Annotated in this window: 54 protein-coding genes and 1 riboswitch (2 of these 55 only partly in view); of the genes, 31 read left to right on the top strand and 23 right to left on the bottom strand. The window is 67.3% G+C overall.

Annotated features, from left to right (window positions below; all coding sequences use genetic code 11):
- A protein-coding gene (dapE, locus tag CXQ90_RS01795) for a succinyl-diaminopimelate desuccinylase (protein ID WP_104136514.1) crosses the window boundary here: on the top strand, positions 1-8 show its 3' end. The gene continues 1,111 nt to the left of window position 1, outside the view; 8 of the gene's 1,119 nt are visible here — the last part of the coding sequence; the start codon falls outside the window, past its left edge; it ends in the stop codon at positions 6-8.
- A gap of 129 nt (positions 9-137) precedes the next feature.
- Here dapE and CXQ90_RS01790 read toward each other — a convergent pair whose 3' ends face one another.
- The 4 genes from CXQ90_RS01790 to CXQ90_RS01775 form a co-directional block, all read right to left on the bottom strand.
- Entirely contained in the window at positions 138-977 is an 840-nt protein-coding gene (locus tag CXQ90_RS01790) for an amino acid ABC transporter permease (RefSeq protein WP_104136512.1), read from the bottom strand.
- Complete coding sequence (locus CXQ90_RS01785; protein ID WP_104136510.1) at positions 974-1,624, bottom strand: amino acid ABC transporter permease; 651 nt, start codon at positions 1,622-1,624, stop codon at positions 974-976. The genes CXQ90_RS01790 and CXQ90_RS01785 overlap by 4 nt, the downstream gene beginning before the upstream one ends.
- A gap of 99 nt (positions 1,625-1,723) precedes the next feature.
- Positions 1,724-2,608 (bottom strand): glutamate ABC transporter substrate-binding protein, encoded by an 885-nt coding sequence (locus CXQ90_RS01780; RefSeq protein ID WP_104136509.1) that lies wholly within the window; start codon positions 2,606-2,608, stop codon positions 1,724-1,726.
- A gap of 58 nt (positions 2,609-2,666) precedes the next feature.
- Positions 2,667-3,422, bottom strand: coding sequence for an amino acid ABC transporter ATP-binding protein (locus tag CXQ90_RS01775; protein WP_104136875.1), 756 nt, complete (start codon positions 3,420-3,422; stop codon positions 2,667-2,669).
- Positions 3,423-3,528: 106 nt separating this feature from the next.
- Between CXQ90_RS01775 and CXQ90_RS01770 the strand changes: the two genes are divergently transcribed.
- The 4 genes from CXQ90_RS01770 (at position 3,529) to CXQ90_RS01755 (ending at position 6,521) form a co-directional block, all read left to right on the top strand.
- Positions 3,529-4,314 carry a TIGR00730 family Rossman fold protein gene (locus CXQ90_RS01770; RefSeq protein WP_104136507.1) on the top strand — a complete coding sequence of 262 codons (786 nt, stop codon included), beginning with the start codon at positions 3,529-3,531 and terminating at the stop codon, positions 4,312-4,314.
- 23 nt (positions 4,315-4,337) lie between these two features.
- A complete protein-coding gene (locus tag CXQ90_RS01765) occupies positions 4,338-4,745 on the top strand; it encodes a DivIVA domain-containing protein (RefSeq protein ID WP_181038389.1) in 408 nt (135 codons plus the stop codon).
- Positions 4,746-4,864: 119 nt separating this feature from the next.
- Entirely contained in the window at positions 4,865-6,118 is a 1,254-nt protein-coding gene (locus CXQ90_RS01760; RefSeq protein WP_104136872.1) for a hypothetical protein, read from the top strand.
- Between the two features lie 235 nt (positions 6,119-6,353).
- The gene (locus tag CXQ90_RS01755) at positions 6,354-6,521 is read left to right on the top strand and encodes a DUF3117 domain-containing protein (protein WP_104136505.1); all 168 of its coding nucleotides are present in this window, start codon (positions 6,354-6,356) and stop codon (positions 6,519-6,521) included.
- A 57-nt stretch (positions 6,522-6,578) separates the two neighbouring features.
- Here the strand turns inward: CXQ90_RS01755 and CXQ90_RS01750 are convergent, their stop codons facing one another.
- Entirely contained in the window at positions 6,579-7,211 is a 633-nt protein-coding gene (locus CXQ90_RS01750) for an O-methyltransferase (protein ID WP_104136503.1), read from the bottom strand.
- Positions 7,212-7,530: 319 nt separating this feature from the next.
- On the opposite strand from CXQ90_RS01750, the gene sigE reads away from it, so the two are divergent.
- From sigE to CXQ90_RS01735, 3 genes are all read left to right on the top strand, one after another.
- The gene (sigE, locus tag CXQ90_RS01745) at positions 7,531-8,148 is read left to right on the top strand and encodes an RNA polymerase sigma factor SigE (RefSeq protein ID WP_104136501.1); all 618 of its coding nucleotides are present in this window, start codon (positions 7,531-7,533) and stop codon (positions 8,146-8,148) included.
- 74 nt (positions 8,149-8,222) lie between these two features.
- Positions 8,223-9,149, top strand: coding sequence for an anti-sigma factor (locus tag CXQ90_RS01740; RefSeq protein WP_104136499.1), 927 nt, complete (start codon positions 8,223-8,225; stop codon positions 9,147-9,149).
- An 89-nt stretch (positions 9,150-9,238) separates the two neighbouring features.
- Positions 9,239-9,661, top strand: a complete 423-nt coding sequence (locus CXQ90_RS01735) for a Sec-independent protein translocase TatB (protein WP_104136497.1) — start codon at positions 9,239-9,241, stop codon at positions 9,659-9,661.
- Positions 9,662-9,709: 48 nt separating this feature from the next.
- Here CXQ90_RS01735 and CXQ90_RS01730 read toward each other — a convergent pair whose 3' ends face one another.
- The 3 genes from CXQ90_RS01730 to CXQ90_RS01720 are packed head-to-tail and all read right to left on the bottom strand — an operon-like array spanning position 9,710 to position 12,844.
- Positions 9,710-10,837: an Mrp/NBP35 family ATP-binding protein gene (locus CXQ90_RS01730; protein WP_104136496.1), complete on the bottom strand. Its 1,128-nt coding sequence runs from the start codon at positions 10,835-10,837 to the stop codon at positions 9,710-9,712.
- Between the two features lie 11 nt (positions 10,838-10,848).
- Positions 10,849-11,568: a DUF1003 domain-containing protein gene (locus CXQ90_RS01725; RefSeq protein WP_258064306.1), complete on the bottom strand. Its 720-nt coding sequence runs from the start codon at positions 11,566-11,568 to the stop codon at positions 10,849-10,851.
- Positions 11,561-12,844 carry a CBS domain-containing protein gene (locus CXQ90_RS01720; RefSeq protein ID WP_104136871.1) on the bottom strand — a complete coding sequence of 428 codons (1,284 nt, stop codon included), beginning with the start codon at positions 12,842-12,844 and terminating at the stop codon, positions 11,561-11,563. Before CXQ90_RS01720 ends, CXQ90_RS01725 begins: the two co-directional genes overlap by 8 nt.
- 77 nt (positions 12,845-12,921) lie before the next feature.
- On the opposite strand from CXQ90_RS01720, the gene CXQ90_RS01715 reads away from it, so the two are divergent.
- Complete coding sequence (locus CXQ90_RS01715; protein WP_104136493.1) at positions 12,922-13,860, top strand: general stress protein; 939 nt, start codon at positions 12,922-12,924, stop codon at positions 13,858-13,860.
- 100 nt (positions 13,861-13,960) lie between these two features.
- On the opposite strand, the gene CXQ90_RS01710 is transcribed toward CXQ90_RS01715, so the two are convergent.
- Positions 13,961-15,541, bottom strand: a complete 1,581-nt coding sequence (locus tag CXQ90_RS01710) for an aminopeptidase P family protein (RefSeq protein WP_104136491.1) — start codon at positions 15,539-15,541, stop codon at positions 13,961-13,963.
- Between the two features lie 103 nt (positions 15,542-15,644).
- Between CXQ90_RS01710 and CXQ90_RS01705 the strand changes: the two genes are divergently transcribed.
- Positions 15,645-16,490, top strand: coding sequence for a PHP domain-containing protein (locus CXQ90_RS01705; protein ID WP_104136489.1), 846 nt, complete (start codon positions 15,645-15,647; stop codon positions 16,488-16,490).
- Positions 16,491-16,569: 79 nt separating this feature from the next.
- On the opposite strand, the gene CXQ90_RS01700 is transcribed toward CXQ90_RS01705, so the two are convergent.
- From CXQ90_RS01700 to CXQ90_RS01690, 3 genes are all read right to left on the bottom strand, one after another.
- Complete coding sequence (locus CXQ90_RS01700; protein ID WP_104136488.1) at positions 16,570-17,442, bottom strand: site-specific DNA-methyltransferase; 873 nt, start codon at positions 17,440-17,442, stop codon at positions 16,570-16,572.
- 8 nt (positions 17,443-17,450) lie between these two features.
- The gene (locus CXQ90_RS01695) at positions 17,451-19,193 is read right to left on the bottom strand and encodes a DEAD/DEAH box helicase (protein WP_104136486.1); all 1,743 of its coding nucleotides are present in this window, start codon (positions 19,191-19,193) and stop codon (positions 17,451-17,453) included.
- A 298-nt stretch (positions 19,194-19,491) separates the two neighbouring features.
- A complete protein-coding gene (locus CXQ90_RS01690) occupies positions 19,492-21,015 on the bottom strand; it encodes an RNB domain-containing ribonuclease (RefSeq protein WP_104136484.1) in 1,524 nt (507 codons plus the stop codon).
- A 41-nt stretch (positions 21,016-21,056) separates the two neighbouring features.
- On the opposite strand from CXQ90_RS01690, the gene CXQ90_RS01685 reads away from it, so the two are divergent.
- Positions 21,057-21,743, top strand: a complete 687-nt coding sequence (locus CXQ90_RS01685; protein ID WP_104136482.1) for a ferritin-like fold-containing protein — start codon at positions 21,057-21,059, stop codon at positions 21,741-21,743.
- Positions 21,744-21,793: 50 nt separating this feature from the next.
- On the opposite strand, the gene thiE is transcribed toward CXQ90_RS01685, so the two are convergent.
- A complete protein-coding gene (thiE, locus tag CXQ90_RS01680; protein WP_104136481.1) occupies positions 21,794-22,498 on the bottom strand; it encodes a thiamine phosphate synthase in 705 nt (234 codons plus the stop codon).
- A 27-nt stretch (positions 22,499-22,525) separates the two neighbouring features.
- Positions 22,526-22,648: riboswitch (TPP riboswitch) on the top strand.
- Here thiE and thiO point away from each other — a divergent pair.
- From thiO to CXQ90_RS01660, 4 genes are all read left to right on the top strand, one after another.
- The gene (gene thiO / locus CXQ90_RS01675) at positions 22,640-23,974 is read left to right on the top strand and encodes a glycine oxidase ThiO (RefSeq protein WP_104136869.1); all 1,335 of its coding nucleotides are present in this window, start codon (positions 22,640-22,642) and stop codon (positions 23,972-23,974) included. Its footprint overlaps the riboswitch before it by 9 nt.
- Positions 23,971-24,207, top strand: coding sequence for a sulfur carrier protein ThiS (thiS, locus tag CXQ90_RS01670; protein WP_104136479.1), 237 nt, complete (start codon positions 23,971-23,973; stop codon positions 24,205-24,207). The genes thiO and thiS overlap by 4 nt, the downstream gene beginning before the upstream one ends.
- 29 nt (positions 24,208-24,236) lie before the next feature.
- Entirely contained in the window at positions 24,237-25,034 is a 798-nt protein-coding gene (locus tag CXQ90_RS01665; protein WP_104136478.1) for a thiazole synthase, read from the top strand.
- A 67-nt stretch (positions 25,035-25,101) separates the two neighbouring features.
- Positions 25,102-25,767 carry a 4a-hydroxytetrahydrobiopterin dehydratase gene (locus tag CXQ90_RS01660; RefSeq protein WP_104136476.1) on the top strand — a complete coding sequence of 222 codons (666 nt, stop codon included), beginning with the start codon at positions 25,102-25,104 and terminating at the stop codon, positions 25,765-25,767.
- Positions 25,768-25,775: 8 nt separating this feature from the next.
- On the opposite strand, the gene CXQ90_RS01655 is transcribed toward CXQ90_RS01660, so the two are convergent.
- Genes CXQ90_RS01655 through CXQ90_RS01645 form a run of 3 tightly spaced genes read right to left on the bottom strand, consistent with a single transcriptional unit; the run spans position 25,776 to position 27,055 of the window.
- Positions 25,776-26,078, bottom strand: a complete 303-nt coding sequence (locus CXQ90_RS01655; RefSeq protein ID WP_104136475.1) for a hypothetical protein — start codon at positions 26,076-26,078, stop codon at positions 25,776-25,778.
- A gap of 8 nt (positions 26,079-26,086) precedes the next feature.
- Complete coding sequence (locus CXQ90_RS01650; protein WP_104136473.1) at positions 26,087-26,311, bottom strand: DUF3107 domain-containing protein; 225 nt, start codon at positions 26,309-26,311, stop codon at positions 26,087-26,089.
- Positions 26,312-26,368: 57 nt separating this feature from the next.
- Positions 26,369-27,055, bottom strand: coding sequence for a TetR/AcrR family transcriptional regulator (locus tag CXQ90_RS01645; protein ID WP_181038388.1), 687 nt, complete (start codon positions 27,053-27,055; stop codon positions 26,369-26,371).
- Between the two features lie 66 nt (positions 27,056-27,121).
- Here CXQ90_RS01645 and moeB point away from each other — a divergent pair, with 66 nt between their 5' ends.
- Positions 27,122-28,321: a molybdopterin-synthase adenylyltransferase MoeB gene (gene moeB, locus CXQ90_RS01640; RefSeq protein WP_104136469.1), complete on the top strand. Its 1,200-nt coding sequence runs from the start codon at positions 27,122-27,124 to the stop codon at positions 28,319-28,321.
- Positions 28,322-28,442: 121 nt separating this feature from the next.
- Here moeB and CXQ90_RS01635 read toward each other — a convergent pair whose 3' ends face one another.
- Both CXQ90_RS01635 and CXQ90_RS01630 read right to left on the bottom strand, forming a co-directional pair.
- Complete coding sequence (locus CXQ90_RS01635) at positions 28,443-29,132, bottom strand: hypothetical protein (protein ID WP_104136468.1); 690 nt, start codon at positions 29,130-29,132, stop codon at positions 28,443-28,445.
- A 119-nt stretch (positions 29,133-29,251) separates the two neighbouring features.
- Entirely contained in the window at positions 29,252-30,601 is a 1,350-nt protein-coding gene (locus CXQ90_RS01630; RefSeq protein ID WP_104136466.1) for a glutamyl-tRNA reductase, read from the bottom strand.
- Positions 30,602-30,759: 158 nt separating this feature from the next.
- Between CXQ90_RS01630 and hemE the strand changes: the two genes are divergently transcribed.
- From hemE to hemL, 10 genes are all read left to right on the top strand, one after another.
- Positions 30,760-31,854 (top strand): uroporphyrinogen decarboxylase, encoded by a 1,095-nt coding sequence (hemE, locus tag CXQ90_RS01625; protein ID WP_104136868.1) that lies wholly within the window; start codon positions 30,760-30,762, stop codon positions 31,852-31,854.
- A 4-nt stretch (positions 31,855-31,858) separates the two neighbouring features.
- Positions 31,859-33,331 carry a protoporphyrinogen oxidase gene (gene hemG, locus CXQ90_RS01620; protein WP_104136465.1) on the top strand — a complete coding sequence of 491 codons (1,473 nt, stop codon included), beginning with the start codon at positions 31,859-31,861 and terminating at the stop codon, positions 33,329-33,331.
- Between the two features lie 217 nt (positions 33,332-33,548).
- Positions 33,549-34,463 (top strand): hypothetical protein, encoded by a 915-nt coding sequence (locus CXQ90_RS22000; protein ID WP_146068835.1) that lies wholly within the window; start codon positions 33,549-33,551, stop codon positions 34,461-34,463.
- Between the two features lie 73 nt (positions 34,464-34,536).
- The gene (gene hemQ / locus CXQ90_RS01610; protein ID WP_104136866.1) at positions 34,537-35,238 is read left to right on the top strand and encodes a hydrogen peroxide-dependent heme synthase; all 702 of its coding nucleotides are present in this window, start codon (positions 34,537-34,539) and stop codon (positions 35,236-35,238) included.
- The gene (locus CXQ90_RS01605) at positions 35,235-36,476 is read left to right on the top strand and encodes a ferrochelatase (protein WP_104136461.1); all 1,242 of its coding nucleotides are present in this window, start codon (positions 35,235-35,237) and stop codon (positions 36,474-36,476) included. The genes hemQ and CXQ90_RS01605 overlap by 4 nt, the downstream gene beginning before the upstream one ends.
- Complete coding sequence (gene hemC, locus CXQ90_RS01600; RefSeq protein ID WP_104136459.1) at positions 36,473-37,471, top strand: hydroxymethylbilane synthase; 999 nt, start codon at positions 36,473-36,475, stop codon at positions 37,469-37,471. Before CXQ90_RS01605 ends, hemC begins: the two co-directional genes overlap by 4 nt.
- A 20-nt stretch (positions 37,472-37,491) precedes the next feature.
- Positions 37,492-38,451: a uroporphyrinogen-III synthase gene (locus tag CXQ90_RS01595; RefSeq protein ID WP_104136458.1), complete on the top strand. Its 960-nt coding sequence runs from the start codon at positions 37,492-37,494 to the stop codon at positions 38,449-38,451.
- Positions 38,452-38,461: 10 nt separating this feature from the next.
- Complete coding sequence (hemB, locus tag CXQ90_RS01590) at positions 38,462-39,442, top strand: porphobilinogen synthase (protein WP_104136456.1); 981 nt, start codon at positions 38,462-38,464, stop codon at positions 39,440-39,442.
- A complete protein-coding gene (locus CXQ90_RS01585; RefSeq protein ID WP_104136454.1) occupies positions 39,442-40,545 on the top strand; it encodes an LLM class flavin-dependent oxidoreductase in 1,104 nt (367 codons plus the stop codon). The genes hemB and CXQ90_RS01585 overlap by 1 nt, the downstream gene beginning before the upstream one ends.
- Before the next feature lie 13 nt (positions 40,546-40,558).
- Entirely contained in the window at positions 40,559-41,890 is a 1,332-nt protein-coding gene (hemL, locus tag CXQ90_RS01580; RefSeq protein WP_104136453.1) for a glutamate-1-semialdehyde 2,1-aminomutase, read from the top strand.
- Positions 41,891-42,034: 144 nt separating this feature from the next.
- Here hemL and CXQ90_RS01575 read toward each other — a convergent pair whose 3' ends face one another.
- The 4 genes from CXQ90_RS01575 to CXQ90_RS01560 all read right to left on the bottom strand — a co-directional run bounded on the left by CXQ90_RS01575 (position 42,035) and on the right by CXQ90_RS01560 (position 45,781).
- Positions 42,035-42,877, bottom strand: coding sequence for a MetQ/NlpA family ABC transporter substrate-binding protein (locus CXQ90_RS01575; RefSeq protein ID WP_104136451.1), 843 nt, complete (start codon positions 42,875-42,877; stop codon positions 42,035-42,037).
- Between the two features lie 130 nt (positions 42,878-43,007).
- On the bottom strand, positions 43,008-43,679 hold the full coding sequence (locus tag CXQ90_RS01570) for a methionine ABC transporter permease (protein ID WP_104136449.1): 672 nt from the start codon (positions 43,677-43,679) through the stop codon (positions 43,008-43,010).
- Positions 43,676-44,737 (bottom strand): methionine ABC transporter ATP-binding protein, encoded by a 1,062-nt coding sequence (locus CXQ90_RS01565; RefSeq protein ID WP_104136448.1) that lies wholly within the window; start codon positions 44,735-44,737, stop codon positions 43,676-43,678. The genes CXQ90_RS01570 and CXQ90_RS01565 overlap by 4 nt, the downstream gene beginning before the upstream one ends.
- Before the next feature lie 333 nt (positions 44,738-45,070).
- Entirely contained in the window at positions 45,071-45,781 is a 711-nt protein-coding gene (locus tag CXQ90_RS01560) for a 3'-5' exonuclease (protein WP_104136446.1), read from the bottom strand.
- A 110-nt stretch (positions 45,782-45,891) separates the two neighbouring features.
- Between CXQ90_RS01560 and CXQ90_RS01555 the strand changes: the two genes are divergently transcribed.
- From CXQ90_RS01555 to CXQ90_RS01545, 3 genes are all read left to right on the top strand, one after another.
- The gene (locus CXQ90_RS01555) at positions 45,892-46,308 is read left to right on the top strand and encodes an MGMT family protein (RefSeq protein WP_104136445.1); all 417 of its coding nucleotides are present in this window, start codon (positions 45,892-45,894) and stop codon (positions 46,306-46,308) included.
- A gap of 98 nt (positions 46,309-46,406) precedes the next feature.
- Positions 46,407-49,715: an ATP-dependent DNA helicase gene (locus CXQ90_RS01550; protein WP_258064338.1), complete on the top strand. Its 3,309-nt coding sequence runs from the start codon at positions 46,407-46,409 to the stop codon at positions 49,713-49,715.
- Positions 49,712-53,221, top strand: a complete 3,510-nt coding sequence (locus CXQ90_RS01545; protein WP_104136441.1) for an ATP-dependent DNA helicase — start codon at positions 49,712-49,714, stop codon at positions 53,219-53,221. Before CXQ90_RS01550 ends, CXQ90_RS01545 begins: the two co-directional genes overlap by 4 nt.
- Before the next feature lie 156 nt (positions 53,222-53,377).
- Here CXQ90_RS01545 and CXQ90_RS01540 read toward each other — a convergent pair whose 3' ends face one another.
- Positions 53,378-54,823: a macrolide 2'-phosphotransferase gene (locus CXQ90_RS01540; RefSeq protein WP_104136440.1), complete on the bottom strand. Its 1,446-nt coding sequence runs from the start codon at positions 54,821-54,823 to the stop codon at positions 53,378-53,380.
- Between the two features lie 153 nt (positions 54,824-54,976).
- Here CXQ90_RS01540 and nudC point away from each other — a divergent pair, with 153 nt between their 5' ends.
- Positions 54,977-56,029: an NAD(+) diphosphatase gene (nudC, locus tag CXQ90_RS01535; RefSeq protein ID WP_104136438.1), complete on the top strand. Its 1,053-nt coding sequence runs from the start codon at positions 54,977-54,979 to the stop codon at positions 56,027-56,029.
- Positions 56,030-56,151: 122 nt separating this feature from the next.
- A protein-coding gene (locus CXQ90_RS01530; protein WP_104136436.1) for an ATP-dependent DNA helicase UvrD2 crosses the window boundary here: on the top strand, positions 56,152-56,211 show its beginning. The gene runs 2,073 nt beyond the window's last position; only the first 60 of its 2,133 coding nucleotides appear in the window; the start codon lies at positions 56,152-56,154; its stop codon lies beyond the right edge, outside the window.

The following is a 56,211-nucleotide window of genomic DNA, read 5'->3' as shown; positions in this document are numbered from 1 at the left end:
TTGCCTGACCAGCTGTTTCCCCTGAACGGTTAATCAGCCGCACACACAGAAGGTCCGCAACCACTCGGTTGCGGACCTTCTGTCATTGCGCCCGCCGACTTAATTCACGGGTTAGTTCGCAGCTTTACTTCACTGCTTTACTTCACCACGGTGGAGACGCCGGCCGTGGGGGCCTTCGCCACGCCGCCGGCGGCCTTCTTTGAACCACGGCGCTCAATCCAGATGGCGAGGCGGGACACGGCCAGGTTGATGGCGATGTAAATTGCCGCCGCGACGAAGAACACCGGGAACAGGAACTGCGGGCCGAGGAAGTCGGCCATCACCTGTACGGCGCGCAGCAGTTCACCGTAGGCCACGATGTAACCCAGCGACGTGTCCTTCAGCAGGACCACGAGCTGAGCCACTAGGGAGGGCAGCATGCGCCTGATGGCCTGCGGCAGTTCAACACTGAGCCGGGACTGGAAACTGGTCAGGCCGATCGCTAGGCCGGCTTCGCGCTGGCCTTTGGGCAGGGACTGGATGCCTGCGCGGATGATTTCGGCGAAGATGGCTGCGTTGTAGAGGACCAAGCCAGCAACGACTGCAACGAACGAGTTCGTGGCGAACACGAGCAGCACGAACAGCATCATGAGGACCACGGGCATGCCGCGCAGGAATTCCAGCACGATCCTGGTGGGAACCCTGATCCAGGCGATATCCGAAATGCGCATGAGGCACAGGAGCAGGCCCAGCGGGAAGGCGATGACAGCTGCGATGGCGGCGGCACTCAACGTGGCGCTCATGCCGTTAAAGAGCAGCGTCCAGACGTCCGCCTGTCCGAAGATAGCCCACCGCTGTGCTTGGAAGATTCCCTGCTGGGCGAGCGTGACAATTGCAAGCGCGAGCAGGCCGCCGATGACGACAACGCCGACGATCGAGCCGATCAGGGAGATTCTTCGGGCTTTGGGGCCCGGGACGTCGTAGAGAACAGAAGTCATCGGGCGATCGCCACCTTTCGTTCGACCTGGTGAGCGACGTAGCCCAGCGGCACGGTGATCAGGAGATAGAAGAATGCCACGCCCACGAGAACCCACATGACGGCGTCACCGTGGTCGTTAGCCAGCTGTTTTCCATAGCCGAACAGCTCCAGGACGAAGAAGGCGCCGGCCACGGAGGAGTTCTTCACAAGGGCGATCAGGATGTTGATCAACGGCGGAACCACCGTGCGCAGGGCCTGCGGCAAGATGATCAGGGACAGCACCTGGCCGAACGTCATGCCGATGCTGCGCGCGGCCTCGGCCTGGCCCAAGGGGACGCTGTTGACGCCCGAGCGAACTGCTTCAGCGATGAACGCCGAGGTGTAGGCGCTCAAAGCGATGATGGCTGCAATTTCGAACTGCTGGAAGGTCACTCCCAGCCGGGGCAGGACAACAGCGGCGAAAAAGAACGCGATGGTCAGCGGGGTGTTACGCACCACTTCCACGTACGCCATGCTGAATCCGCGGAGGGCTGCTACGGGTGAAACCCGGGCGGCGGCGAGGAGCGTGCCCACTATAAGGGCGATGATGCCGGACACGACGGCCAGGAACAGGGTTCTGAGAAAGCCGTCCCAGTATTGCGGGAGGCTTTCAATGATGACGTCCATAGGGTCCTTCAGCTGCGTTCGTGGGGAATGAGCGGAAAACGGAAGCGGCGGTTACCGGGGCCGTGGACTGCACAGCCGCAGGTAACCGCCACCCCGGTTTTAGTAGCGGTCGATCGCGGGAAGCTCCGGTGCCGTCTTGATGACAGCGCCGGCCGTGGCTTCCCAGGCCTTCTTGTAGGAGCCGTCCTTGCCGAAGCCTTCCAGCTGGTCGTTGATCCAGTTGCGGAATTCGGTGTCGTCCTTCTTCAGGCCGATGCCGTAGGGCTCCTTCGTGAACGTCTCATCGGAGGCCAGCTTGAAGGCGTCCGGTTCCTTGTTGACGAAGCCGGCCAGGATCACGTTGTCGGTGGTGATGGCCTCGACCTGCTTGTTGCGCAGCGGCTCAAGGCAGGCCGAGTACGTAGTTGCCGGAACCAGGGTTGCGCCGTACTTCTCCACGATGGTGCCGGCGGGGGTGGACCCGGTCACCGAGCAGACGTTCTTGCCCTTGACGTCCTCGGGCTTGGTGATGGTCGTGTTGTCCTTGTTCACCATAAGCGCCTGGCCTGCCTCGTAGTACGGCCCGGCAAAGTCGACTTCGGTCTTGCGCTTGTCGTTGATCGTGTAGGTGGCGACGATCAGGTCCACCTTGCCCTGCTTGATGAACTGCTCGCGGTTGGCGGAGACGGTTTCAACCCATTCGATCTTGTCAGCGGCGATTCCCAGCTTGGCTGCGATCAGCTTCCCGATTTCCACGTCAAAGCCCACCGGCTTGCCGTCCAGGCCCTTCTGGCCGAACAGGGGCTGGTCAAACTTGGTGCCGATGGTCACCTTGCCGGCGGAAGTGAGCTTTTCCATGGTTGAACCAGCGGCGAAGCTCGGCTTTTCAACGGGGGAGGGGCTGGTGCCGGTGCCGGTGCCGCCGCCGCAAGCGCTCAGTGTCAGGGCAAGGGCTGCGGATGCTGCTACCAGAAGGGATTTCCTTCGGGTCAAAAATGCCTTCATGACATTCCTTTCATTGGGCGGCCGTCTTAGACGGCCTGGGGTGCGAACCAGGGAGTCGTCAGTGCGTGAGGAGCTTGGAGAGGAAGTCCTTGGCCCGGCTGCTCTGGGGATTGGTGAAGAATTGCTCCGGCGTGGCGTCCTCCACGATCTGGCCGTCCGCCATGAAAACCACGCGGTCCGCGGCCTTGCGGGCGAAGCCCATCTCGTGGGTCACCACGATCATGGTCATGCCTTCCTTGGCCAGCTGGATCATGACGTCCAGGACCTCGCTGATCATCTCCGGGTCCAGCGCCGAGGTGGGCTCGTCGAAAAGCATGACCTTGGGCTTCATGGCCAGCGCGCGTGCGATGGCCACGCGCTGCTGCTGACCGCCGGAGAGCTGGGCCGGCAGCTTGGGTGCCTGGTGGCCAACTCCGACGCGCTCCAGCAGGGCCATGGCGTCCTTGTCAGCCTCCGCCTTGGACATTCCCTTTACCTTGATGGGGCCGAGGGTTACGTTTTCCAGGATGGTCTTGTGCGCGAAAAGGTTGAACGACTGGAAAACCATTCCGACGTCGGCACGGAGGTGCGCGAGTTCCTTGCCTTCTTCGGGAAGCCTCTTGCCGTCAATGGCGATATCGCCGTCATCAATGGTCTCGAGGCGGTTGATGGCTCTGCACAGCGTGGACTTACCCGAGCCTGACGGCCCGATGACCACAACGACCTCGCCCTTGCGGACCTGGAAGTTGATGTCCTTCAGAACGTGCAGCTGGCCGTAGTGCTTATTGACGGCATTCAGGGAGACGAGGGCATCGCCGGGCACTTGAGTAGTCATGACTACGAATCTAGCGAACATTTGTCATGTATGACCGCAATCACTCCAACTTCCTGCGGATCGTAATTCAAGAGATACCTGCAGGTCAGCAGGTTAGCCTTAGGTGATGAGCATCAACGCAGATCCGTCAAAATCCGTTCAGCCCCGCCGCAAAGGTCCCCTCGAGCTCCGCCGCAAGCAGGCTGCGGTTGAGATGTCGGACCAGCGGCTGCTCGACACCAAAGGCCCTGGGCATTTCATCCACACGGACCCATGGAGGGTGATGCGGATCCAGAGCGAGTTCGTGGAAGGCTTCGGGGCGCTGTCGGACCTGGGCCAGGCCGTCAGCGTGTTCGGTTCGGCGCGCACCAAGCCGGGCAGTGTGTTCTACGAGATGGGTGTTGAGGTGGGCCGCAAACTGGCGGAAGCCGGCGTGGCGGTCATCACCGGAGGCGGCCCGGGATCGATGGAGGCGGCCAACCGCGGAGCCGTGGAAGGCAACGGCGTGTCAGTCGGCCTCGGCATAGAGCTGCCGTTCGAGCAGGGGCTGAACCAGTGGGTGGACCTGGGGATCAACTTCCGGTACTTCTTCGCACGGAAGACCATGTTCGTGAAGTATGCGCAGGGCTTCATCGTCCTGCCCGGAGGGCTTGGCACCCTCGACGAGCTCTTCGAGGCCATGGTCCTGGTCCAGACCCAGAAGGTGACCTCATTCCCCATCGTCCTCCTGGGCAAGGACTTCTGGGGTCCGATGATGGAGTGGATCAAGGGAACACTGGTGGCCGAGGGCATGGTGTCCGAGAAGGACATGGACCTGGTCCAGGTGGTGGATGATCCGGAAGAGGCCGTGAACCTCGTCCTGCACGGCCACGTCCGGCCGCCGTCCACAAACGGGAACCAGCGGCCTGAATAGCAGCGGCACCGGCGTCTGGCACGATGGGTGATGTGAGTTTCTTCCTCGTCTTCCTCGCCATCGTCCTGATTGGCGCAACCGCCCTGATCGGCACCGACATCGGGGCGGGCCTCATGCGGAAAAGGCGCGCCCGGAACGAGCTGATCGACGACGGCTTCGACGAGCCGGTGGCGTCGCTGCCCCCGGTCCTGCTGCCCGCGGATGCCAAGGCCGCCGACGTCGACCACGTCCGGTTTTCGCTGGGACTTCGCGGCTACCGGATGGACCAGGTGGACGAGGTGCTCGATGACCTCCGCGACCAGCTCGCGTCCAAGGACGCAGCGCTTGCGGCCAAGGAGGCCCAGCTCGCGTCCAAGGACGCCGAGATCGAGCGGCTCCGGGAGCAGCTCCGTACCAACGTCCTGAGTACTTCGGCCGAGGACCGGCCTTGAACGGTCACGCGCCCGGACCCGGCTCCGGCCCCGGCTCCGCTTCCGGACCGGCTTCCCGCAGGCCCGAGGCACCGTCCCGGGCCGATCAGCCGGCTCCGGCCGGCGCGGTAACCGGCGCGGTGCGTGCGATTTCGGCACCGCTTGCCGCGCGGGCTGCCCGCTGGCCCTGGTGGGTCCAGGTGGCAGCGCTCTATGCCGGGGCACGGTTGCTCAGCGCCTGCATCTTCATGTCCGCGGCGATACACCAAGGCGTGAACCCTTGGTTCCCGGCCAAGCCCGATTACTGGAACTTCATCAACATCTGGGACGCCCGCTGGTACGGCGAAGTTATTGCCGGCGGCTACCCGTCCGAGTTGCCGGCGGATGAGGCCGGGAACATCCAGGAAAACACCTGGGCCTTCTACCCGCTGTTCCCGGCACTGGGACGGATGCTCTCCGGCGTCTCGGGCATGAGCCCGGCGGCCGCCCTGACGCTCATCGCGATGCTCGCAGGCCTGGCCGCATCGCTGGTGATCTACGCGCTGTTCCGCCACAGGGCCGCACACGGGACGGCCCTCTGGGGGGTGGCGTTTTTTGCCACGTTCCCCGTCTCCCCGGTGCTTCAGGTCCCCTATGCCGAGTCCCTGAACATCCTGCTGCTTGCCTCTGCCCTGCTGCTGGTGGTGCGGCGGCACTATCTCTGGGCCGTTCCAGTGGTGGTGGCGATGTGCCTTTCCCGGCCCACGGGTGTACCGTTCGCCGCGATGGCCGGGATACTGTTCCTTTTCCGCGCTGCGGAGGCGTGGCGGCACGGCCGGATGAAGGGCGCCGAACCGACCCAGGCTGCTGCGGTGCCGGACAAGCCGCAGGGGATCCACAGCCGTGCGGAGCTGTGGTCGCTGGCGGCGCTGACCGCCGCAAGCGGAGCCGCGGCACTCCTGTGGCCCGCCATCGCTTGGGCAACAACGGGGGACATCGAGGCCTACACCAAGACCGAAACGGTCTGGCGCGGGCACGATCTGGTACCGTTCAAGCCCTGGTTCGACACCGGCGTACTGCTGTTCGGCCCCGTCCTGGGCATTGTGGCGCCCTTTGTCTTCGTGGCCCTGTTCGCGCTGCTCATGATGTCCCGTCCCGTGCTGCGGCTGGGAGCGGAGCTCAGGCTCTGGTGCGTGTGCTACATGGGGTATCTCGTGGTTTTCCTGCATCCGCAGACCAGCACGTTCCGCATGCTGCTTCCGCTGTTTCCGCTGGCTTTGGCCGCCGCGCTGGTGTCGAAGTCCCGGGCCTACCGGGGCGCGGTGGTCACCATGTTTGTCCTGCTGCAGATCGTGTGGGTGGTCTGGCTCTGGGCCTGGGCCCAACTCCCCGGCGGCGGGGACTATCCGCCCTGATCACTGCGGGGACACGCTGTATGGCGACCCGTGAAATCGGCAGCCGCACGGAATGTCCATCGATTAGCTACAGACGGGTAATTACAGGATAATAGAGGATAAGCAAGGACAAGAAGCATACGAAGTGTTCAGCCATGGCGGCTGCCGAACCGGCCGCCATAGCGGCTTGTTTGACCATGCGGACTCAGCCCGGCCGGGCTGCTCAGTCCTGGGACTACTGGAGGGGATATTCCTCATGGCGGCTATGAAACCACGCACCGGCGACGGCCCTATGGAAGTAACCAAGGAGGGCCGCAGCCTCATCATGCGTGTGCCGCTCGAAGGCGGAGGGCGGCTCGTGGTTGAACTCAATGCCGCCGAGGCGGCCAACCTCAAGGACTGCCTCGTCGGGGCTACCGAATAACGTGAAAGGCAGGGCCCGCAGCCAGGAGGCTGCGGGCCCTGCCTTTGCTTCTTAGTTTTACTTCTTTACCGCTACCAGCAGCCCGTCACCGGTGGGCAGCATCGCGGAGGACAGCCGGTCGTCGTCGCGCACTGACCTGCCGACCTGGCGCAGCACAACGGTGGTGGCGTCGCGCGCCGCCGGGTTGGACACGCGGTCCTTGTCCAGGGCGTCGTTGACGATCAGGAGGCCGCCGGATTTGAGCAGGCGGACGGCCTGCTCCACGTACCGGGGGAAATTGGGCTTGTCGCCGTCGATGAAGACGAGGTCGTAGGCGGCATCGGTCAGCCTCGGCAGGACATCGCCTGCGCGGCCCGAAATGGTGCGCGTCCGGTTGGCAGGGCTGCCGGCCTCATGGAACGCCTCGCGCGCGGCCTTGAGGTGTTCGACGTCCACATCGATGGTGGTCAGTACGGCCTGCGGGCCGAGCCCGCGGAGGATGCACACGCCGGACACTCCGGCTCCCGTGCCGATCTCGACGGCGGTCTGCGCCTTGGATGCGGCCGCCAGCACGGTCAGCACGGCCCCGACGCCGCGGCCGATGGGGGTCACGCCCAGCTCAAATGAACGTTCCCGGGCGCGCAGCAGGACCTCATCCTCGGCAGGCAGATCTTCTGCATAGGACCAGCTCGTGGACTTATCGGCGCTCATGGGTATTCGCTTTCTGGGCGGCAGGGGCATGTTTCTTACAGCGTACTGGGTCGGGCGGTGCGCAGCGGGAAGGTGACGGGGGACAGGCCTGTGATGGCGGATACTGCCGGGCGCCAGGCTGTGTCCGCACACTCGTGCGTGTTGCCGGAACCCCGCTGGCGCGTCCGGTGTTGCGCTTTCGGCTAAAGGGGGACCCGCAGTCAGGAAATTCCCAGCCATCTTTGAAATGATGATTATCCGCTCATCCAAGTGGTGATCGGCGCCGAACCAATGATGTCAACCACATCAGGCGTTAGTACATCCACGAGGGGAGTGGACGATGTCAGGATCAGTTGTGGCACCTGTCCCTACAATTGAAGAGCCCGCAGCCGACTGGGTCATGCCCACCTGGGAAGAAGTGGTGACCAACCACTCCGCCAAGGTCTACAGGCTTGCGTACCGGCTCACCGGCAACAAGTACGACGCCGAAGACCTCACGCAGGAAGTGTTCGTCCGGGTCTTCCGTTCGCTGGCGAACTTCAAGCCCGGCACCCTGGACGGCTGGCTGCACAGGATCACGACGAACCTCTTCCTGGACCAGGCCCGGCGCAAGAGCCGGATCCGCTTCGATGCCCTGGCCGAGGACGCCGAATCACGGTTGCCGGGCCGGGAGCCCGGGCCCGAGCAGAGCTTTGAGCTGAACAACCTGGACCTCGACGTGCAGGCCGCCCTTGAGGAACTCCCGCCGGACTTCCGCGCCGCAGTGGTGCTGTGCGACCTTGAAGGCCTGTCCTACGACGAGGTTGCCGAGGCGCTCGGCGTGAAGCTCGGTACGGTGAGGTCCCGCATCCACCGTGGCCGGACCATGCTGCGGGAGAAACTCGCCCACCGTGATCCGAGGCCCGTGCAGTCCCGCAAGCCGCGGTTGAAGCTGCCCCGCATCGCCGGCGCTCTCTGATCGGCGCCATGGGTCATTTGCATCGCTTACTGGGGGGGCTTAAGGACAAGACGGCGTCTCTGCACGTCGCGGCAATGCGCCATCCGGGGACACCAGATCACGTCCGCCAGTGCACCGAGTGCGCCGCCGCGCTCCGGCGGCAGCGCCAGTACCTTGAAAGGCTCCGCGAGGCCGCCGTCCCCGCGGCCAGCGACGAACTGACGGCGCGGCTGCTCCTGCAGACACGCCAGCTCGCCATGGCCCCTGCTGCGGCTGCTCCACGGATCGGCGCGCTGAGGCTCGCAGGACTAGCGGGCGGCGTTGCCGTGGTGGCCGCCGGCGCCGTCGCGGCGGGAGCATACCTGTCCGCCGGTGAACCCCCACTGTATGCGGCAGCGGCCAGCGCAGCTTCCGTCTCCGGCGAGTCCGGGAACGTGTCGGGGGCGGGCGACGCGGAAAGTCGGCTGGCGAGCCTGCGATCGCACGGCTGGGCCTGTCCTGACCTCAAGGGCATGGGCTTCCGCCTGGTGTCCGCAACCGACACCGTGCGGGGCGGTCATCGCGCCGTCGAGTTGCGGCTATCCGACGGCCGGCACACGGCGACCATCGTGGAACAGCATTCCCCCACCCCGCCCGGTAAAGGCCACGACGCGGCTGCAGCGCCAGCCGCTCCGACCTCGCCGGACTCACCGGTCAACCCCCTGACGGGTCACCCCGCCAGACTCGACGGGTTCGTCGCCGTCGGCGCTGCCGGCGACGGGGCGCGGGAACGGCTCTGGATCAAGACGGCGGCGCCCTGGAGCGCGATCTACCAGGTTTCCGGGACCACATTCACCTACATGTCCGACCTGCCGGCCGACGCTGCCGACGACGCAGTGGCGGCGCTGGCGGCGGCAGGCCTGGCGAGGCACTCCGGAATCGTGGCGGCCACGCGTCCGGATGCGGGCAATCCCGGCGCGGAATCGATCGTCGACCGCATGGAACGCGGACTCCGCAAGATGGCACGGCAGTTGCCGAATTGACCGGCATCCCGGCCGTGACGGCGGGCGGAACCCGGCTATGACCGGCGCGAAATCGTCGCCACGTCCCATGAGAGGGTAATCTTCCTAAAGTGTTTGGAATCAACGGCCCGGAGTTTTTGCTTCTGCTGCTCATCGGCATTATGGTGATCGGCCCCCAACGGCTGCCCGAATACACCCAGAAGCTGGCGAACCTGGTCCGCGAAGTCAGGCGAATGGCGTCAGGAGCGCGGGAGCAGATCAAAGAAGAAGTCGGCATCGACATCGACGACGTTGACTGGAAGAAGTACGATCCGCGCCAGTACGATCCGCGGCGCATCATCAAGGAAGCACTCCTCGATGACGACACGAAGCCGGTCAGCCCGGGAGCTCCTTCCAGCGGGACGGATTCCACAGCTGCCGCCGTTGCGGGGGCAGCGGCGGCAGGAGAATTGTCCCCGGACTCCCGCACCAGGCCGCTGCTTGAGCGCCTGCGCGACGGCGTGCCCGCACCTTTCGACACGGAAGCCACCTAAGCACTTCGGCCAGCCAGGCGCCAGCCATGCGCTTGGGCACGGGCGGTGTCAGCGGGGCTGCAGCCCCAGGGACATTCCGGTCAGGCCGCGCGGTTTGGCCGCCAGCTGTCCGGCGATCCCGGACAGCGCCGCAGCTGCCGGCGTTTCGGGGCGTCCGAGCACGATGGGCTGGCCCGAATCGCCGCCTTCGCGCAGGAGTATGTCCAGCGGGATCTGGCCCAGCAACGGCACGTCCGTGCCGGTCGCGGCGCTGAGCCGTTCGGTGAGCGACTGCCCGCCGCCGCTTCCGAACAGCGCCATCCGGCCGCCGTCGGGCATTTCCAGATACGACATGTTCTCGATGACCCCCGCCACTGTCTGCCCCGTCTGGGTGGCGATGGCACCTGCCCGCTCGGCTACATCGGCCGCGGCGGCCTGGGGAGTGGTGACCACCAGGATCTCGGCTTTGGGGAGCAGTTGCGCCACCGATATGGCGATGTCGCCGGTGCCCGGAGGCAGGTCAAGGAACAGGACGTCCAGGTCGCCGAAATAGACGTCGGTGAGGAACTGCTCGAGCGCCCGGTGCAGCATCGGTCCGCGCCAGGCCACCGGCTGGTTGCCCGTGACGAACATGCCGATCGAGATGACCTTCACCCCGTAGGCCACGGGCGGAAGGATCATGTCGTCCACCCGGGTCGGCTGCTGCGTGATGCCCATCAGGGCCGGAACCGAGAAGCCGTAGACATCCGCATCCACGATGCCCACACGCAGGCCCTGGGCAGCCAGGGAGCAGGCCAGATTGACGGTCACGGAGGACTTTCCCACGCCGCCCTTTCCGCTGGCCACGGCGAAGACCTTCGTCAGCGATCCCGGCTGGTTGAACGGGATGCCCCGCTGGCCGCCGGGCCCGCGGAGCCGCTCCTTCAGGGCGTCGCGCTGGGCCTGGGTCATGACCTTCAGGTCGACGTCGACGGCGGTGACGCCGGGAACGGCCAGCAGCGCGGCCTCCGAATCCCTCGTGATGGTGTCCCTCAGGGGGCAGCCGGCGATGGTGAGCAGCACCGCGAGGCGCACGGTGCCGGCGTCGGAAATCTCCACGGAATCGACCATGCCCAGTTCAGTGATGGGACGGCGGAGTTCCGGATCGATGACGGTTGCCAGGGCAGCGTTGACTGCCTCAACCAGGGCGGTGCTCATGCTGTGGATACTCAGCTTTCGGGAGAGGAGGGGCGCGGCTGGGCCGATCGGCCCTGGCGCGTCTTGTCCGGCTTGACCTTTGGGATCTGCTGGGTGCGCGGATTGCGTTGCCGGTCGCGTTTTTCCTTCAGCTTTTCCCTGACAAGTTCACGGGGGGACTCATGGCTGCCCGGCCCGGTGGCTTCGTGGGTGCGCAACTCCTCCTGGGCCTCCAGCAGGTCTTCCAGCATGCTGCGGAGTTCAGCCCTAACGTAATCGCGGGTGGCCACTTCACGCAGTGCGATGCGTAGCGAAGCCAGTTCGCGGGTCAGGTACTCGGTGTCGGACAGGTTGCGCTCCGCACGCTGGCGGTCCTGCTGAAGGGAAACGCGGTCGCGGTCGTCCTGGCGGTTCTGTGCCAGCAGCAGCAGCGGCGCAGCGTAGGACGCCTGCAGGGACAGGATGAGGGTCAGGAGCGTGTAGCCCAGCGCCTGGGAATCGAACTGCCAGTCCGACGGACCCCAGGTGTTCCACCCGAGCCAGAACAAACAGAACACCGTCATGTACAGCAGGAACTGCGGCGTGCCCATGAAGCGGGCAAAGCCCTCGGTGGCGTGGCCGAACGCATCGGGATCCGGGGAGAACTTGGGCAGGATGCGCTGCCGGCCGCTCAGCGGGGTGTCCAGGCTGCCCTTGCCCGCGGCCTTCCCCGTTGCCCGCGGACCGGCGCCCTTTGCCGTATTTTCAGCCAATTCGGCCTCCAAGCCTTCGGATGGGAGCTTCGCCGTCGTTTGCGCGCCAGTCATCAGGCAGCAGATGATCCAGGACGTCGTCAACGGTCACGGCCCCCACCAGCCGGCCGGCCTGGTTGATCACGGGCAGCGAGTTCAGGTTGTAGGTGGCCAGCGTGCGGGCCACCTCGCTGATGTGGGCCTGATCCGAAAGCGGCTCCAGGTTCTTGTCCACGAGGTTGCCGAGCGGTTCGAACGGCGGAAACCGCAGCAGTTGCTGGATGTGCACCACGCCGAGGAAGCGGCCGGTGGGAGTTTCCAGCGGCGGCCGGGCAATGAAAATGGACGACGCCAAGGCAGGGGACAGCTCTTCGCGGCGGACGTGGGCGAGTGCTTCGGCCACCGTGGCCTCGGGCGGGAGGATGACCGGAACGGGGGTCATCAGGCCGCCGGCAGTGTCTTCGTCGTATTCGAGCAGGCGGCGGACGTCCTCCGCGCCTTCCGGCTCCATCAGCTGCAGCAGCTCCTCGGCCTGCGCCGACGGCAGTTCACCGAGGAGGTCGGCGGCGTCGTCGGGGTCCATCTCCTCCAGGACGTCCGCCGCGCGCTGGACGTCCAGGGCGGAGAGGATCTCCACCTGGTCGTCTTCCGGCAGTTCCTGCAGGACGTCGGCGAGGCGTTCGTCCTGCAGCTCGCTGGCGACTTCGAACCGCCGCTTGTCGCTCATTTCCTGCAGCGCCTCGGCGAAGTCTGCGGGCTTGAGGTCCTCGTGGTTGGCGACGAACTGCGTGGCAGCCTGGGGCTCGGTCCTTGCCCCTTGGTGCGCGTCCGCCCAGTCGATGATCATGGTTTCGTTGCGCCGGAGCCTGCTCAGCGGGGCCAGGGAATGGCCGCGCCGGACGAACAGCTTGCTGACGAACCAGTCGCCGGACCGGTGCTGGTCCATCGCGATGTCCTCGATGGTGGCGTCACCACTGCCGTCCCGGAGCGTGACGCGGCGGTCGAACATCTCGGCCACCACCAAGGTCTCGGCGCCGCGCTGTTCGAAGCGGCGGAGGTTGACCAGCCCGGTGCAGATGACCTGGGTCTGGTCGATGGACGTAATACGTGTCATGGGAACGAAGACGCGCTTCTTGCCGGGCACCTCGACGACGATGCCCACCACATGAGGGGCGCCGCGGGTCCCGCGTGAGAGCACCACGACGTCGCGCAGCCGGCCCAGACGGTCGCCCAGGGGGTCGAAGACGTCCAGGCCCAGAAGCCGTGCAACGAAGACGCGGGTAGGATTTGTGCTCACCACTACAGGCTACCGAGTCTGCTCTCTTTTAGCTGAATTTTCAGCTCGCACACATCCTTATGGGCAAGAATGGGTGTATGTCAAACATTTTTGGTGGTCCCAAGGCTGGTGTCCCGAACGGCTCCGACGAATCCCGGACAGTCCCCACGGGGGATACCGTCGGCACGTATACCTCCTACCTGGACGCCCAGAAGGCTGTCGACTACCTCGCCGACCAGCAGTTCCCGGTGCACATGGTGTCCATCGTGGGCAACGACCTGAAGATGGTGGAACGGGTGACCGGGCGGCTCAGCTACCCCCGGGTAGCCCTTTCGGGTGCCCTGAGCGGCATGTGGTTCGGCCTCTTCGTGGGGGTCATGCTCTCCTTCTTCACCCCTGCCGGCGGGACGTTCTCGATCATCAGCTCCGTCCTGATGGGCGCAGCGTTCTTCATGCTCTTCGGGATTGTCACCTACGCCACGCAGCGCGGCAAGCGTGACTTCACCTCCACCAGCCAGGTCGTGGCGACCAGCTACGACGTCGTGGTGTCCTTCGAGGCCGCCCATGAAGCCCGCCGGCTGCTGCAGCAGCTGCCGATGTCGCCGTCGGACGCCTCGGCCGGTGCCCGGCCCGCGAGCTACACGCAGAGCGATTATCACGGCCAGCCCTACCAGCAGCAGCCCGGCCAGCAGGGGCAGGCGCCGCAGCGGCCCGCCGGTTGGAACGACCCCTACGGCCAAAGGGCCCAGGATGTCCAGGGGCAAGGCGCCCCGGGACAGGACACCACCCAGGGCTCCCAAACTCAAGGCTCCCAGGTTCCGGGCGCCCCGGTTGCCGGTGCACCCCAGTACGGGGCCGTCGAGGGTCAGCCGGGCAGGACCCCGGAAGGCGCCCAGACCGAGGACGCCGGGCAACGCGCGGGCCAGCGGCCGGCGGCTGTCCGTTACCCGGACCTCCCGGACGGGCGCCCGCAGTACGGCGTGCGCGTGAGCGATCCCAGCCAGGTGCCGCAGCGCAAGGATGAAGAGCAGCGCTAGCAGCGCGGCGGCACAAATAAGGCAGGGCCACCGGATGGTGACCCTGCCTTATTCATGAGTTTGGTAGTGCCGGATCCACCGGGCGAACCGCCGGCCGGGCCTAACGGCGGGCGTCGAGTTCCTGGTAGATTCCCGACATCCAAGCCTCGACGTCGTCTGCGGTGCGGGGCAGGGCTGCGCTGAGATTGACGGGGCCGTCGGCTGTCATGAGGATATCGTCCTCGATGCGCACACCGATTCCGCGGTACTCCTCCGGAATGGCCAGGTCCTCGTTCTTGAAGTAGAGGCCGGGTTCGATCGTGAAGACCATGCCCTCGGCCAGCACACCGTCAAGGTAGAGTTCCCGCTTGGCCTGCGCGCAGTCGTGGACGTCCAGGCCGAGGTGGTGGCTGGTGCCGTGCGGCATCCAGCGGCGGTGCTGCTGCCCCTCCTCGCTGACGGCTTCCTCAACCGGCACCGGGAGCAGGCCCCACTCGGCGAGGCGTTCCGCCAGCACGGTGGTGGCGGCTGTGTGGATGTCACGGAACCTGGTGCCGATCTGTGCCGCGGCGAATCCGGCGTCGGCCGCGTCAAGAACTGCTTCGTAGACCCTGCGCTGGACCTCGGAGAAAGTGCCGTTGGCCGGGAGCGTGCGGGTGATATCCGCGGTGTAGAGGGAGTCGGCTTCGACGCCAGCGTCCAGCAGGAGGAGTTCGCCGGCGTTGACTCGGCCGGTGTTCCGGGTCCAGTGGAGCACGGTGGCGTTGTTGCCTGCAGCAGCGATGGTGTCATAGCCGAGTTCGTTCCCCTCCTCGCGGGCACGGGCGAAGAAGGCGCCCTCCACGACGCGCTCGCCGCGGAAATGGGTCAGCGCACGGGGCAGCGCCTTGACCACTTCGGCGAAGCCCTCGGCCGTGGCGGCCACCGCGATCCTCATCTGCTCGACTTCCCACTCATCCTTGATCAGCCGGAGTTCGGAGAGGGCCTCGGAGAGCTTCTCGTCCAGAGCATCCAGCACGCCGAGATCCAGGTTGTCCGGATCCTTGGCCGTGTTGTAGCGGGCGGTGTCCACGAGGGCGTCAATGTTCTCGTCCACCTTGCGCACCAGCCGGATCGAGATTCCGCCGATTTCCGGGGCGCCGACGTTCTTGGTGATGGCCATCTCGAGTTCGTCGATGTGCGCTGTCGGGAGGCCAAGCCGTGCCTCGAACTCGGGCAGCGTGGGGCGGGCGCCGATCCAGAATTCGCCGGACCGCGAGTCGGCGTAGAACTGCTCGGTGTCCCGGCCGGCCAGTGGGCGGAAGTAGAGGGTGGCGCGGTGGTTCCCGCCGTCGTCGCCGGTGCCTTCCTCGACCGGTTCGAAAATGAGCACGGCATCGGGCTCATGGTCGAGGCCGAGGCCGGTGAGGTGCGCGAAACCGGAGTGCGGCCGGAAGCGGTAGTCGCAGTCATTGGAGCGGACCTTCAGCGGACCGGCCGGCACCACCAGGCGTTCACCTTTGAACTGGTCGGAGATGGCGCGGCGCCGCCGGGCGGCGTGGCCGGCCACGGCGTCGCGCGCGGGGGTCACCTGCGGGGACGGCGCCCAGTTGCTGGCCATGAAGGCCTTGAAGGCTTCGGAACTGGGCCGCTGCGAGCGGTTGTTGACGCGCTCTTCGAGGGGCTGGGAAGCGGAGTTTGGGGTGTTTTCTGCATCGTTCACCGTCCCATCGTCTCACCAGCCGTGCGGCTTAGGCCAACACGGCCCGGCACATCGAAAGCGGCCCGTCCGGCCGCATGCGGCGGGCATCTACTAGGCTGGGCAGGTGAGGATTGATTTGCACGCCCACTCGAACATCTCGGACGGCACGGAAGCGCCGGCCGTGGTGATGGCAGCCGCGGCTGCCGCGGGGCTGGACGTCATAGCCCTGACAGACCACGACTCCACCGACGGGTGGGCTGAAGCCTCGCGAGCGGCAGTCGAAAACGGCGTGGCGCTGGTGCCCGGCATGGAGATTTCCTGCCGGACGGACCAAGGCATCAGCGTCCACCTGCTGAGCTACCTGCACGACCCCACCCACGAGGGGCTCCTCGAAGAGATCACCAAGGCCAAGGACGCACGCCTCACCCGGGCCGAACGCATGGTCACGCTGTTGGCCGAGGACTACCCCCTGAGCTGGGACGACGTGATCCACCACGTGGCGCCCGGGGCCACCCTGGGAAGGCCGCACATTGCCGATGCGCTCGTGGCGGCCGGTGTGGTGTCGGACAGGTCGGAAGCCTTCACCTCGATCCTGACCTCCCATTCGCGGTACTTCGTGCAGCACTATGCGCCGGAGCCAGCCCTCGCCGTCGAGCTCGTCCGCGCGGCAGGCGGCGTCCCGGTCTTCGCGCATCCGGTGGCGTCCGCGCGGGGCCGCGTCGTGGGGGAGCGCACCTACCGGGACATGATCGACGCCGGCCTGGCCGGCCTGGAGGTCGATCACCGTGACAACACCGACGAGGGCCGGGAGTTCCTGCGGCGCCTCGCGGCGACGCACGGACTCCTCATGACGGGGTCGTCCGACTACCACGGCACGGGCAAACCGAACAGGCTGGGTGAATACCTGACCGCGCCCGAAGTCTTCGCGCGGATCGAGGAGCTCGGCACGGGCACGCCGGTCATCCGCTGACCCGCAGTCTCCGGCCCAGCTCACCCCGTCCCGGCCCAACGAACTCGCAGTTTTCCTGCGAAACGATATCTAGTGCGAGTCAGTTGCGCGGGTAGGAGGCGAACTCGGCGTGCGGGCCCAGCCGTTTGGCCATGACGTCGATGGCCGGCTGGTTCTGGTCCACGCAGACAAACCTGCGGCCCAGTTTGGCGGCAACCGCGCCGAGTGTCCCGGAACCGGCAAAGAAGTCCAGGCACCAGTCGCCGGGCCGGCTTGAGGCCGCAACCACGCGGCGCACCAGGCCTTCCGGCTTCTGCGTGGGATAGCCCGTCTTCTCCTTGCCGGTGGGGGAGACGATGGTGTGCCACCACACGTCGGTGGGCAGCTTGCCGAGCTCACGCTTGGCGGGCGTCACGAGCCCCGGCGCCATGTACGGTTCCCGGTCCACTTCGGCGCTGTCAAAGTGGTACTTGGCCGGATTCTTCACGTAGACAAGGATGTTGTCGTGCTTGGTGGGCCAGCGGTATTTGGCGCGTGCGCCGTAGTCGTACGCCCAGATGATCTCGTTCAGGAAGCTTTCCCGGCCGAAGATGGCGTCCAGCATGACCTTGGCGTAGTGCACCTCGCGGTAGTCCAGGTGCAGGTAGAGCGTGCCATCGTCGGCCAGCAGGCGCCATGCCTCGACCAGCCGCGGCTCCAGGAAGGACCAGTAGTCGCTAAAGGCGTCGTCGTAGCGGTGCAGGGCGCCCTTGATGGTGTCGTAGGATCGGCCCTTGAACCCGACGCGGTCGCCGTCGCCGCCGGCGTTGAGCACCATCTTGGTTTCCTGGCGCTGCTGGGCCCGGCCGGTGTTGAACGGCGGGTCCACGTAAATGAGTGTGAAGGCGCCGTCCGGCAGCGTGGGGAGGAATTGCGCGTTATCCGCGTGTACCACCAGGTTGCTGCCGTCCGGCGCCCAGACAGTTTCAGTCATTGAGGCTTTTAGGCCTCGGTGCCGCTTGGCTGTGAGCCGGTTCCGGCCGACTCGCTGCCTGCCACCACTTCACCGTTGCGGCGGCGGGTGCGCGTGCGGTTGCGGCGCGCGCGCGACGGCTGCTCGGCAGCCGTTACGGCGGAGCCGGCGGAACCTGCTGCGGGGCCTGCTGCGGCCTCAGTGGCGGGCTCGGGGGAACGACGACGGCGGTCTCCCGAATGTCCGGCCGATTCGCCGCCGCTGCGGCGGCTGCCTTCCCTGCTGCCGGAGCGGCCGGCGTCGCGCCCGCCGGAACGGCTCTCGCGGGCACCGTCCCGTCCACCGCTGTCCCGTCCACCGCTGTCCCGTCCGCCGCTGCGGGCGTTCTTCTTGCCGGTTTCGCCCAGGTCCTCCAAGACCTCGGCGTCAACGCCAGCCAGCGTGCGCTTGTTGCGCGGGAGCCGGCCCTTGGTGCCTTCCGGGATGTCCAGGTCCTCGAACAGGTGGGCGGAGGAGGAGTACGTTTCGACGGGCTCGGGGACGCTCAGTCCCAGTGCCTTGTTGATGAGGCCCCAGCGCGGCATGTCGTCCCAGTCGACGAACGTGACGGCGGTGCCCTTGTTGCCGGCGCGGCCGGTGCGGCCCACGCGGTGCAGGTAAATCTTCTCGTCCTCGACGCACTGGAAGTTGATGACGTGCGTGACGTCGTCAACGTCGATGCCGCGGGCGGCGACGTCGGTGGCGACAAGGACGTCCACTTTGTTGTTGCGGAAGGCGCGGAGGGCCTGCTCGCGGGCACCCTGGCCGAGGTCGCCGTGGATGGCAGCAGCGGCGAACCCGCGGTCCACGAGTTCCTCGGCAACCTTCGCGGCAGTGCGCTTGGTCTTGGTGAAGATGATGGTGCGGCCTCGGCCGCGGGCCTGCAGGATGCGGGCAACAACCTCGGTCTTATCCATGCTGTGCGCACGGTAGATGAGCTGGCGGATGTCGCGCTTGGTCAGGCCCTCGTCATCCGGATCAGCGGCGCGGATGTGGGTGGGCTGCGTCATGTACCGGCGTGCCATGGCGATGACCGGGCCGGGCATCGTTGCCGAGAACAGCAGCGTCTGACGGACGGCGGGAGTGCCGGCGATCAGGGTCTCGACGTCCGGAAGGAAGCCAAGGTCCAGCATTTCGTCGGCTTCGTCCAGCACCACGATCTTGACGTTCTTCAGCACCAGGTGCTTCTGCTTGTAGAGGTCGATCAGGCGGCCGGGGGTACCGACCACAACCTCGACGCCCTTCTGGAGGGCCTCGATCTGCGGCTCATAGGCGCGGCCGCCGTAAATCGTGGCGATCCGGGCATTGCGCTTGCGGGATGCGTTCTGGAGGTCGTTGGCGACCTGCACGGCGAGCTCGCGCGTGGGAACGATCACCATGGCCTGCGGGGCACCCGGGGCGGGCAGCTTGTCGAAGCCGGCGTCGTCCGGGCCCACCACACGCTGCAGCGCGGGAATGCCGAAGCCGAGGGTCTTGCCCGTTCCGGTCTTGGCCTGGCCGATGATGTCGTGGCCGGACAATGCCACGGGCAGGGTCATCGCCTGGATGGGGAAGGGGTGGGTGATGCCGGCGTCGGCAAGGGACTCGACGATATCGGCCCGAACGTTGTAGTCCGCAAAGGACTTTTCCGCTATTTCGTGGGGTTTCTCATCCGAGATGATGGTTTCTTCCGGCTCAATGGTCTCGGTTCCGGAGTCGTCAGAGAGAAGCTGGTGGGTATGCAATTCACTCACAGGGGAGTTTCCTTATTCATTTGGGCATTGGCACCGCCTGCTCAACGGGGCGGCCAAAGGGGCCGTTCCGGAGCACGCTCAGCGCGCAAGCAAATCCAGTGGAAGCCGATCGCGGGCTATCTAAATGCTGGCACTGGGGACCAACGGGTGTGTCTCAAGATCGCGTAGGGGCGGGCTTGTTGAATTCAAAATCAAGGAAATCAACGACCGGGCATCCATTACTACCCCTTCAGTCTAGCTGGCAAAACAGGATTCACTGACTGGCGCGGCCGCGCAAGGGCAGGAATCAGCCGTGGGATCAGTCCACGAGCTCCAAGTGGATCTCGCGCGTGGCGATGTCCGAGGAGACCAGGCGGACCCTCACCTTGGTGCCCGGTTCCATTTCGCCGGCGCACCTGGCCGTGACGGCCGGCTCCGCAATCTGGACGACGCCGGACGGGCCATTGCCGTTGAATCCCTTGCCGTTGGCCGGTTTGCCGTTGGCGCCCCTGCCGTTTCCGTTTCCGTTCCCGTTGCCGTTCCCGTTTTTGGCGGGCTTCGACCCGGAGATCACCACGGCGTCGAACTCCTGGCCGACGTGGTTGATCAGCAGGGCCGCTTCCACGGTGTCCAGGGCCAGCCGCTCCATCCTCGACGCCAGCTGGTCGGACGCCGCCATGATGTCCGGCAAGGAGGGCAGCGCCTCACGGGCCCAAGCCGGCACGGCCTTGTTGTTGCTCAATGCCTCGCAGATGACCAGGACGAAGCGGTCCACTAGCCGGCGCAGCGGAGCCGTGGTGTGTGCGTAGGCCGTTCCGATGGCGGCCTGGGTGGCCTCCTCCGGTACCGTTCCGTCAAAGTGCGTGTACCCGGCTCCGCGGAAGAGCATGCTTGCCGAATGCAGGATGGCCAGCTGCCGGTGGTCGGTGGGATCCAGGGTCCGAAGGTAGTCCCCGTAGCTGGCCTGTCCGTCCCACGGCTTCCCCAGGGCGGCGGTCTGCCGCCTGAAGTGGCCGAGGGAGCGTTCGTCCGGAGCCGGCATGGTGCGCAGGATGCCCACTTTGCCCTCAAGCATCAGGGCGGCCGCAGCCATCCCCGTCATCAGGGAAATCTGGGCGTTCCAGTCTTCCACCGGAAGCTGCGGCGCTGCCACAATCCGGTAGCCGCCGTCGGGAAGCTGCACGATTTCCTGTTCCGGCATGTTCAGGCTTGCCCCGCCGCGGGCCCGTTCAAGCTCCACGCGCTTCAGCCCCACTTCACGCAGCAGCACGAGTACAGGGGCGGCCGTGCCGGCGTCGAGTTCTGCCTGGACGCTCTTGTAGTTGAGCTTGGCCCGGCTGCGGACCATTGCCCGGCGCACCAGCACCGACCTCACCTCGGCTGCGGCATCGAGCATGAACTCCCACACGAACGCCGAACACAGCTGCCCTGCGAGCAGGCTGCCGGCGTTCTCGCTGATGACTTCCGGATGCAGCGGAATGCGGCCGTCCGGGGCGTAGAAGGTCTGTCCCCGGCGCCGGGTCTCGGCGTCGAGGGCACCGCCCGGAGCCACGAAGGACGGCACATCCGCGATGGCATACAGGATCCGGTAGCCGTCCCCGGACCGTTCGATGAAGAGTGCCTGGTCCAGGTCGGTGGACGACGGCGGATCGATGGTGAGGAACTCGACGCCGGTCAGGTCCAGCGCCGGTAAGTCCCGCTCCGCCACGGCCGCTTCCGCTTCCTTGAGCACGTCCGCCGGGAATTCTCCGGGCAGTTCCAGCTCCGTCCGGAGCGCGCTCAGGGCGTCCGCGAGCGCGCTGGTCTGTTCGTGGACGCTGGGGGACAAGCGATGATGTGACACGAAAATCAGGTTAGCCCGAATTGCGCCGTTAGTCTTGGATTATGGGCACATCCTCGGCTGACACCGCTCGGTACGACCGTTTCGTCGCAGATCTGTTCGGCGTCATGGCCTACGGCGAGCTTTCCGCCTTCGAGCGGCTCTCTTCCGATGCCCGCTACTCGCCCACGCTGCACGATCGTGCCGTGCTCGGCAGGATCGCCGTCATCGAGTTCCAGCACTACGAGATCGTGAGTGCCAAGCTCGCCGCCATGGGCGTCGACGTCGAAGACGCGATGCTCCCGTTCCAGGCCGCCGTGGACCACTTCCATGAGCGGACCCGCCCGGCGGACTGGTATGAATCCCTGATGAAGGCCTACGTGGTGGACACGGTCTCCGCCGATTTCTACCACATGGTGGCCCGGTATGTGGACGCCGGAACCCGGGATGTCATCGAGCAGATCCAGTCGTCGGAGGAGGCGACGGCAGTACTCCGGGAACGCCTGAAAGGCGCGCTCGCGGATGATCCCCGGCTCGCCTCGCGGCTGGCCCTGTGGGGCCGCCGGCTCCTGGGCGAGGCAGTCACGCAGGCTCAGCGGGTGGGATACGAACACGCCTTCCTGAGCGGACTCCTCACCGAATCGGAGACCGGCGCAAACGATGCCGCGGCTCGGGAACTGGTACGCAGCCTCACCGCGGAACTTGCGGAAAACCACTCACGGCGGATGGTGCAGCTCGGACTCAGCGGGTAGCGGCCCTCCCGTCCTGCCGCGGCTGCCGGCCTGCTGCTGCGCGTATCCGGCTACGATGCAGCGGACGCCGGTTCCGCTGCATCCAGGGCGGCCAGCAGCTCGGCCGCCGCGGCCGCCGGATCGGGGGCCTCGGTGATGGCACGCACCACGACGATCCGGCTGGCACCCGCCGCCAGGACCTGCTCCACGTTGCTGAGATCGATGCCGCCGATGGCAAACCAGGGCAGGAGCAGGCCGCCGACCACTTCCTCATCCACCTTCCGGACGGCCTCCGCCGCATACCGGACAAGGTCCAGCCCGACGGCGGGACGTCCCGGCTTGGTGGGGGTGGCCCACACCGGGCCCACACAGAAATAGTCCAGCCCCGTGCGGCCGTGGGTGGCGGTGATGGCCGCGTCCACCTCCTCGGTGGTGTGCGTGGAAAGCCCGATCACCGTGGCGGCGTGCAGCAGTTTCCGCGCCGACCGGAGCGGCAGGTCCTTCTGGCCGATGTGGAACACGGGAGCACCGGAAAGTGACGCGATGTCCGCGCGGTCGTTGACGGCCCAAAGCCGGCCATGCCTGTGGGCCGCCTGGCGCAGGACGTCCAGGAGTTCGAGTTCCTCGGCGGCCTCGATGCTCTTGTCCCTCAGCTGGATGATGTCCACCCCGCCGGAATAGGCGGCGTCGACGAAGTCAGCAAAGTCGCCGCGGTCCTTGCGGGCATCGGTGCAGAGGTAGAGGCGGGCGGTGGTGTGGACGTCATGCGCGGTCATGGCAACCAGCCTAGTTCCTCTAAACTGGGCAGGTACCGCGGGAGCCCGCTGCAGCTGTCACAAAACGGCGCAGGGCTGAGAGGGCGTAAGAGCCGACCGCTTGACCTGATCCGGTTAGTACCGGCGTAGGGAAGGATCTCCATGAACCCTGGACCCGGCGGGAACACTTCCGCCACAGCAACACTGCATGCCGATGTGGCTGTCATCGGCGGAGGGGTGGTGGGCCACGGGATCGCCTGGGAGGCCAGGCGATCGGGACGCTCCGTGGTCCTCATCGATGAAGCTCCGGGGACGGGCGCCAGCTGGGCCGCCGCGGGGATGCTGGCACCGGTCAGCGAGCTGCACTACCAGGAAGAAGAACTCCTGGAGCTGATGCTCGAATCCTCGGCACTGTGGCCGGCGTTCGCCGCCGCGCTCGCCGACGGCGGACGGGACACCGGCTATCTTCCGACGCCGACCCTCGCCGTCGGCACGGACCCCGCCGACCGCCGCGCCCTGATGGATCTCCGCGAAGTCCAGCGGGCGAGCGGGCTGGCCGTCGAACCACTGACCATCCGCGAAGCACGGTCCCGCGAGCCGCTGCTCAGCCCGGGCATCTCCTGCGCCCTGGACATCCCGGCCGACCACCAGGTGGATCCACGGCGGCTCGTGGAACGCCTCGCCGCTGTCCTCGCCGAGCACACCCCCGGGTCCCGGACCGCCGTGGCCGGAGCATGGCACGGGTACGCGGTCAGGGAACATGCTGCCGAACTGCTGTGGGACGGCGCGGGTGTCTGCGGGGTCCGGCTCACTGGCGGCGGGACTGTCCTGGCCGCCGAGACGGTGGTGGCCAACGGCCTCGGTGCGGGATCGCTCGAGGGGCTGCCCGAGGGGCTCAAACTTCCGCTGCGGCCGGTCTACGGGGACATCCTCAGGCTCCGCGTTCCGGAGCGGCTCCGCCCGCTGCTGACCGCCACGGTCCGGGGCATGGTCCGCGGCGTGCCCGTGTACCTGGTTCCGCGCCGGGACGGCACGGTGGTGATCGGTGCCACCCAGCGGGAAGACGACCTGTCCGGTCCCAGCGCAGGCGGGGTTTATCAGCTACTCAGGGACGCCCAGGCCCTGGTTCCTGCGGTGGCGGAGCTCGAGCTCCTTGAGTCGACGGCCAGGGCAAGGCCGGGAACGCCGGACAACGCACCCCTGCTGGGCCGTGTCCCGTCCAGCCGTGGCTCCGGAACAGCGGTGGCACCAACAGCGGTGGCCGGGCTCATCATCGCCACCGGCCTTTTCCGCCACGGAGTGCTCCTGACCCCGGCAGCGGCAGCAATTTGCCGCGAGCTGATGGATGGCGTGCAGGACGGTCGCTGGGACGCCTTCCGGCCAGGAAGGTTTTCGCCGCAGCTGGCACAGCCACATTCGCCCGGCACAGTCACAGACACGGGTACAGGCACACATTCGGGCACAGTCACATTTGACCAGAGCAAGGAACCAGCATGAACATCACACTCAACGGCATTGAACAGGCAGTGGGCACAGGCGCCTCTGTCACAACCCTCGTCAGCCTGGTCACCGGGCGCAAACTTGCCGCCAACGGACAGGCCGCTGACGGGCAACGGCTCGGGGTAGCAGTGGCGCGCAACTCGGAAGTGGTGCCGCGGAGCCAATGGCACAGCACCGCCCTTGCAGAGGGCGACGACATCGAACTCGTCACGGCAGTCCAGGGAGGATGAGGACCATGACCGCAACAACAGCAACAACAATGGCCGGCGCGCAGGGGGCCGGCATGGCCGACCCCCTGGTCATTGACGGCGTGGAACTGACTTCGCGCCTCATTATGGGCACCGGCGGGGCTCCCAGCCTGGACGGGCTCGGTGCTGCGCTGCTTGCTTCCGGCACAGAGCTGACCACCGTGGCCATGCGGCGCTACTCGCCCGCGGAAACGGGGTCCCTGTTCCAGTTGCTCCTGGACAACAACATCCGGGTGCTGCCGAATACAGCCGGCTGCTTCACGGCGCGGGACGCCGTCATGACGGCGGAGCTGGCACGCGAGGCCCTGGAAACCGACTGGGTGAAACTCGAAGTGATCGCCGACGAGCACACACTCCTGCCGGACGCCGTGGAGCTCGTGGACGCCACCGAGCAGCTGGTCAACCGCGGATTCAAGGTCTTCGCCTACACCAACGATGATCCCGTCCTGGCTCTCCGGCTCGAAAACCTGGGGGCGACGGCCGTCATGCCGCTCGGCTCGCCGATCGGGACGGGCCTGGGAATCCTCAATCCGCACAACATCGAACTCATCGTGTCGCGGGCGTCCGTTCCGGTGGTGCTGGATGCGGGGATCGGCACGGCGTCGGACGCGGCGCTGGCCATGGAGCTGGGCTGCGACGCCGTGCTGCTGGCCACTGCCGTGACCCGGGCCCAGAACCCGCCGGTCATGGGGGAGGCCTTCAAACACGCCGTTATCGCCGGTAGGCTGGCGAAAGCGGCCGGGCGGATCCCGCGCCGCGAGCATGCCTTGGCGTCATCGGCCATGGAGGGCCGGGCCGAATTCCTCTAAGCCCGGACCGCCCGCGGAGGCTATGGCGGTGCGGCAGGCTCCCAGGATGCTCTGTTAGGAGTCAGCCGTGGCCGCCAGGGACCATATCCTCACTCGCCTCCAGATCGACGACGCGCTCGCCGGCCTGCCCGACTGGCGCTACCGGCTCGGCGGCCTGGTCACCGTCTACAAGGCGCCGACGGCGGCTGCCGCGCTTGAGCTGATTGCCGCCGTCGGGCGCATGGCGGAAGAGAACAACCACCATCCCGACCTGGACTGGCGGTACAACCGCGTGTTCATCCGGTTCAGTTCCCACGACGTCGGCAGCGAAGTCACGCCGAGGGACGTCGAGGCGGCAGCCGCAGTCAGTGAGGCAGCCGCCGGCGGGGGCGCCCAGGCCGAGCCGGGCCTCTACCGGACCGTGGAGATCGGGATCGACACCGTTGACGCGGCGGAGATCTCGGAAGTCTGGCGGGTCGCCTTGGGCTACCGGAAGGGGCGGGACGGCGACCTGGCGGACCCATACGGCCGCGGGCCGGGCCTGTGGTTCCAGGAGACCGACACTCCCAGCGACAACCGCCTCCACGTGGATATCCACCGGTCCAAAGCCGAGACGGCCCAGGCACTGGAAAAGACGGCGGCCACCGGCGCCTCAATGAACAGTGACCACGCACCCGGCTGGGTGGTGGTCACTGACGCCCAGGGAAACCGGCTTTGCCTGTGCACTGAGGAAGGCACCGGACCGGAACTTTAGGGGTTCGGCTAGATCTTGAGGGCGGCCGTCAGCCGCTGCGTGTCCTGCCTCGCGCGGACTCTGCCCAGGTAGACGGCCACTCCCGCAGCCGCCGCGCTGCCGGCCGCCATGGGAACGATCCACGGAATCCATGTGAGTCCCGGCTGGTAGCCGAGCCCCGCCGTCATGCAGATGATCCAGGCGATCATGCCCACCCCGGCGGCGACACCCGCCGGGACGAGGATGCCGTACTTGGCGTGGCGTTTGTCATTGGCCCAGACGATGAAGCCCGCGGCTACGGTCACCAGGAGCACGATAACGAGCGACAGCACGGTGCTACCTACAGTGCGCCGAAACCGACCCGGCGGACTTCCTCGGCGCCGATTTCGACGTAGCCCAGGACGTTCGCGGGGATGATGATCTGGCGGCCCTTTTCGTCGCTCAGCCTCAGCTCCGTGCCTTTGGCCAGGGATTCCGCTACGACCTTGGCCACGGAGTCTGCATCCTGGGCCGACTCCAGTACAATCTCGCGGCCGATATTCTGAATGCCGATCTTTACTTCCACAGCAAGGCCTCCCAGCCAATCAATGTTGAAACTTCAAAGGTGTTCTTCCTTTGTAGTCTAGGACTCTTTGGGGAAGCGAGAGATTCCGCGCCAAGCTAAACGGTAGATGAGGTCACTGGCGACATCCAGGTCAAGATTGCCGTCCGTTTCGAGCCAGTAGCGAGCGCTGACCTGCGCCATGCCGGCCAGGCCCCTGCCGAGCAGTTGCGCCTCCAGAGGGGGCAACTTAGTGTCTTCGGCGATGACCCGCGCGATGGCGTCGGCGAAGGTCTTGTTGAAGGTCTCCAGGCGCGCGCTGACGTCCGGATCGTTGACGAGGTCGGACTCGAACACGAGGCGGTGCGCCTGGTCGTCACTGTCAATGAACCGGTAGTAGGCGCGCATAACGGCCTGGACGCGCTCCTTGTTGTCGGTGGTGGAATTCAGCGCGCCCATCATGAGATCCGTCAGGGCCCCGAGGTGGCTGTCCAGGAGCGCCAAGTAGAGCTCGCGCTTGGAGGGGAAGTGCTGGTACAGCACCGGTTTGCTTACATGGGCCGTTTCGGCGATCTCGTCCATGGCGGCACCGTGGTAGCCATTGGCGACGAACACTTCCTGGGCGGCAGCCAGCAGCTGGGCCCGGCGCTCATCCCGCGGCAGCCTGGCGGATCGCTGCCCGGCAGCGCGAGGGGTGCCGGCTGGGGATTGCGCGGCCTGAGTTCGATCAACGTGTGCATGATGAACCACGGTTGGCCTTCTTTCCATTGCTGTTAACTTCACTTTACCCGGGGGTAATATGACCGCGCGGTATCTTCAGGCATACATTGAAGTATGGCTTCTCCGTCCACCGCAAATGCAGCACCCACCTCACTGGACCCCCTGGTGGATCCGGCGCCCGGACTCTCGCCCGAGGAAGTGGAGCGCTACTCCCGGCACCTCATCATTCCTGAGATCGGCGCGCTCGGCCAAAGGCGGCTGAAGAACGCGCGCGTCCTGGTGATCGGCGCCGGCGGACTCGGGTCTCCCGCCCTGCTCTACCTGGCCGCGGCCGGTGTCGGCACCATCGGCATCATCGACGATGACTCCGTTGACCTGAGCAACCTGCAGCGCCAGATCATCCATGGCGTCCAGGACGTGGGACGCCCCAAGATCGAATCGGCGCGCGATGCGATTGCCGCGCTCAACCCCCTCGTCGACGTTCGGCTGCACAACGTCAGGCTGGACGCCTCCAACGCCCTGGAGCTCTTTGCCGGCTACGACCTCATCCTCGACGGGGCGGACAACTTCGCCACCCGCTACCTGGTCAACGACGCCGCAGCGATCCTCGGCAAGCCCTACGTCTGGGGATCGATCTTCCGCTTCGACGGCCAAGTCAGCGTGTTCTGGGAACAGCACGGCCCCACCTACCGCGACCTGTACCCGGAGGCGCCACCCGCAGGTTCCGTCCCGTCGTGCGGCGAGGGCGGCGTTTTCGGAATGCTCTGCGCCGCCGTCGGGTCCCTGATGGTGACGGAAGCCGTCAAGCTCATCACCGGCGTCGGGCGTTCCCTGCTGGGCCGTGTGGCGCTGTATGACGCCCTGGGCGGCAGCTGGCGCGAGATCAGGGTAGCGAAGGACCCGGCTGCCCCGCGGATCACGGAGCTGACGGATTATGAGGCGTTCTGCGGAATCGCGCCCGTCGAAGCCACGGATAAGGAACACACCGTCACCGCAACGCAGCTGGCAACCATGCTCGCCTCGCGCGATGCCGGGCTGAAGGACTTCGAGCTCGTGGACGTCCGGGAGACGGGGGAGTACGACATCGTCAGGATTGACGGTTCCGTGCTGATTCCGCAGGGCCGGATCCTCGCGGGCGAGGCCTGGGGGGAGCTGCCGCAGGACAGGGACATCGTGTTCCACTGCAAGGCCGGGACACGGTCCGCCGCCGTGCTGGCCGCCGCACAGAAGGCCGGCTACCGGCGCGTGAGCCATCTCGACGGCGGCATCCTCGCCTGGGTCAGGGACGTGGAACCGCAGAAACCTGTCTACTGACAGGGACGCCGGGGTCCTGGTCGGGAAGGTCACATGTCCCCGAACGCCCGATGATAGGCGCGTGAACCGTCCACCATGGGCAGGAAACCGCCGCTCATGTGCAGGTCCAGAGGGCTCATGACTATACCCGGGTTGCGGTCAGGGGCGGCAGGGCCAGGCTCATGGTCCCGTCCAGCTCCTGCTCTGAATACTCGAGCTCCATATCAAGGGAGTCGTGCGGCGCCAGGTAGCTGATCCAGAGGTGCTCCGTTGCACCGGCCGCTATGGCGCCGGGGCCCCTGTTGAAGTCCTGGGGCGTGACTGTGGTGCCGGACGGCACCAGCTTCAGGCGAAGCTGCCCCGGGGCGAACAGGACGGGCGCGGGCTGGCCGTTCTTCAGCGCCACTTCGAGGAGGACAACGTCGCCCCACGTGAGGTTGGCAGGCTGCGGCCAGCCGTCCTGCGGGAGGACACCGTCGTCATGGCCGTGGGAATCCGTGGTGGCGGAAACCCGCTGGATGGTGGCCACCCGGCCGGCAGCGGACACGGACCTTGTCCCGGCGCCGGTCGTCCCGAGGAGCTGGCTGGCTGCGGCCCCCACGGACCGGAACGCCGGCTGGCCCTGCGCATCCAGCCGGGCGAGGCGCCCTGCCCGGACCACCGTCAGGGAGCCGAAGCCGGTGGCAACCGGTTCGGTCCCGTTCGAGGCACTTCGCGAGACCACCCCGTATGTTCCTCCGGCCGCCAGCAGCAAAGCCCCGCCGCCGACGATGAGGCCGAATTGCCGGCGGTTGGGGACAGGGACGGTTACTGCAGGCGAATTCAGCTTCATGGTCGCACCCTTCAAAAAAGGATTCACGTAGAGGTTCAATGCTGTACGTGGAACCTATGGAAAGGTTGGGCGTGCGGCCCTCTTATCGGGGCGGAAGCCGATGGGTCAGTGCGGAAAGGTCAGGCGGAGTTCCGCTGCGCTCCGGCTTCCGGGAGCGTGGCCGCAGCCAGTTGGTTGTGATCGACGGGGCACTCGGCCTTTGCTGCGGCCGCCGGCTGTTCCACCGTGATGCCGTAGAGGGTTTCCAGAGCGGCGACGTAGTCGTCCTGCTGGCCGTTGGAGGCCAGTTCCCGGGCACGGACGGTGGGGACGTGGAGGAGCTGCTTGACCATGCGGCGCAGCGCAAATTCGACCTCTTCGGCTGCTGCAGTGCAGCCGTGGCGGGCGCGCACCTTTTCCATTTCCGCGTCCAGGACGTTCATGGTGTGGCGGCGCAGGGCCACTATGGCCGAATCAACGGACCGGACCTCGCGCTCCTGTTCAAAGGCGACGGCCGCGCCGGACACCAGGCTGCTGGCCTGTGCGAGGGACTCCGCCTGCTCCTGGGGTGCCGCGAGGCGCACGGACTCCAGCGTGAGGAGTTCCACGCCGTCGAGCTCTCCCACGGCGGGGTCGAAATCGTGTGTCAGCGCCAGGTCGATGGCGATCAGGGGCTGGGCGGAGTTTGCGCGGACCTGAGCGAGTTCTGCTGCTTCCACCCGGGTGTCCGAGCCGCTGCACCCGATCATGACGTCGGCGGCTGCCACAGCGGCGCCAAGCGTGTCGCCGTCGAGCGCCGTTCCGCCGCGGGTGGCCACGAACGTTGCCGCCCGTCCGGATGAGGAGAACACCGAGATGTCGCGGCAGCCGCGCTCGCGCAGCAGCGCCATCGTGGCGCCGGCATAGGCGCCGGTGCCGAACACCACAACCTTCTTCTGCGACCAGTCGGTTTCCTCGGAGAGGTCTGTGGCGAGATCGAGGGCCACCGAGACGATGGACAGCCCCCTGGATCCGAGCGCCGTCTGGGCACCGACGTCCTTGGCCGTCTTGGATGCGGCCTGGAACAGGCGCACCAGGCCGGAGCTGGCCGTGCCTTCATGCTGGGCAGTGATCAGCGCGCGCCGCACCTGTCCTGCGATTTCGCGTTCGCCGACGACCGCGGAGTCGAGGCCCGAGCTGACGGCAAAGAGGTGCTGGCTGACTTCGGGGCCCGTGTGCGTGCTGAACGACCGGGACACGAGCTGTTCACTGAGTCCGCTCGTCTCGCTGATCTGGCCGACCAGCGCCGCGCGCGCGGCCTCGACGTCGTCCGCGTGCGGCGCCTCGCCGTAGATTTCGTAGCGGTTGCAGGTGGCAAGGACAACCGCACCCGTCACTGCCGGCGATCCGGCGAGGGCGGATGTTGCGATGCCTGAAGAACCGTTGCTTAGCTGAGCGACGGTTTCGAGGTCGATGTCGGCGTGAGTCGCCACCAATGAAAATAGAACCACAGCAGGACAATCATAGCTTTTTCGCAAGCTCGTAGAACAACCCTGGGCCGGGACGGCGGTCCTCCGGCCCTGTGATTCCTGCCACGCAGGATCTGTCCGGTCCCGGGATGACAGGCTGTCGTTATCTTTTGGGGCCGATTTTCGGCACAATCAAAGGCATGACTTCTAGCGCTGCAACTTCAGCCGGCACCGTCCTTGATGCAGGCCATCCGCTCATGGACGGGCGCACCGCCGACTCGCCGCTCATCACGGCATACCGCGGCGGCAAGCCGAGCCGCCGTCCGGTCTGGTTCATGCGGCAGGCCGGCCGGTCCCTGCCTGAGTACCTGAAGGTGCGCGAAGGCGTGGCCATGCTGGACTCCTGCCTCCGCCCGGAACTGGCCGCCGAGATCACGCTGCAGCCTGTGCGCCGCCATGACGTCGATGCGGCGATTTTCTTTTCCGACATTGTCATTCCGCTCAAGCTGGCTGGCGTCGGCGTGGACATCGTGCCGGGTATCGGTCCGGTTCTGGACAAGCCCGTCCGGACGGCCGCCGATGTCGCAGCGCTGCCCAAGCTCACGTGGGAGGCGCTGGAGCCCATCCGCGAGGCCGTCCGCCTGACCGTGGCGCAGCTGGGCAAGACGCCGCTCATCGGTTTTGCCGGCGCCCCCTTCACGCTGGCCGCCTACATGGTGGAGGGCAAGCCGTCCCGCGACCACCTGGGCCCGCGCACCATGATGCACGCCGATCCGGAGACGTGGACGGCGCTGGCCAACTGGGCCGCTGATGCGTCGGGGATGTTCCTGCGGGCGCAGCTGGAAGCGGGTGCCTCGGCCGGGCAGCTCTTCGATTCCTGGGCCGGTTCGCTGGGACTGGCGGACTACACGCGATTTGTTGCGCCGGCTTCCGCCCGCGCACTGGACCACGTCCGCCACCTCGGCGCGCCGCTGGTCCATTTCGGCACCGGAACCTCCGAACTCCTCGTCGCCATGCGCAACGTCGGCGTGGACGTCGTCGGCGTCGATTACCGCCTCCCGCTCGACGAAGCGAACCGCCGCCTCGGCGGCACCGTGCCGCTGCAGGGCAACATCGATCCGGCGCTCCTCTCCGCCCCCTGGGACGTACTCGAGGCGCACGTCCGGGCGGTCATTGCGTCCGGCGCAGCGGCACCCGGGCACGTCCTGAACCTCGGCCACGGCGTGCCGCCGGAAACCGACCCGGATGTGCTGACGCGCGTCGTCGAACTTATCCATTCCATTTCTCCGGAGTAAGCCGGTGGCCGCAGGTAATCCTCCGGCTGCCGGACGCACGGCCCTGGTGGTTGGAGGAGGCATCTCCGGCCTCATTGCCGCGAGGGAACTCGCCCAGGCGGGCCTCCGAACCACGCTGCTTGAAGCCACTGAAGCGTGGGGCGGCTGCGTGGGCCGGCACGACGTCGCCGGACTGACGCTGGACAGCGGCGCCGAGTCCTTCGCCACGCGTTCCTCCGCGGTGGCTGACCTCGCTGCGGAACTGGATCTGGCCGGAAATATTGTGGCACCCCATCCCGGCGGGGCGTGGGTGCAGCTGCCCGACGGTCCGCGGGAGCTTCCGAAAACCGGCGTGCTCGGCATCCCGGCAAATCCGTGGGACCCGGAGGTGCGCCGGTCCCTGGGGCTACGAGGCTCCCTCCGCGCGTCGCTGGACAAGTTCCTGCCGTCCTCCGTGGGCACGAAGGCGGACGTCTCGAGCGTCTCCGCCCTGGTGCGGGCCCGGATGGGCCGCCGTGTCCTGGAACGGCTCGTCGAACCTGTAGTGGGCGGGGTCCACTCGGCTGACCCCGGCCTTCTCGACGTCGACATGGTTGCTCCCGGACTTCGCGCGGGGATCACCCGGCACGGATCACTGGCTGCCGCCGTCGCCGCCCAGCGCAAGGTGACCGGTGCGCAGGGTTCAGATGCGCAGGGTCCAGGCGTGCGGGGAGCCGCCGCCAAGGCGGGCTCCGCCGTCGCCGGCCTGAAGGGCGGCATGCACACCCTGGTTGCCGCACTGGTGGCAGATCTTCGCCGGCGCGGCGCGGAGCTGGTGCCCGGCACGCGTGCCGACGCCGCGGCGCGCACGCCTGGCGGTTGGCGCATTGCGGCGGGGAAGGAAACGTACGACGCCGATGTGCTGGTGATCGCTCTCGACGGGCCCTCCGCCGTCGGGCTCCTTCAGGATGCGGTGCCAGCCTTGGCCGGCCACCGGCCCGGCCCGGGGCCGGAAGTCAAGCTTGTGACTCTTGTTGTGGACCTCCCTGAACTGGACGTGCGCCCGCGGGGAACCGGGATCCTGGTGGCCCCGCAGACGGCCGGAATCCGGGCCAAGGCGCTTACCCACGCCACGGCCAAATGGGACTGGCTTGCTGCGGAAGCAGGGCCGGGCAGGCATGTGCTGAGGCTCTCATACGGGCGAAGGGACGGTGCGGCAGCGGGTGGCCGTGCGCCCGCGGTTGGATCTGATGCTGCCTTGCTTGACATCGCTTTGCAGGATGCGTCAGCGCTGCTGACTGTTCCTGTCAAAGCTGAGGCCGTTGCGGGCTGGGATGTGGTTTCCTGGGCCGGCGCCCTTCCGTTCGCGGCAGTCGGGCACCGGCAGCGGGTGGCGGACGTCCGGCGGATCTGCTCCGGCAGTGCAGACTTGCTGATGGTGGGCGGGTGGCTGGCCGGCAACGGCCTCGCGGCCGTGGTGGCTGACACCCGGGAACAGCTGCGCGCCTTCCTGCGGTAATGCCCGCTTCGGCGGGATGCTGGGCCTTCCGGCCCGATTTATTGCCGCCCGCGATACCTGCTGGTGCGCGTGTCCGCAAGTTTTCCCCAGCGCGATTTTGTGTCTAGGGTCGATAACTATGGTCAATCAGAAGTCCGATAACTTTCGTACGCTGACTGGTTTCCATGGGGGTCTTCGGCGCGGCACGGCAGCAGCTGCGCTCGGAGCGGTGCTGGTCATGTCCGCAGGAGTTCCTGCATCCAACGCTCTTACGCCTGACGTGCCGGCAGACCCGGACAGCGGCACCTCGGCCACGGCAGGAGTCAGTGCCGGCGTCTCCGGCGCGGCCGACCTCGGCGCCTGGGCGTCGGCCGCCCTGACAGCCGAACCGGAGCCGACCGGAGCGCCGGCCCCGGTGCCGTCGCCGTTGCGGACACCCGCGCCAACGGCCACCGCCACCGCTAGCGCCCGGGCCAAGCCCTCACCTGCTGTTCCGGTCCCTTCGCCTTCCGTTCCGACGCCCACGGTCCCGGCGCCCACCGTACCGGCGCCCGCTCTCCCGTCACCCTCAATCACGGTTCCCGCGCCGCCGACCGTTTCCCCGTCGCCCACTGTTTCCCCGTCGCCCACCGCCTCGCCGTCCGGGACCTCGGCGCCTGCCCCGGCTCCGGAGACCTCCGAGGCAGGCCCTTCACCGGCCCCCGAGCAGGGCGGCACCACAGGAGCCGCGCGCTCCGGCCAGTCCCGGCCCCTGCCCTCCGGCGCAACCCAGTGGGCCGCGCCAGCCCCGGCGGCCTCAGGGCCAGGTGCCGCTGCCGGTGGCGGAGCCAGCGGCGGGCCCGCCGCCGGCGCTGACCCTTCGGATGAGACCGGCCGGATTGCGGACCTGTCTACGCTGTCCGCGACCCCGGGCTTCGGCGGACGCTCCGTGGCCGGAATCGCGTCCGGTGTATGGGGTTCATCAGGATTGTCCGGTCCAATGAACATGGCAGGCGCCGGCTCCCCGTACGCCGCGCACGGGCCCGCTGAGAGCGCTGTGCTCGCGGCTACGCCCGGCGGCGCGGCCTCACCGCTGGTCTGGTGGGGTGCCGGGCTGGTGATCCTGGCTGGTGCCGCAGGCCTTGCCGTAATGAGAATCCGGCGGTCCCTGTGAAATACCCCACTTCTACGCGCTGTAGAAGTGGGGTTTTTCGACTTGGACGCATGAAAGGGGCAGGATGGTATTCATGAGCCACACTCCTGCCGAATCTGTCACCAAAGCCGAAGAATCAGCCGAGCAGTTCTTCACCCTCTGGACCGTTTTCAAGCGCTCCGCCGAGGTCCTCCGCAGCGCTGATGCTGCCGACGATTTCGACGCCCTGATTGCGCGCCTGGCCGAGGCCGGGGTGACCCACCGCGGAAGCTACGACGTCTCCGCCATGCGGGCCGACGCCGACGTCATGGTCTGGCTCCACGGCCCGAAGCCCGAGGCGCTGCAGCAAGCCATCCGCGACATCCGCCGCAGCAAGCTCTTCGCAGGAACCGAACTGGTGTGGTCGGCCATGGGCGTCCACCGTGAAGCGGAGTTCGCCAAGAACCACACCCCGGCCTTTTCGCGCGGCGTCGAGCCTGCGGAATGGCTTTGCGTTTACCCGTTCGTCCGGTCCTACGAGTGGTACATCCTGCCGGAGGACGAGCGCGGCAAAATGCTCCGCGACCACGGCATGCTGGGCAGGGACTTCCCCCAGGTCATTTCCAACACGGTTTCCTCGTTCGCACTCGGCGACTGGGAGTGGATCCTCGGCCTCGAGGCCCCTGAACTCGTTGACCTGGTGGACCTCATGCGCCACCTGCGTACCACCGAGGCCCGCAACCACGTCCGCGAGGAGATTCCGTTCTACACCGGCCGCCGGATCACCGCCGGGGAGATTGCCGAGGTCCTGGCGTGAGCCCGCTGGATCCCCAGGACGCCGCGACTGCGGCGAATCCGGTGACCGAGGTCGGCAGGATGGCGCCCAAGACATACGACGGCGTGCTGCTCGCCTCCTTCGGCGGACCCGAGGGCCAGGAGGACGTGATCCCGTTCCTCCGCAACGTCACCCGAGGCCGCGGCATCCCCGACGAGCGGCTTGAAGAGGTCTCACACCACTACCGCGCCAACGGCGGCATCAGCCCGATCAACCAGCAGAACCGGGAGCTCAAGGCAGCCCTCGAGGCCGAGCTCGCCGCCCGCGGCATCGGCATGCCGGTGCTGTGGGGCAACCGCAACTGGGATCCCTACATCCCGCAGACCCTCCAGGACGCTTACGACGCCGGTCACCGGAAGCTGCTCATGATCACCACGAGCGCCTACTCCTGCTACTCCAGCTGCCGTCAGTACCGGGAAGACATCGGCATGGCCCTGACCGAAACGGGCCTGGACGGCCGGCTCGAGGTGGACAAGGTCCGCCAGTACTTCGACCACCCCGGCTTCGTGGAGCCCTTCATCGAAGGCACCGCCGCGGGAATCGCCGAGGTCCGTGCGCAGCTGGCCGCCGCCGGAACCCCTGAAGCTCCCGTGCACGTCCTGTTCGCCACGCATTCCATTCCCACGCGCGACGCCGAGGCCGCCGGCCAGTCCGCCGAAGAACCCCGCCATTTTGCCGAGGACTCCGCCTACGTGGCCCAGCACCTGGCCACCGGCGCCGAGGTCATGCGGCGGGTGGAAGCCGAATCCGGGCTCGCGGCTCCGTGGTCCCTCGTCTACCAGTCACGCTCCGGCGCCCCGCACGTGCCCTGGCTTGAGCCGGACATCAATGACGCCATCGGTGAGCTGTCCAAGCAGGGCGTCAAGGGCATCGTGATTGTCCCTCTAGGGTTCGTCAGCGACCACATGGAGGTGGTCTGGGATCTTGACACCGAAGCCTTGGAGACCTGCCGTGAACTGGGCCTGGCCGCCACCCGCGTGCCGACGCCAGGAACCCACCGCCGCTTCGTTGCCGGGCTGGTGGACCTGATCTGCGAACGAACTGCCGCGAACAACATCGCGGACCGGCCCCACGTGACCGACCTCGGCCCCTGGTACGACGTCTGCCGTCCGGGCTGCTGCGCCAACTTCCGGGGCGAAAAGCCCACTATCGCGGGAGCCGACACCACGGTGGGTGCAGGTCACGACCCCTACCCCGCCGGGGGAGAGAACGCCCGATGACTGTCCGGATCGGAACCCGTGCGAGCAAGCTAGCCCTGACCCAGACACAGCAGACAGCCGACCGGCTGGCCGCCGTCGGGGGTTTCCCGGTGGAACTGGTGCACATCAGGACCGACGGCGACGTCCTCACCGGATCGCTGTCCCAGATGGGCGGCACCGGCGTCTTCGTTGCGGCGCTCCGTGACGCGCTGCTGCGGAACGACTGCGATGTTGCGGTGCACTCGCTCAAGGACCTGCCGACGGGCTCCGCCGTGGGGCTGACTCTCGCCGCAACTCCGCGCCGCGTGGATGTCCGCGACGTGCTGTGCGCCCGCGACGGATTCAAGCTGGCTGACCTGCCGAAGGGCGCCCGGGTGGGTACAGGCTCACCGCGCCGGGCGGCGCAGCTCCGTGCCGTCCGTCCCGACCTGGACATCGTGGACATCCGCGGCAACGTGGACACCAGGCTCGGCCGTGTCCCCGGGCTGCCGGGCAACGCGACCGAGGCCGTGGTGGACGGAAAATCATGCGACCTCGATGCCGTGGTGCTGGCCGCCGCGGGTCTCGAGCGCATCGGCCGGCTGGACACCGTCACCGAGTACCTCGAGACGGACATCATGCTTCCGGCCGCGGGCCAGGGCTCGCTGGCCATAGAATGCCGCACCGCGGACGCCCCGCGCCGGGCCGGCTCCACCGAGGGTTCGCAGGGCGTGCTCGCGCAGGCCCTGGCAGCATTGGACGATGCGGACACCCGGCTCGCGGTCACTGCGGAACGGGCGCTGCTGGCACGGCTCGAAGCCGGCTGCGCCGCTCCCGTGGGTGCGTACGCCTACCGGAAGGGCAGTATGCTCCACCTGGAAGCCGTCGTGTGCGCCGTGGACGGCACCGCGTCCGTGCGGGACAAGCGGGCCACCGACGGCCTGACCGAGGTGGGCGCGACGCTGCTGGGCATCGAACTGGCCGAGGTCCTCCTGGCCGCGGGGGCTGCTGATATCGCTGACCTGACCGCGTCCTGACCGACGGCGGCCATCGGCTTATGGGACAGACGAACCGGCACGGTCCGGACGGCAACCCCGCCGGGCGCCCGGGTTCGCGGCGCCCGCTCGAGGGCGCCCGCATCCTCATCACCCGCAGCCCGGACCGCGCGGCCGCCCTCGCAGCGGAACTCCGGCTGGCCGGGGCGGAGCCGCTCCTGCTGCCGCTTACCGACGTCGAACGTGCCAGTGACCAGGTCGCCCTCGACGATGCCTTCGACGCGCTGGGCAAAGGACATTTCGCGTGGCTCGTGGTCAGCAGCGCCTCCACCGTCCTGGCCCTGGCAGAGAAAGCAGCGGAGCGGTCTGTGGTTTTGCGCGAGTGGATTCCGCCGTCAACCTGCGTGGCCGCCGTGGGACCAGCGACCCAGGGCGCGCTGCAGGCCGCCGGCGTCGCAGTCCATCTGGTGCCGGAGCAGGAACACTCGGCCGCCGGGTTGGTGGCCGCGTGGCCCGGAGGACCGGACGAAGTGCTGCTGCCGCAGGCTGACATTGCAGCGCCGGCCCTGGCGGAAGGGCTCGCAGCGAAGGGCGCCCGGGTCCGTACCGTGGTGGCGTATCACACGGTGGATTACCCGGCCGCGCCGGACCGCCGCCTCGCCCCGGCCTCGAACAGCGCCGGCGGGACGGCGAACGGCGGCATGACGGTGCTCACCCCCGCCGCCGCCAAAGGCGCGGTGGCCTCGGGCGAAGTGGCCGCCGTCGTCGCCGCTTCACCGAGCGCCGCGCGCCGCATTTCCGCCGAGCTCACGCCGCTCGGCGCCTGCCGGGTCGTCGCCATCGGCAAGACCACGGCCGCGGAGGCACAGGCCCGGGGCCTGACCGTTGCGGCAACGGCCCGTGAGTCCACCCCGGCAGGCATTGTGGCGGCAATCCTCCGCGCACTGCACCCCGACGCCGGCGAACCCCGGGCCGACGGCCAATTCCCGGACATCCGTTCATCAGCACCAGGCACCCAGTGAAGGACAGGACATGAGTTTTCCGCAGCACCGCCCACGGCGGCTTCGCACTACCCCAGCCATGCGCAGGCTCACGGCCGAGAACAGGCTGGCTCCCGCAGAGCTGATCCTGCCCGCGTTCATCCGGGAAGGCCTGTCGGAGCCGAATCCGATCGGGTCCATGCCGGGCGTGGTGCAGCACACCACGGAAACCCTTAAGCGTGCCGCCGCGGAAGCCGTGGAGCTCGGCGTCGGCGGCATCATGCTCTTCGGCATTCCTGCCGCCAGGGACGCCCAGGGAACGGCATCCCTTGACCCGGACGGCGTGCTGAACAAGGCCATCCGGGACGTCCGGGCCGAGGTCGGCGACGACCTCGTAGTGATGAGCGACGTCTGCCTGGACGAGTTCACCGACCACGGCCACTGCGGCGTCCTGGACGCCGACGGCTACGTGGACAACGACGCCACCCTGGAGATCTACGCCAGGATGGCCGTGGCACAGGCCGACGCCGGTGCGCACGTGCTGGGCCCCTCCGGAATGATGGACGGCCAGATCGGCGTTATCCGCGACGCGCTCGAGGACGCCGGCCACGTGAACACCGCCGTCATTGCCTACGCCGCCAAATACGCCTCTGCGTTTTACGGCCCGTTCCGGGAGGCGGTCGATTCGCAGCTGAAGGGGGACCGCCGGACGTACCAGATGGATGCCGCCAACCGGCGGGAAGCCATCCAGGAGGTGGAGCTGGACCTCGCCGAAGGGGCGGACATGGTGATGGTCAAGCCGGCCATGAGCTACCTCGACGTCCTGGCCGACGTCGCGGACATGAGCCCCGTGCCGGTGGCCGCGTACCAGATCTCCGGGGAGTACGCCATGATCGAGGCGGCGGCGGCGAACGGCTGGATCGACCGCCGTGCAGCCATCACCGAATCGGTCCTCGGCATCCGCCGTGCCGGAGCCAACATGGTCCTGACGTACTGGGCGAGTGAACTCGCAGGCTGGCTGAAGGAGTCCTGATGCGGGACTCCTTCGCGTCTCCCGCCGCCCCGTCTCCCACGGCCCCGGTGGGGCCTGACGAGATCCTGCTGGGCCTGAACACGTTTGGTGACGTCGGACTCGACGGCGACGGTGAGCCGAAGCCGCATGCCCAGGTGCTGCGCGAGGTGCTGGACCAGGCCGTCCTGGCCGACGCCGTCGGGCTCCATGCCTTCGGTGTGGGGGAGCATCACCGCCGCGACTTCGCCGTGTCCGCTCCTGAGGTGTTCCTTGCCGGCGCCGCAACCCGGACCTCCCGGATCAGGCTCGGCTCGGCGGTCACCGTGCTGAGCTCGGACGATCCGGTCCGGGTCTTCCAGCGGTTTTCAACCGTGGATGCACTCTCCGGTGGCCGGGCGGAAGTCATGCTGGGGCGCGGTTCATTCATCGAATCGTTTCCGCTGTTCGGACTGGACCTGGCGGACTACGAGGTCCTGTTCGAGGAAAAGCTCGAGCTCTTCGACAAGGTGCGGGCACAGAAGCCCGTTCACTGGGAGGGCCGCACGCGGCCGCCCTTGAGCGGACTGAGCGTCTTCCCGCCCCTGGAGCACCACCTGCTGCCGGCCTGGATCGGCGTGGGCGGCACACCGGAGTCCGTGCTGCGCTGCGCGGAGTATGGCTATCCGATCATCTTTGCCATCATCGGCGGCCAGCCGCGCGCCTTTGCCCCGCTGGTCAACCTGTACCGCGAAGCGATGGGCAAGTACGGCCACCCGATGCAGCAGATCGCCACCCATTCGCCGGGGTACATCGCCGAGACCGACGAGGAGGCGCGCGAAGAACTCTTTCCACACTGGCTCGCGCAGCGGAACCGGATCGGAGCCGAGCGCGGCTGGGGTCCCGGCAACCGGGGAGAGTTCGACGCCATGTGCGGGCCGGAGGGTGCACTGTATGTGGGCTCACCCGAGACAGTGGCGCAGAAGATCGCGCTGCTCAAAAGGAATCTGGGCGTTGACCGCTTCGACCTCAAATACAGCAACGGGACCCTTCCCCACAGCTCCATGATGCGCTGCATCGAACTATTCGGCACCGTGGTGGCACCCCGGGTAGCCGAACTGCTGTCCGGACCGCCGCCCGCCGCCTGAAAGAATAGGAACCATGACCTCCAGCATGCCTCGCAACGAGGAACTCTTTGACCGCGCCCGCCAGCTCATGCCCGGCGGCGTCAATTCCCCGGTCCGCGCCTTCGGATCCGTCGGCGGCACTCCCCGGTTCATGGTGTCGGCCAAGGGACCGTACCTGACCGACGCCGACGGCAACGAATACGTCGACCTCGTCTGCTCCTGGGGCCCGGCACTGCTCGGCCACGCCCATCCGGCCGTCCTCGAAGCGGTGCACGCGGCCGTTGACCGCGGCCTGTCCTTCGGCGCCTCGACTCCCGACGAGGCCACCCTGGCTGCCATCGTCAAGGAACGGGTCGCCGCCGTCGAACGGCTGCGCATGGTGTCCACGGGCACCGAAGCCACCATGACGGCGATCCGGCTGGCCAGGGGCTTCACCGGCCGCAACCTGGTGATCAAGTTCGCCGGCTGTTACCACGGCCACCTTGACGGCCTGCTCGCGTCGGCCGGCTCCGGCGTGGCCACCCTGGCCCTGCCCGGTTCGGCCGGCGTCACGGCTGCCACCGCCGCCGAAACGCTCGTCCTGCCCTACAACGATCTCGGCGCCGTCGAAGCGGCCTTCGCCGAGCACGGACCCAACATTGCGGCCGTGATCACCGAGGCGGCACCGGCCAACATGGGCGTAGTCACCCCCGGCGAAGGATTCAACGCGGGGCTTTCCCGGATAACGGCCGCCCACGGCGCGCTGCTGATCGTCGATGAGGTCCTCACGGGATTCCGTACCGGCTACTCCGGCTACTGGGGGCTCACGGGCGGCGCTGCGGATGCGGCCGAGAAGTGGACCCCGGACCTGCTCACGTTCGGCAAGGTGATCGGCGGGGGCATGCCGACGGCGGCCCTCGGCGGCCGTGCCGACGTCATGGACTACCTGGCACCGATCGGACCCGTTTACCAGGCGGGCACGCTGTCCGGGAACCCGGTGGCCATGGCCGCCGGCGTGGCCACCCTGACGCACGCGACGCGGGACGTCTACTCGTTCGTCGATGCGCGGTCACTGGAGCTGTCGTCGGCTCTTTCCTCCGCCCTGGACGCCGCCGGCGTGGACCACTCAATCCAGCGGGCCGGAAACCTGTTCTCGGTGGCGTTCGGCACCTCGGAGCGGGGCGTCCACAACTACAGCGACGCGCAGAAGCAGGACGTCTTTCGCTACGCGCCGTTCTTCCACTCGATGCTGGACTCCGGCGTGTACCTCCCGCCGTCCGTCTTCGAGGCCTGGTTCCTGTCCGCGGCGCACGACGACGCCGCCATGAACCGGATCTTCGACGCACTGCCGGCCGCGGCGGAGGCTGCCGCCGCGGCGAAGGCCTGACCCGCCGCGGTCCGGCCCGCCGTCGTCGTTCCTCCGTCCTGCACCGCAGCGAAGGCGACCCGTACTAAACAACTCTGGCACCCGCCGCGGCGGGTGCCAGAGTTGTTTAACGCCAGTTGTTCAGCGTCTGTTGAGTTGCCCGGCCTAGAAGGCGGCAGTCACGTCGCCGTTGGGCCATTCCTTCTCGATGAAGGCCTTGACCTCGGGGGAGTGGAGGAGTTCGTCAAGCTTCTTGATGCGGGCGTCGTCCTTGGACTCCGTCCGCCATGCCAGGAAGTTGGCGTACGGGTTGTTGTCCGTGGACTCCACCGCGAGAGCGTTGTCGGTGCTGAGGCCGGCCTTGAGGATAAAGTTTCCGTTGATCAGGGCCAGGTCCACGGAGGGATCCTTCAGGTCGTTGATCAGCAGCTCCGGCTGGTTCTCCGAGAACTTGAGCTTCTTGGGGTTCTGCGCATCGGTCAGTGCGATCACGGAGCTGTCGTCCTTGATGTCCTTGACCAGACCCGCCTTTTCCAGGACCTTGAGAGCGCGCACCTGGTTGGAGGGATCGTTGGTGATGGCAACCTTGGCGCCGTCCTTGATCTCGCTGATGTCCTTGACCTTCTCGGAGAAGGCTGCGTACGGCTCGATGTGGACGCCGGCGCCGTGGCCGAAGTCGTAGCCCTTGGTCTTGACCTGATCGTCGAACCACGGCTGGTGCTGGTAGTAGTTGGTGTCCAGCGAACCGTCGCTCAGGGCGGTGTTGGGCGTCTGGTAGTCCTCGATCTCCTTGATGTCCAGCTTGAGGCCGGCTTTCGGGGCGAGGTCCTGGTTGATGAATTCGAGGATCTTGGCCTGCGGAACCGGGCTGGCGCCGACGCTGAGCGTTGCGGGCTTGGCCGGATCCAGGGTCTGGGTCTCGGAACTGGGCGCGGACGAACCGCCGCACGCGGTCAGTGCCAGGGCGGTGACGATGCCGGTGGCGAGGAGGGTGAGTGATTTACGCATCGGATGCGTTCCTTTCGAAATAGCCTGGACCCCGACGGCGTGGCCTGGGGGATCCGGTTCAGATGCAGTGAGCGGCTACTCGCTGCGTAAAGATTCGGCGGTGTTCCGCTGATGGCAGCGGACCGTCGCTTTAGCGGTGGTCGAGGCTCCGGGAGATCCGCTCGCCCGTGAGCTGGATGACCTGGACCAGGACGATGATCAGCACGATCGTGACGATCATGACTGTGACGTCGAAGCGCTGGAACCCGTAGTTGTAGGCAAGTTTGCCCAGCCCGCCGCCACCGACGAGGCCGGCCATGGCGCTGTAGCCCACCAGGGTCACCACGGTGGTGGTTGCGGCTGCCACCAGCGCGGGCAGCGATTCAGGCAGCATGACCTTGCTGATGACCTGCATCCTGGTGGATCCCATGACCTGTGCGGCGTCGATCTTGCCGTGATGGACATCCCGGAGACACGCCTCCACGAGGCGGGCAAAGAATGGAATGGTTCCGATCGAGAGCGAGACCGAGGCTGCGACGGGGCCGAGGCTGGTGCCCACCAGGAGCCGGGCCAGGGGGATCAGGGCCACCATCAGGATGGCGAAGGGGATGGACCGCGTGATGTTGACCACGATGTCGCTGACAACCCTGTTGACCACGGGCATGGGACGGAGTCCGCCCGGGGCAGTGGCGTGCAGGAAGACGCCCAGCGGCAGTCCGACAAGAACGGTGAAGAACGCGGAGATCCCCACCATCTGCAGAGTTTCAACGATCGCCTCGGGGAGGGCCTTGGCGAGAACCGGGTTGCTGAAGATTTCGTTCACTTGAGGTCTCCCGTCTCGGCGGCGAAGTCAGGCGTTTCCGGCGCGAAGTCAGACGGCTCGACGGCGGCGTCCACAACTTTCGCGCTGATCCCGCGATCGCGGAGGTAGCCCATCACGGCTTCGTAATCAACGTCTTCTGCGAGCTGGACACGCAGGTGCCCGAACTGCTGCCCGCCCAGCGTTTCCACGCTTCCGGCGAGGACATTCAGATCGATGTCAAAATGCCGGGCGACGCCCGTAAGGACAGGTTCCTTGGCGCTTTCGCCGGAAAAGAGGATCTCCAGCACGGGGCCGGCCTGGAGGGCCCCTTTGATCGGTTCCGCAGCAGGCAGCGGAAGGAGCGCCCGGGCCAGCTTGCTGTCCAGTTCGGCCGCCACATCCGCCAGTTCCCCGGCTTCGATGACGCGGCCCTTGGCCAGGAGTGACACTGAGCCGCATACGCGCTTAACCACGTGCATCTCGTGCGTGATGATGAGCACCGTGAGCTGAAGGCGACGGGTCAGGTCCTGGATGAGGTCCAGGATTTCATCGGTGGTGGCCGGGTCCAGGGCGGACGTCGGCTCATCGCACAGCAGTACGTCAGGATCGGACGCCAGGGCCCGGGCGATGCCCACTCGCTGGCGCTGGCCCCCGGACAGCTGTGACGGGTAGGCGTTCTCGAAGCCCTCGAGCCCTACGAGCTTGAGCAGTTCAGCAACCTTCTCGCGGGTCTTGTCCTTGGGAGTCTTCACCAGTTCCAGAGGATGGGCCACGTTGCCTGCCGCGGTGCGGGAGTCCATCAGGTTGGCGTGCTGGAAGACCATGCCGATCCGGCGCCGGGCAGCGCGGATTTCGGAGTCCCTGACCGAGCTGAGTTCGGTGCCGTCGATGTTGACCGAGCCGGAGGTAGGGCGGTCCAGGAGAGTCAGGCACCGTACCAGCGTGGACTTCCCTGCTCCGGAATGGCCGATGATGCCGTGGATGGAGCCTTTGGGGACCGAAAGGGAGACCCCGTCGAGGGCCACCACTTCCTTTTTCCCCTGACGGTAGACCTTGCGCAGGTCGGTAACTGTGATCATTTATCCTCAGGCGGTAGGGCTTGGGCAGGGCATAGCACAAGCGCGCTTCTGAACTAAATTATGTCAGCGCGGAGAATTCGCATCCACTTCCGAATATTGTTCGGCATGCGGCATGTCCTGCCGCATCATCGACAAGTCAATTCATGGCGGGCCGGGCCGATGGGCGTCCTGCGGGCTGCTGTCTGAATTGCCGCCGGGCTGTGAGCCACCTGAGGCTTGGGCTGTGGACTGTGATCTTTGTCCCACGGGCGCGGCGACGGGGCTGGGCGGCGCGGCGGCGGGCACCGCTGCTGCAGCTGCTGAGCCGCGTGTTGACGCTGCTGGAACCGGCCTCTAGAAGTCGCCCCTGCTGGCGTCTTCTGGGGGCAGCACGGGCCAGTCGCCCTCGATGACAGCGGCGGGTTTGGTCTTGCGGAGATACTGCTGGAAGTCGGCCGCCTGGCTGACGGCCCAGTCCGTCTGGAGCTGGTGCAGTTGGCTGGCCGGCAGCCTCAGCTTGGGGAACTTGCCCGCCATGGCGTCGAGCATGCGGAGCGTGGCCAGGGCGTCGGCGGCCGAGGTGTGGGCGTTTTCGAGGTCCACGCCGTACTCTTCGCAGAGTGCCGTCAGGGTCCGCTTTCCCTTGCGGTAGCGGTCCACCTGCTTGTTCATGATGTAGGGATCCAGGACCGGAAACCGGCTCAGCTGCGGTACGCCGTAGCGGGCGGACTCGGCGGCCAGGACGGTGAAGTCGTAGCTGGCGTTGAAGGCGATGACCGGGACGCCGTCGTCGAAAAGCTCCTGCAGCACCCCAGCGAGTTCCCTGGTGACCTCCGGCGCCGGCCTGCCGTGGCTGCGCGCGTGCTCCGTGGTGATCCCGTGGACTTCGCTGGCCTCCGCCGGGATCTCAATGCCCGGGTCTGCCAGCCATTCGTGCTCCCGGATGACATTTCCCGAGGCGTCCACCAGGGTCACCGATGCCGTGACGATCCTCGCCGCGCGGGAGTTGCGTCCGGTGGTTTCGAGGTCGAAGGCGGCCCGGGGGAGGGTGTTCCAAGTGCTCATGCGTCCACGCTACCCGGTGGCACCGACAGTTTTGGCGCACGCCCCGGGCCTGTCGGCAAGTCAGTCGGGAAGGGTCCGGAGCGCCGGCGGCCGGCCGATAGTCTGGGACCATGCGGACGGAGTATGTGGAGGCGGTGCTGGCTGTCGTTGAGCTCATCCCCGCAGGTTCGGCGGTGGCATACGGGGACGTCTCCGAACTGCTTGGGTCCGGCGGTCCGCGCCAGGTGGGCTCGGTCATGAGCCACTACGGCAGCGGTGTCCCGTGGTGGCGGGTGCTCAGAGCCAACGGGCTGGCGCCGGAGGGATTGGAAGCCGAGGCCCTGCAGTTCTACCTGCGGGAGGAGACTCCGTTGCGCGGCGAATTCCTCCGGTTCGCACGGACGGGCGACGGCCGCTGGCGGGTTGACCTGACGGCGGCACGATGGTCACCCTCCGACGCTGACTTCGCTGCCCTGGACGCCATCGCTGAGCGGCTGGAAGCGTCGCTGCGTAAATTGTCAGTGCCGGATGATGGAATGTCTGAGTGACCGCAACAATCACCCAGTCCGAATCCTTCTCCGCCACCACCGGGCGCCATGATCAGTACGCCAACGCTCCGAAATCGCCGGGATCTGGACTTCGGCTTCTGCCGCCGCGCCAGGTCCACAACTTCGTGCCGGCACTGTCGGCGGACCAGCTCGCCGCCGTCGACGTCCCCCGCGGAGCAGGCCCGGTGCTCGTGCCCGGAGCGCCGGGCACCGGCAAGTCGACCGTCCTGATAGAGGCGGCCGTCCGCAGGGTCGAGGCGCACTCGGTTGATCCCGAACGGATCCTCATTCTTGCGCCCGGCAGGCTGGCGGCGGACACCCTGCGGGACCGGTTCACGGCACGGCTGAACCGGAGCCTAAGCACCACGCCGGCCCGTACCTGGGCGTCCTATGCCTTCGACCTCATCAGGCGGGCCAAGGCGGAAGGAATCCTGCCGCTGCCCCGGGCGCCCCGCCTCCTCTCCGGTCCCGAACAGGACCTCATCATCAAGGAGTTGCTGGACGGTCATGCACTTCCGGGCCTGGGACTGCCGTGGCCGGCCGATCTCGATGCCGCGCTGCCCACCCGCGGCTTCCGGCAGGAAGTCCGGCAGCTTTTTGATCGGATCATCGAATCCGGCCGGACGGCCGAGGACCTCGCGGACCTGGGGCAAGAATGCGGCCGCCCCGATTGGATCGCCGCGGCCGCCCTGTACGCCGAATATCGTGACGTCCTGGATCTGCGCATGCCCGAGGCCTTCGATCCCGCCGGCATCATCACGGCCGCGCGGCAGCTTTTCCAGGATTCGCCGGATTTCCTGGCCGCGGAACGCGAACGCCTCCAGCTGATCCTTGTTGATGACATCCACGAGGCCAACCCGGCGGTCTTTGAGCTGCTGGCTGACATCGCCGCGGGCAAGGACGTCTTCGTGGCGTCTTCCCCGGACACGGTTGTCCAAGGCTTCAGGGGCGCCCGTCCGGATCTCGTCGCCGAGCTTCCCCGGCTGCTGGGAGGGGACGGCCAAGACGTTCTCGAGAGGCCGCTGCGGTACGCCCACCGGCATCGGCCTGCCGTCGCGCAGGCCTGGCTCGGCGTCGCGGACCGGATCTCCCTGCGAGCCGGCGGGAAACTCGCCCGCCGGCTCGAGCAGTTTCCCACTGAACCCACGCCCGACCACCACGTTCACGCTCTGCCCTCCACCGGTGAAACAGGCGCCCGTCCCGCCGAAGACGCCGGTTTTTCCGGTGGCTCCGGCGGGTTCGTCGAGGCGCACCTGCTGCCGTCGGCCGTCCATGAGCTGCGCTACGTCGCACAGCGGATCCTTGAAGCCCAGGTGAATGACGGCCGTGAACTGGCGGACATGGCGGTGATCGTCCGGAATGGCGGCCAACTGAGCCAGCTGCAGCGCTACCTGTCGGGCCAGGGAATCCCGGTGCGGATTCCCGTGGCGGAGTCCGCTGTCCGCGACGAAGTGGCCGTCCGTCCGTTGCTTGACGCCTATGCCGTGGTCCTCGATCCGGACGTCCTGACGCCGGAATCCGCCGTCGCGCTGCTGACGTCCAGGATCGGCGGAGCCACATCCCTTGAACTGCGCAGGCTGCGCCAGTCGTTGCGCCGCGAGGAGATCCTGGGCGGCGGCGGACGCTCCAGCGATGCACTGCTCGTGGAGGCACTCCTCGAGCCCGGTGCCCTTGGTTCCCTGGGGATCGAGGGACGTTCAGCGCGTCGCGTTGCCCGGATGATCCAGGCCGGCCGGAAGGCCACCACCGCGGCCGGCGCCAACGCCGAAACCGTCCTCTGGGCCCTGTGGCATTCGACCGGTCTTGCCGGAAGCTGGACCGCCGCCGCACTGTCGGGAGGGCTGGTGGGGTCAAGGGCGGACCGTGACCTCGACGCCATGATGGCCCTGTTCCACACCGCCGAGCGGTACGTTGACCAGATGCCAGGGTCCGGGCCGGACCAGTTCCTTGAGTACCTGCTCAACCAGGAGCTTCCCATGGACACGCTGGCGGCCCGGGCACAGGTGGACGACGCCGTCGAACTCATGACGCCCGCCAGCGCCGCCGGACGGGAATGGCCCTTCGTCATCGTTGCTGGACTCCAGGAGGGCGTCTGGCCGAACACGCGGCTCCGCGGGGAGCTGCTGGGGAGCACGCTCTTCGCCGATGCCGTGGAACACGGGGTGGAGTCCGCCCTCCAGCGGGGCCCGCTCAGCCGATTGCGCGAGATCCGGTACGACGAACTCCGGAGTTTCTCGACCGCGGTGTCCCGGGCGAGGGAAGTGCTGATCTGCACAGCCGTGGCTTCGGAAGACGAACAGCCGTCCTCATTCCTGGACTACGTGGCCCCGCTGACACCGGACCGGGACGCGCGAGGATTCACGCCGGTGGAGAGGCCTTTGACCCTCAGGGCACTCGTCGCCGAACTGCGCCAGCACGCGCAACTGGCCGACCGGGCTGCGGCAGAGTCGGACGAGGCTGTCCGTGTCCTGGCCCGCCTGGCAACGGTGGATCCGCCCGTTCCCGGAGCGCACCCGGACACGTGGTGGGGGCTGGCCCCGCTGTCCTCGGAAGAACGCGTGGTGCCTCCCGGGGGAACTGTCTACGTCTCGCCCTCCAAGGTGGAGTCCGTCCAGAAGTCGCCCCTGGACTGGTTCATCCAGGCTGCAGGCGGTGAGGCGGCCACAGATTTCGCGAGGAGCCTGGGAACCCTGGTGCACGCGATCGCCCAGGATCTGCCTGACGCCTCCGGGGCCGAGTACCTCGCCGAGCTCGTCAGGCGTTGGCCGTCCCTCGGTATGAAAGACAACTGGGAGGGAAAGCTGGACTTCCGGCGGGCCGAAACCATGGTGCGGAAACTGGCGCAGTACATCCTTGTCATGCGCAGCGAGGGCAGGCGCCTGGTCGGCGTGGAGCAGGACTTTGAAGTGCAGCTGCCCGAACCGGCCGCCGATCCGCTGCCGGACGGCGCCATAAGTGAAGCGCCCCGTTCCGCTGTCCTGCGGGGCCAGGTGGACCGGCTGGAGATTGACCCCCACGGACGGCTGGTGATCGTCGACCTCAAAACAGGGAAGAGGCAGCCCGGTAAGGGTGATCTGGGCCGGCATCCGCAGCTTGGCGCTTACCAGGCCGCGGTCCTCGCCGGAGGCTTCAGCGGTTCCGAGGGTGTTCCCGGGGACGTACAGCCAGGCGGCGCCGTGCTCGCCCAGCTGGGAACCACCGCCAAGAATCCGGGCGTCCAGCACCAGGATCCCCTCGATCCGGGGGAGAACTGGGCATTGGACATGGTCAAGGAGGCGGCCGACGTGATGTCCGGCCATGAGTTCGAAGCCAGGCATGATCCCGCCAAGAGCGGATTCGGCGGCCACGGCTGCCGCCTGCCGGAAGTATGCCCCTTGTGCGCCCGCGGAAAGCAGGTTACCGAATGAGTCGCCCCGCGGATCTCCCTGCACCAAGGTTCAGTCCCGAAGAGCTGTCCGTCCTGCTCGGCGAGAAGAACGTGCCCACCGCAGAACAGTCAGCCATCATCTCCTCGCCGCTGACCCCCCGGCTCGTTATTGCCGGTGCGGGCTCAGGCAAGACTGCCACCATGGCCGACCGCGTTGTGTGGTTGGTCGCCAATGGCTGGGTCAAGCCCGAGGAGGTCCTCGGTGTCACCTTCACACGGAAAGCCGCCGGCGAACTGGCAAGCCGCATCCGCGCCAAGCTGGCGGCGCTGCAGCGGATCGCGGATGCCGATGCCGGTAACGCGGTGTTTCCCGCCGGCCTGCTCAGCGCCGATGCGCTGGAACCCAAAGTCTCCACGTACCACTCGTTTGCCAGCGGCATCGTGTCCGACTACGGGCTCCGGCTTGGCATCGAACGTGACGTCGTCCTGCTGGGCGGGGCCCAGGCCTGGCAGCTGGCAAGCGAGGTCGTCGAGGCGTTCGACGGCGACTATGCGCATTTCCGGGTGGCCAAATCAACACTCGTCAAGGCCGTCATCCAGCTCGCCGGCGAGTGCGCAGAGCACCTCCAGGACCCGGCCGAGGTTCACGACTGGCTCATGCAGCGGCTGGCCGAATTCGACGCCCTGCCCTACGTGGCAGAGGCGAAGAAGAACCCCAGCCAGGCGGCCGGGGAGCTCGGTGCCATGCTCCGAACCCGGGCGAGCGTCGCAGAACTCGTGGGCCGGTACTCCGAGGCCAAAAGGGCCCGGGGCGCCCTCGACTTCGGCGACCTCGTGGCTCTCGCCGCCAGGGTGGCCCGTGAGATTCCCCTCGCCGCGGAGATGGAACGCCAGCGCTACAAGGTGGTGCTCCTGGACGAGTTCCAGGACACGTCCCACGCGCAGCTGGTCCTCTTCTCCAGGCTGTTCGGAGACGGCCACGCCGTCACAGCTGTGGGCGACCCCAACCAGTCCATCTACGGCTTCCGCGGTGCGTCCGCCGGCCAACTGTTCCACTTTGTCAGCGAATTCCCCGTCCGGGTGGATGATGGTGCCGAAGGGCAGGCCCGGTTTAGCCCGGCCCCGACCTCTTACCTGACCACCGCCTGGCGGAACGGGCGCAACATCCTGGCGGCGGCCAATGTCATTTCGGCTCCGTTGAGCGCCGCTGCAGCTCAGGCGGGTCCCGCCGGGGAACGTGCGACCGCCGCGTCCGTCGAGGTGCCGCCCCTGCAGCCCAGTCCGGCTGCCGTTCAGGGCCGGGTGATCCTTGGACGCTTCGCCACGGATGAGGATGAGGCCGCCGCCATCGCGCGGGACCTGCTGAAATACCGGGTCACCGACTTCGAGCAGTCATCAACTGCCTCACCTGTGCCGCCAGCCATGGCCGTGCTGTGCCGCCGGCGGGCCCAGATGGAGTGCATCCGGCGGGAGTTTGAGGCCCGGGGGATTCCCTACGAAATCGTGGGCCTCGGCGGCCTGCTGGACACACCTGAAATCGTGGACCTGGTATCGACGCTCCGGGTCCTCGCTGACCCCGGCCGGTCGGATTCCCTGATGCGCCTGCTCGCCGGTGCACGGTGGCGGATCGGCACCGCCGACCTCATGGCGTTTCGAGACTGGTCGACGTTTCTGGCGCGGCGCCGCGGGCAGAGCGCGGCCGATGCGGCGGGTGCGGGCGGGAGCGACGAGCCGCCCGCCGACGTCGTCATCGAGGGGGACCTTACCGACGCGTCCAGCCTTGTGGAAGCACTGGACTGGCTGCCCAGCGAGGGCTGGACGTCGGCGCACGGCCGCACGCTGACAGCCCCCGCCCGGGAACGGCTCCACAGGCTCGGCACGGAACTCCGGCAACTGCGCGGACTCTTGGGGGAGGACCTGACCACCCTCCTGGGCGAGGTGGAGCGGGCCATGCTGCTCGACATCGAGGTTGCCGCGCGCCCCGGGTTCAGCATCCATCAGGCGCGCAGGAACCTGGATGCGTTCCAGGATGCGGCTGCCGGATTCCTGCAGACATCCCACCGCGTGGACGTCCTCGCGTTCCTCTCCTGGCTCGAAGCCGCAGCCGCCGAGGAAGGTGGCCTCGACGTTCCGCCGGCAGACGTCAACCATGAAGCTGTCCAGCTGTTGACGGTGCACGCATCCAAAGGCCTCGAATGGGATGTGGTCTTCGTTCCTGGTCTCAACGGCGGGGCCTTCCCCAGCAGCCGTGATTCCCGGTGGAGCAGCGGTTCTGCCGCGCTGCCCTGGCCGCTCCGCGGCGACAGGGCAGACCTTCCGCAATGGGACCTCGACCAGCCGGACCAGAAGGGGTGGCTGGACGCCGAGAAGGACTTCAAGGGCGCCGTCCAGGCCCACGGCGAGGCCGAGGAACGGCGGCTGGCCTATGTTGCGTACACGAGGGCCAAACACGTGCTGTGGGTGTCCAGCGGTGCGTGGGTCGGCGGCCGCGGCGGAATGGCCGAGATGTCGCCGTTCCTCGCTGAGCTGGGACCGCTCGCCGGGATCGGAACAGCCGACGGCACACTCCCGGCCCGCGCCGCCGCAGCAGAGATCCACCCCGACTCTGTGGACGAGGTGTCACTTCCGGAGGAGAGCCCCCTGACCCGGGACCTCGAAGTCGCCACCTGGCCGTACGATCCCCTCGAAGGCCCTGTTGACCCGCGCACCGGCAAAAGGCTCCGGCTGGTACCCGGGCGGCGGGAGGCCATGGACTCCGCCGCGAGCCGGTTGCGCGCCGAAATTGCGGGCCTCCAGGAGTGGATCTTTGACGGGCAGGCGGAGCAGCCGGACCCCGCAGGCCAGCCACGAACGCCGCTCCGCCCTCACGCTGCCGGGTGGGCACGGGAGGCTGCCCTGCTCCTGGAGCGCCGCGCCCGCCGTGCGCAAAGCCGGGACGTCCACTTGCCAGGGCACATATCCGCGTCCACCCTCGTTGACCTCGGGGAGGACCCGGGGGCTGTCCTGCAGCGCCTCAGGAGACCCGTCCCGCGCGAACCGGGGATGTCCGCCCGCAAGGGGACGGCGTTCCATGCCTGGGTCGAGGAGTACTTCGGAACGGCAGGCATGCTGGACCTGGACGAAGCACCCGGATCCGACAACCACATTGACGAGGCCTACGGCCTTGAGGACATGGTGGCCACCTTCAGGGAATCCCCCTGGGCGCACCGGTCGCCGGCCCACGTCGAGGTGCCGGTCGAAACCCGGATCGGTGACGTGGTGGTCCGCGGACGTATTGACGCGGTGTTCCGCGATGCCGACGGCTGCTGGGACCTCGTGGACTGGAAGACCGGCAGGCGGCCGTCCGCCGGGCAGCTGAAAACGAAGAGCGTGCAGCTGGCTGTCTATCGGCTGGCGTGGGCTCGGCTCAAGGACGTGCCGCTGGATGAGGTGCGGGCCGCCTTCTACTATGTCGCGGAAAACCATGTGGTTCGCCCCCACGACCTGGCGTCGGGGGCCGAGCTGGAGGGCATCGTCGCGGCGGCCCTTGCGTCACCGCGGGGCTAGTTGCGGGGATCACGCCTCGGGCGTCAACGGCGCGACACCATCCCGCCTGAGGCCCTGCGGCCCCGGGGCACTTAGCCCTGAGACCTGAGGCCCGGGGTACATAGCCTTGAGGCCCGGGGCACTTAACCCTGAGGCACTTAGCCCCGAGACCTCGGGTCAGGGCGACTTGGCGTCAACGATGCTGATGGCAGCCGTGGAGGTGTCGTCGGCGGAAAGCGGCTTGGCGTCAACGATGCTGATGGCAGCCGTGGAGGTGTCGTCGGCGGAAAGCGGCTTGGGCTGCGCGGCCCGCTCGCTGTCGCGCCTGTGGTCTTCGGAGTCCGGGCCGCCCGCCGCGTCCGGAGCGTCCACGCTGCCGTCTGCGTCCGCTGCGCCGCCCGTGGCGACGGCGCCAGGCCCGTCTGCAGCGGCCGGAGCACCCTGTGCGGCGGCGGCGTCCTCGACCACCGGGATGGGCATGACGTGCACAGCCGGCATCGGCTCGGAGACGTCCGTGGCCGCCGGCGCGGCAATCAGTTCGACCGAAACCGGACCGCGGGAAACCATGCCATCCGAAACTGCAGCGTCCGAGTCCGTACCGCCCGCGCCCTGGCCGGGCGCGGCTGAGCCCTGCGGCGTCGAGCCCGGCGCTGCGGAACCCGCGGCAGCCGCCGGTGACGGCAGGGGCTCCACGCTGATGGGCTGCCCGCCGTGCTCTGCGATATCGTCCGCGAGGGTGCCAAGCATGCCTTCCGCCTCGGAAATCATCTCGGCATCGGCGGCGGCAATACCCTTCACCAGATACTGCGCCAGCGCGAATTCCGCGGACAGCGCGGCCCGCCGGAGCAGATGACTGTCGGGCGCATCGCGGCGGTGTTCGGTGTAGTGGCGCACCACCGCGTCCACGAAGTCGTGCTCGTTGGACGCGACGAGCCAGGCAAGGTCGTCGGCGGGATCCCCGATTCGGAGGTCGGTCCAACCGGTGACGGCGGTAACCCGGTCCTCCTCGACGAGCAGGTTGTCCTCGTGCAGGTCACCGTGGACCACGCACGGATTGAAGCGCCACAAGGAAACGTCTTCCATCGCGTGTTCCCAGCGACGGAGAAGCAGGGGAGGGATCTTGCCCGTTGTCGCGGCCATGTCGAGCTCGTTCAGCCTGCGCTGGCGGAACTCGTTGGGGGTGTAGCTCGGCAGGTCGGCGTTGCTTACCAGGGCGTGCGGCAGATCATGGATGGCGGCGAGGGCCGTTCCGATTTCTTTCGCCAACTTCTGGGACCCCGCCGTCAGTTCCTCTACGGTGCGGGTGGATCCGTTGAGGTGGGAGTACACGAAGGTGCTCAGATTCTGCTGGCGGACTGTCCCGGCCACGGTCGGCATCAGAAAGGGGAGCTCCGCCCGGATGGCCGGGGCGAAGGCCCGCAGCACCAGGAACTCAGTTTCCAAGCGTGTGCTCGCCTCGGCATGGCGGGGCGAGCGGACCCGCCAGCGCTTGCCTTCGGAGTCGAGCAGGAGCGCCGAATCGAAGTCCGCCGGATCATCCGGTGCGGAACTCACGGCAGTCGGGCTCAGTCCGGGGACCGCCGCGGTTGCCACAGCTGCCAGTTCGATCGGTTCTCTTCTCACGCTTCCACGGTAGATTGACTGACGTTCAAGACAACGATGTGTCGCGGCGAGTCTTGAGATCCAGCCGAAATAAGAGCTTCCCGCCGCCGAAGGAGGGCCGCCCGGCACCTGCCGGAAATGTGAATTGTCACCCCGAGTCAGTACGGTGGATACATGAGTCACGCGGAGGCCGCTGCGCCGGTCAGTCAGCAGTTGGGCCAGTCGCCGGAAAATCAGCTGTCCAAGGGTGATTTGCCGGCAAACCATCTTTTCGACACCGTGCTGCCGGTGCGCCCGGCAGTGGTGAACCGCGGATCCGTTGAACGGATGAAACCGAGCCTCGTCGAAGACCTGCTGGCCCGCGGCGGCACCCAGGCCATGGTCCTTTCCGGCAAGCACGCCCTCATTCACAACGATGCCCTTGTCCTGACAGACGCCACCCCGTTGCTGGACCGGCTCAGGGGTGCAGACTCCGGTCCCTCGCTCATTGTCTACCTGGGCTCTGCGCTGGAGAACTCGGACCTGCCGGCAGGGACGGAGATCCTGCTGTTCATCCTGCCCGCGCCGGTCGATCCCGGCACCGCGGGGCTTGCTTCGGGCGCCATCTGGGAGGGGTTCCGCGACGTCGCCGCACGTCTGGATCCGACCCACACGGCCCTTTTCGTTGAGGCCAGCGCCATCGCCAACTGGCACGCCAGCCATACCCACTGCCCCCGGTGCGGGGCCCCGACCACGGTGGAGACCGGGGGATGGGTCCGCCGCTGCCCGGTTGACAACTCCGAACACTATCCCCGGACAGATCCCGCGATCATCGTCACAGTGGTGGGGCCGGACGACCGCCTGCTCCTTGGCGGCGGCGGGCCCCTCGATGCCAAGAACTACTCAACGCTTGCCGGCTTCGTGGAGCCGGGGGAGTCGCTCGAGCAGGCGGTGGTCCGTGAAATCCACGAGGAAGTGGGCGTGCGCGTCAGGGCTTGCCAGTACCTCGGATCCCAGGCATGGCCCTTCCCGGCGTCGCTCATGCTCGGTTTCACCGCGGTCACTGATGATTCCGAGGCAAAGCCCGACGGCGTTGAGGTCACCCGTGCCCGGTGGTTCAGCCGGGAGGAACTCCAGGCGGCTGTGCTGAGCGGCGAGATTGTCATCTCCACCAGGCTCTCCATCGCACGGTCCCTGATCGAGCACTGGTACGGCGGCGTCATCCAGGACCGGCCAGCCAACGAATGACCGGGACGGACGCGCAGCGGATCGCTCCGGGCCGGCCCCGCCGCAGTGACATCAGCGCCGTCAGCCCCGGAATTCTCTCCCGGCGTCAGCACTCCTTCCATCCCATCGACTGAGCAGCAGAAGTGACTACAGAAATTCCTGAAGGCAACGACTCCCTGGAGGACCGCATCCTCGGTGGCCTC

Origin of the sequence: Arthrobacter sp. ZGTC131 (genome assembly GCF_002929275.1) — a bacterium.
In the GTDB taxonomy this organism is placed as follows: Bacteria; Actinomycetota; Actinomycetes; order Actinomycetales; family Micrococcaceae; genus Arthrobacter.
Note: the sequence above shows the minus strand (reverse complement) of the source record. Positions and strands in the feature narration are given on the sequence as shown.

Excerpts from the sequence above, each read along its gene's own strand:
- CXQ90_RS01790 (WP_104136512.1), bottom strand. The coding sequence starts at position 977 with ATGACTTCTGTTCTCTACGACGTCCCGGGCCCCAAAGCCCGAAGAATC.
- CXQ90_RS01785 (WP_104136510.1), bottom strand. The coding sequence starts at position 1,624 with ATGGACGTCATCATTGAAAGCCTCCCGCAATACTGGGACGGCTTTCTC.
- CXQ90_RS01780 (WP_104136509.1), bottom strand. The coding sequence starts at position 2,608 with ATGAAGGCATTTTTGACCCGAAGGAAATCCCTTCTGGTAGCAGCATCC.
- CXQ90_RS01775 (WP_104136875.1), bottom strand. The coding sequence starts at position 3,422 with ATGACTACTCAAGTGCCCGGCGATGCCCTCGTCTCCCTGAATGCCGTC.
- CXQ90_RS01770 (WP_104136507.1), top strand. The coding sequence starts at position 3,529 with ATGAGCATCAACGCAGATCCGTCAAAATCCGTTCAGCCCCGCCGCAAA.
- CXQ90_RS01765 (WP_181038389.1), top strand. The coding sequence starts at position 4,338 with ATGGGTGATGTGAGTTTCTTCCTCGTCTTCCTCGCCATCGTCCTGATT.
- CXQ90_RS01755 (WP_104136505.1), top strand. The coding sequence starts at position 6,354 with ATGGCGGCTATGAAACCACGCACCGGCGACGGCCCTATGGAAGTAACC.
- CXQ90_RS01750 (WP_104136503.1), bottom strand. The coding sequence starts at position 7,211 with ATGAGCGCCGATAAGTCCACGAGCTGGTCCTATGCAGAAGATCTGCCT.
- sigE (WP_104136501.1), top strand. The coding sequence starts at position 7,531 with ATGTCAGGATCAGTTGTGGCACCTGTCCCTACAATTGAAGAGCCCGCA.
- CXQ90_RS01740 (WP_104136499.1), top strand. The coding sequence starts at position 8,223 with ATGCGCCATCCGGGGACACCAGATCACGTCCGCCAGTGCACCGAGTGC.
- CXQ90_RS01730 (WP_104136496.1), bottom strand. The coding sequence starts at position 10,837 with ATGAGCACCGCCCTGGTTGAGGCAGTCAACGCTGCCCTGGCAACCGTC.
- CXQ90_RS01715 (WP_104136493.1), top strand. The coding sequence starts at position 12,922 with ATGTCAAACATTTTTGGTGGTCCCAAGGCTGGTGTCCCGAACGGCTCC.
- CXQ90_RS01700 (WP_104136488.1), bottom strand. The coding sequence starts at position 17,442 with ATGACTGAAACTGTCTGGGCGCCGGACGGCAGCAACCTGGTGGTACAC.
- CXQ90_RS01685 (WP_104136482.1), top strand. The coding sequence starts at position 21,057 with ATGGGCACATCCTCGGCTGACACCGCTCGGTACGACCGTTTCGTCGCA.
- thiE (WP_104136481.1), bottom strand. The coding sequence starts at position 22,498 with ATGACCGCGCATGACGTCCACACCACCGCCCGCCTCTACCTCTGCACC.
- thiO (WP_104136869.1), top strand. The coding sequence starts at position 22,640 with ATGAACCCTGGACCCGGCGGGAACACTTCCGCCACAGCAACACTGCAT.
- thiS (WP_104136479.1), top strand. The coding sequence starts at position 23,971 with ATGAACATCACACTCAACGGCATTGAACAGGCAGTGGGCACAGGCGCC.
- CXQ90_RS01665 (WP_104136478.1), top strand. The coding sequence starts at position 24,237 with ATGGCCGGCGCGCAGGGGGCCGGCATGGCCGACCCCCTGGTCATTGAC.
- CXQ90_RS01645 (WP_181038388.1), bottom strand. The coding sequence starts at position 27,055 with ATGGAAAGAAGGCCAACCGTGGTTCATCATGCACACGTTGATCGAACT.
- moeB (WP_104136469.1), top strand. The coding sequence starts at position 27,122 with ATGGCTTCTCCGTCCACCGCAAATGCAGCACCCACCTCACTGGACCCC.
- CXQ90_RS01635 (WP_104136468.1), bottom strand. The coding sequence starts at position 29,132 with ATGAAGCTGAATTCGCCTGCAGTAACCGTCCCTGTCCCCAACCGCCGG.
- hemE (WP_104136868.1), top strand. The coding sequence starts at position 30,760 with ATGACTTCTAGCGCTGCAACTTCAGCCGGCACCGTCCTTGATGCAGGC.
- CXQ90_RS22000 (WP_146068835.1), top strand. The coding sequence starts at position 33,549 with ATGTCCGCAGGAGTTCCTGCATCCAACGCTCTTACGCCTGACGTGCCG.
- hemQ (WP_104136866.1), top strand. The coding sequence starts at position 34,537 with ATGAGCCACACTCCTGCCGAATCTGTCACCAAAGCCGAAGAATCAGCC.
- hemC (WP_104136459.1), top strand. The coding sequence starts at position 36,473 with ATGACTGTCCGGATCGGAACCCGTGCGAGCAAGCTAGCCCTGACCCAG.
- CXQ90_RS01595 (WP_104136458.1), top strand. The coding sequence starts at position 37,492 with ATGGGACAGACGAACCGGCACGGTCCGGACGGCAACCCCGCCGGGCGC.
- hemB (WP_104136456.1), top strand. The coding sequence starts at position 38,462 with ATGAGTTTTCCGCAGCACCGCCCACGGCGGCTTCGCACTACCCCAGCC.
- CXQ90_RS01585 (WP_104136454.1), top strand. The coding sequence starts at position 39,442 with ATGCGGGACTCCTTCGCGTCTCCCGCCGCCCCGTCTCCCACGGCCCCG.
- hemL (WP_104136453.1), top strand. The coding sequence starts at position 40,559 with ATGACCTCCAGCATGCCTCGCAACGAGGAACTCTTTGACCGCGCCCGC.
- CXQ90_RS01575 (WP_104136451.1), bottom strand. The coding sequence starts at position 42,877 with ATGCGTAAATCACTCACCCTCCTCGCCACCGGCATCGTCACCGCCCTG.
- CXQ90_RS01565 (WP_104136448.1), bottom strand. The coding sequence starts at position 44,737 with ATGATCACAGTTACCGACCTGCGCAAGGTCTACCGTCAGGGGAAAAAG.
- CXQ90_RS01560 (WP_104136446.1), bottom strand. The coding sequence starts at position 45,781 with ATGAGCACTTGGAACACCCTCCCCCGGGCCGCCTTCGACCTCGAAACC.
- CXQ90_RS01555 (WP_104136445.1), top strand. The coding sequence starts at position 45,892 with ATGCGGACGGAGTATGTGGAGGCGGTGCTGGCTGTCGTTGAGCTCATC.
- CXQ90_RS01545 (WP_104136441.1), top strand. The coding sequence starts at position 49,712 with ATGAGTCGCCCCGCGGATCTCCCTGCACCAAGGTTCAGTCCCGAAGAG.
- nudC (WP_104136438.1), top strand. The coding sequence starts at position 54,977 with ATGAGTCACGCGGAGGCCGCTGCGCCGGTCAGTCAGCAGTTGGGCCAG.